The organism is Agromyces tropicus (assembly GCF_039531345.1).
In the GTDB taxonomy this organism is placed as follows: Bacteria; Actinomycetota; Actinomycetes; order Actinomycetales; family Microbacteriaceae; genus Agromyces; species Agromyces tropicus.
Genome location: NZ_BAAAPW010000002.1, coordinates 1,068,434 through 1,115,672, shown reverse-complemented (window position 1 = coordinate 1,115,672; position 47,239 = coordinate 1,068,434). Strand labels below are relative to the sequence as shown.

General features: G+C 70.4%; 37 protein-coding genes and 1 pseudogene. 16 read left to right on the top strand and 22 right to left on the bottom strand.

Going from position 1 to position 47,239, the window contains the following annotated elements; genetic code table 11:
• From ABD230_RS11040 to ABD230_RS11025, 4 genes and pseudogenes are all read left to right on the top strand, one after another.
• Positions 1–136, top strand: a pseudogene (locus tag ABD230_RS11040) (ABC transporter permease); the annotation flags it as partial.
• A gap of 27 nt (positions 137–163) precedes the next feature.
• Positions 164–1,117 carry a nucleoside hydrolase gene (locus tag ABD230_RS11035; protein ID WP_344373233.1) on the top strand — a complete coding sequence of 318 codons (954 nt, stop codon included), beginning with the start codon at positions 164–166 and terminating at the stop codon, positions 1,115–1,117.
• On the top strand, positions 1,110–2,069 hold the full coding sequence (add, locus tag ABD230_RS11030; RefSeq protein ID WP_344373231.1) for an adenosine deaminase: 960 nt from the start codon (positions 1,110–1,112) through the stop codon (positions 2,067–2,069). The genes ABD230_RS11035 and add overlap by 8 nt, the downstream gene beginning before the upstream one ends.
• Positions 2,070–2,098: 29 nt before the next feature.
• A complete protein-coding gene (locus ABD230_RS11025) occupies positions 2,099–3,106 on the top strand; it encodes a LacI family DNA-binding transcriptional regulator (RefSeq protein WP_344373229.1) in 1,008 nt (335 codons plus the stop codon).
• A gap of 93 nt (positions 3,107–3,199) precedes the next feature.
• On the opposite strand, the gene ABD230_RS11020 is transcribed toward ABD230_RS11025, so the two are convergent.
• The 4 genes from ABD230_RS11020 to ABD230_RS11005 are packed head-to-tail and all read right to left on the bottom strand — an operon-like array spanning position 3,200 to position 7,012.
• Complete coding sequence (locus ABD230_RS11020) at positions 3,200–3,448, bottom strand: hypothetical protein (protein ID WP_344373227.1); 249 nt, start codon at positions 3,446–3,448, stop codon at positions 3,200–3,202.
• A gap of 27 nt (positions 3,449–3,475) precedes the next feature.
• Positions 3,476–5,806: a heavy metal translocating P-type ATPase gene (locus tag ABD230_RS11015; protein WP_344373226.1), complete on the bottom strand. Its 2,331-nt coding sequence runs from the start codon at positions 5,804–5,806 to the stop codon at positions 3,476–3,478.
• 32 nt (positions 5,807–5,838) lie between these two features.
• A complete protein-coding gene (locus tag ABD230_RS11010; protein ID WP_344373223.1) occupies positions 5,839–6,822 on the bottom strand; it encodes a heavy-metal-associated domain-containing protein in 984 nt (327 codons plus the stop codon).
• A complete protein-coding gene (locus tag ABD230_RS11005; protein WP_344373221.1) occupies positions 6,803–7,012 on the bottom strand; it encodes a heavy-metal-associated domain-containing protein in 210 nt (69 codons plus the stop codon). Before ABD230_RS11005 ends, ABD230_RS11010 begins: the two co-directional genes overlap by 20 nt.
• A gap of 88 nt (positions 7,013–7,100) precedes the next feature.
• On the opposite strand from ABD230_RS11005, the gene ABD230_RS11000 reads away from it, so the two are divergent.
• The 3 genes from ABD230_RS11000 to ABD230_RS10990 all read left to right on the top strand — a co-directional run bounded on the left by ABD230_RS11000 (position 7,101) and on the right by ABD230_RS10990 (position 10,893).
• Positions 7,101–8,270, top strand: coding sequence for an FAD-dependent oxidoreductase (locus ABD230_RS11000; RefSeq protein ID WP_344373217.1), 1,170 nt, complete (start codon positions 7,101–7,103; stop codon positions 8,268–8,270).
• Between the two features lie 64 nt (positions 8,271–8,334).
• Positions 8,335–10,566 (top strand): heavy metal translocating P-type ATPase, encoded by a 2,232-nt coding sequence (locus tag ABD230_RS10995; RefSeq protein ID WP_344373213.1) that lies wholly within the window; start codon positions 8,335–8,337, stop codon positions 10,564–10,566.
• A gap of 21 nt (positions 10,567–10,587) precedes the next feature.
• Entirely contained in the window at positions 10,588–10,893 is a 306-nt protein-coding gene (locus tag ABD230_RS10990) for a metal-sensitive transcriptional regulator (RefSeq protein ID WP_344373209.1), read from the top strand.
• Between the two features lie 116 nt (positions 10,894–11,009).
• On the opposite strand, the gene ABD230_RS10985 is transcribed toward ABD230_RS10990, so the two are convergent.
• Positions 11,010–12,452, bottom strand: a complete 1,443-nt coding sequence (locus tag ABD230_RS10985) for an MFS transporter (protein ID WP_344373206.1) — start codon at positions 12,450–12,452, stop codon at positions 11,010–11,012.
• A gap of 204 nt (positions 12,453–12,656) precedes the next feature.
• On the opposite strand from ABD230_RS10985, the gene ABD230_RS10980 reads away from it, so the two are divergent.
• Complete coding sequence (locus ABD230_RS10980; protein WP_344373203.1) at positions 12,657–13,916, top strand: MFS transporter; 1,260 nt, start codon at positions 12,657–12,659, stop codon at positions 13,914–13,916.
• Positions 13,917–13,986: 70 nt separating this feature from the next.
• Here the strand turns inward: ABD230_RS10980 and ABD230_RS10975 are convergent, their stop codons facing one another.
• The 8 genes from ABD230_RS10975 to ABD230_RS10940 all read right to left on the bottom strand — a co-directional run bounded on the left by ABD230_RS10975 (position 13,987) and on the right by ABD230_RS10940 (position 26,488).
• A complete protein-coding gene (locus tag ABD230_RS10975; RefSeq protein WP_344373200.1) occupies positions 13,987–14,982 on the bottom strand; it encodes an adenosine deaminase in 996 nt (331 codons plus the stop codon).
• A 268-nt stretch (positions 14,983–15,250) separates the two neighbouring features.
• Positions 15,251–16,297, bottom strand: a complete 1,047-nt coding sequence (locus ABD230_RS10970; RefSeq protein WP_344373197.1) for a LacI family DNA-binding transcriptional regulator — start codon at positions 16,295–16,297, stop codon at positions 15,251–15,253.
• A 150-nt stretch (positions 16,298–16,447) separates the two neighbouring features.
• The gene (locus ABD230_RS10965) at positions 16,448–19,729 is read right to left on the bottom strand and encodes a ricin-type beta-trefoil lectin domain protein (RefSeq protein ID WP_344373194.1); all 3,282 of its coding nucleotides are present in this window, start codon (positions 19,727–19,729) and stop codon (positions 16,448–16,450) included.
• Positions 19,730–19,982: 253 nt separating this feature from the next.
• Positions 19,983–21,026 carry a LacI family DNA-binding transcriptional regulator gene (locus ABD230_RS10960; protein WP_344373191.1) on the bottom strand — a complete coding sequence of 348 codons (1,044 nt, stop codon included), beginning with the start codon at positions 21,024–21,026 and terminating at the stop codon, positions 19,983–19,985.
• Positions 21,027–21,058: 32 nt separating this feature from the next.
• Positions 21,059–21,982: a carbohydrate ABC transporter permease gene (locus tag ABD230_RS10955; protein ID WP_344373189.1), complete on the bottom strand. Its 924-nt coding sequence runs from the start codon at positions 21,980–21,982 to the stop codon at positions 21,059–21,061.
• 2 nt (positions 21,983–21,984) lie between these two features.
• Positions 21,985–22,917 carry a carbohydrate ABC transporter permease gene (locus ABD230_RS10950; protein WP_344373185.1) on the bottom strand — a complete coding sequence of 311 codons (933 nt, stop codon included), beginning with the start codon at positions 22,915–22,917 and terminating at the stop codon, positions 21,985–21,987.
• Between the two features lie 65 nt (positions 22,918–22,982).
• Positions 22,983–24,302: an ABC transporter substrate-binding protein gene (locus ABD230_RS10945; protein WP_344373181.1), complete on the bottom strand. Its 1,320-nt coding sequence runs from the start codon at positions 24,300–24,302 to the stop codon at positions 22,983–22,985.
• A gap of 59 nt (positions 24,303–24,361) precedes the next feature.
• Positions 24,362–26,488 carry a glycoside hydrolase family 36 protein gene (locus ABD230_RS10940; RefSeq protein ID WP_344373179.1) on the bottom strand — a complete coding sequence of 709 codons (2,127 nt, stop codon included), beginning with the start codon at positions 26,486–26,488 and terminating at the stop codon, positions 24,362–24,364.
• A gap of 249 nt (positions 26,489–26,737) precedes the next feature.
• Here ABD230_RS10940 and ABD230_RS10935 point away from each other — a divergent pair, with 249 nt between their 5' ends.
• Entirely contained in the window at positions 26,738–27,463 is a 726-nt protein-coding gene (locus ABD230_RS10935) for a VOC family protein (RefSeq protein WP_344373176.1), read from the top strand.
• A 31-nt stretch (positions 27,464–27,494) separates the two neighbouring features.
• The gene (locus ABD230_RS10930; protein ID WP_344373174.1) at positions 27,495–28,022 is read left to right on the top strand and encodes a GNAT family N-acetyltransferase; all 528 of its coding nucleotides are present in this window, start codon (positions 27,495–27,497) and stop codon (positions 28,020–28,022) included.
• 37 nt (positions 28,023–28,059) lie between these two features.
• Here the strand turns inward: ABD230_RS10930 and ABD230_RS10925 are convergent, their stop codons facing one another.
• Positions 28,060–28,623 carry an ArsR/SmtB family transcription factor gene (locus ABD230_RS10925; protein ID WP_344373171.1) on the bottom strand — a complete coding sequence of 188 codons (564 nt, stop codon included), beginning with the start codon at positions 28,621–28,623 and terminating at the stop codon, positions 28,060–28,062.
• Positions 28,624–28,689: 66 nt separating this feature from the next.
• Between ABD230_RS10925 and ABD230_RS10920 the strand changes: the two genes are divergently transcribed.
• Positions 28,690–29,259 carry a dienelactone hydrolase family protein gene (locus ABD230_RS10920; RefSeq protein WP_344373166.1) on the top strand — a complete coding sequence of 190 codons (570 nt, stop codon included), beginning with the start codon at positions 28,690–28,692 and terminating at the stop codon, positions 29,257–29,259.
• Positions 29,260–29,272: 13 nt separating this feature from the next.
• Here ABD230_RS10920 and ABD230_RS10915 read toward each other — a convergent pair whose 3' ends face one another.
• Together ABD230_RS10915 and ABD230_RS10910 are read right to left on the bottom strand one after the other, a co-directional pair.
• Positions 29,273–30,169, bottom strand: coding sequence for a helix-turn-helix domain-containing protein (locus ABD230_RS10915; RefSeq protein WP_344373163.1), 897 nt, complete (start codon positions 30,167–30,169; stop codon positions 29,273–29,275).
• Positions 30,170–30,179: 10 nt separating this feature from the next.
• Positions 30,180–30,608 carry a cupin domain-containing protein gene (locus tag ABD230_RS10910; protein ID WP_344373160.1) on the bottom strand — a complete coding sequence of 143 codons (429 nt, stop codon included), beginning with the start codon at positions 30,606–30,608 and terminating at the stop codon, positions 30,180–30,182.
• Between the two features lie 180 nt (positions 30,609–30,788).
• Here ABD230_RS10910 and ABD230_RS10905 point away from each other — a divergent pair, with 180 nt between their 5' ends.
• Together ABD230_RS10905 and ABD230_RS10900 are read left to right on the top strand one after the other, a co-directional pair.
• Positions 30,789–31,139, top strand: coding sequence for a carboxymuconolactone decarboxylase family protein (locus ABD230_RS10905; RefSeq protein ID WP_344373157.1), 351 nt, complete (start codon positions 30,789–30,791; stop codon positions 31,137–31,139).
• Positions 31,140–31,142: 3 nt separating this feature from the next.
• Positions 31,143–32,171 carry a zinc-dependent alcohol dehydrogenase family protein gene (locus tag ABD230_RS10900; RefSeq protein WP_344373154.1) on the top strand — a complete coding sequence of 343 codons (1,029 nt, stop codon included), beginning with the start codon at positions 31,143–31,145 and terminating at the stop codon, positions 32,169–32,171.
• Between the two features lie 95 nt (positions 32,172–32,266).
• On the opposite strand, the gene ABD230_RS10895 is transcribed toward ABD230_RS10900, so the two are convergent.
• The gene (locus ABD230_RS10895) at positions 32,267–32,848 is read right to left on the bottom strand and encodes a TetR family transcriptional regulator (RefSeq protein ID WP_344373151.1); all 582 of its coding nucleotides are present in this window, start codon (positions 32,846–32,848) and stop codon (positions 32,267–32,269) included.
• 90 nt (positions 32,849–32,938) lie between these two features.
• On the opposite strand from ABD230_RS10895, the gene ABD230_RS10890 reads away from it, so the two are divergent.
• From ABD230_RS10890 to ABD230_RS10880, 3 genes are read left to right on the top strand one after another with little or no spacing between them, the layout of a single operon-like run.
• Positions 32,939–35,431, top strand: coding sequence for a beta-glucosidase family protein (locus ABD230_RS10890; RefSeq protein WP_344373148.1), 2,493 nt, complete (start codon positions 32,939–32,941; stop codon positions 35,429–35,431).
• A 1-nt stretch (position 35,432) separates the two neighbouring features.
• A complete protein-coding gene (locus ABD230_RS10885; RefSeq protein ID WP_344373145.1) occupies positions 35,433–36,599 on the top strand; it encodes a serine hydrolase domain-containing protein in 1,167 nt (388 codons plus the stop codon).
• Positions 36,596–38,848 (top strand): alpha-L-rhamnosidase, encoded by a 2,253-nt coding sequence (locus ABD230_RS10880; protein WP_344373142.1) that lies wholly within the window; start codon positions 36,596–36,598, stop codon positions 38,846–38,848. Before ABD230_RS10885 ends, ABD230_RS10880 begins: the two co-directional genes overlap by 4 nt.
• Positions 38,849–38,901: 53 nt before the next feature.
• Here ABD230_RS10880 and ABD230_RS10875 read toward each other — a convergent pair whose 3' ends face one another.
• From ABD230_RS10875 to ABD230_RS10855, 5 genes are all read right to left on the bottom strand, one after another.
• Positions 38,902–39,903 (bottom strand): aldo/keto reductase family protein, encoded by a 1,002-nt coding sequence (locus tag ABD230_RS10875; protein WP_344373139.1) that lies wholly within the window; start codon positions 39,901–39,903, stop codon positions 38,902–38,904.
• A gap of 10 nt (positions 39,904–39,913) precedes the next feature.
• Positions 39,914–40,744, bottom strand: a complete 831-nt coding sequence (locus ABD230_RS10870) for a carbohydrate ABC transporter permease (RefSeq protein WP_344373135.1) — start codon at positions 40,742–40,744, stop codon at positions 39,914–39,916.
• Positions 40,741–41,673: a carbohydrate ABC transporter permease gene (locus ABD230_RS10865; protein ID WP_425546213.1), complete on the bottom strand. Its 933-nt coding sequence runs from the start codon at positions 41,671–41,673 to the stop codon at positions 40,741–40,743. Before ABD230_RS10865 ends, ABD230_RS10870 begins: the two co-directional genes overlap by 4 nt.
• An 80-nt stretch (positions 41,674–41,753) precedes the next feature.
• Complete coding sequence (locus tag ABD230_RS10860) at positions 41,754–43,073, bottom strand: ABC transporter substrate-binding protein (RefSeq protein WP_344373132.1); 1,320 nt, start codon at positions 43,071–43,073, stop codon at positions 41,754–41,756.
• Positions 43,074–43,302: 229 nt separating this feature from the next.
• Positions 43,303–46,767, bottom strand: coding sequence for a family 78 glycoside hydrolase catalytic domain (locus ABD230_RS10855; protein ID WP_344373128.1), 3,465 nt, complete (start codon positions 46,765–46,767; stop codon positions 43,303–43,305).
• Positions 46,768–47,239 lie beyond the last annotated feature (472 nt).

Here is a 47,239-nt window from a genome sequence, read left to right as displayed (position 1 = left end):
CTCCGTGATCGGCTCCCCGGTCCCCAGCGAGTTCATGCTCATGCTGCCCTACGTCGTCACGATCCTCGCCGTCGCCGGATTCGTCGGCAAGGTCCGCGGCCCCGCCGCCGCCGGCAAGCCCTACATCAAGTCCTGACCCGACGAACGAACTGGAGACCGAGAAATGCATCGAAGCATCGTCATCGACACCGACACCGCGTCGGACGACGCCGTCGCCATCCTCCAAGCCGTCCTGCACCCGGACATCGAAGTCCGGGCCGTGACGACGGTGGCGGGCAACGTCCCCCTCGAGACGGCGACCCGCAACGCGCTCCTGACGCTCGAACTCGGGGGCGCCCCTCAGGTGCCGGTCCATCCGGGCTGCGCGAAGCCGCTGCTCCGCGCCCTCGAGACCGCTCAGCACGTGCACGGTGAGGACGGCATGAGCGGGGCGCCGCTCGCCTCGCCCGTCACCCTGCCGCAGTCCGAGCATGCCGTCGAGGCCCTCCTCCGACTGGGCCGCGAGGAACCGGGCGTGCACGAGCTCGTCACGCTCGGCCCGTTGACCAATGTGGCGACCGCGCTGCTCATCGATCCCGACCTGCTGACGCGATTCACGCGGGTCACGATGATGATCGGCGCCGCGGACGCGCGGGGGAACATCGCGCCCACCGGCGAGTTCAACGCCTGGGCGGATCCGGAGGCGGCGGGCATCGTGTTCGCTGCACCGGGCGACAAGCACATGGTCGGGTGGGACGCGTCGCGGAAGTACGCCGTCATCACCGATGAAGACGAAGCCGAGCTGCGTGCGACCGGGACGTTCGGCGAGTTCCTCGCCGACATCAACCGGGCCGTTCGCGACTGGGGTCGCGACGTGACCGGGATCGACGGCTACGACCTGCCCGATCCGCTCGCAATGGCGGTCGCCATCGATCCGTCGATCGTGGAGGCGTCCGAGACGGCCCACGTCGCCGTCTCCACCGACGAGGCGACGCGCGGCCAGACCTATGCCGACCATCGGCTCCCGCGGCGGACGCCGAACCTGACGATCGTGACCGCCGTGCAGGCCGATGCGCTCAAGCGACAGCTCATGTGGCTGTTCGCCCGGGAGTTCGAGGCGGTGGGCGCCGATGCCTGAGCACGGTCGTTCCGCGACCGAGCTCCACTGCCACCTCGACGGATCGGTCCGCCCGCAGACCATCGCGGAGCTCGCCCGCCAGCAGGGGATCGAGCTCGCCGGGCCGGTCGACGTCATCTCCCGAGTCCGACCCTCCTGCACCTCCCTCGTCGAGTACATCAGCGCGATCGATGTCGCGCTCGACGTGCTCCAGACCCCCGACGCGCTCTATCGCGCGGCCTACGAACTGGTCGAGGACTGGCATGCGGACGGGGTGGGCCATGGCGAGGCGCGGTTCGCACCGAACCTGCATCGCCGGAGGGGACTCGACCTCCCGACCATCATCGACGCGGTCGCCTCCGGGCTCGGCGACGGCGCCGGCGTCACGGGCGTGGCGACCCGCCTGATCCTCTGCACGCTGCGTCCGGCCGACCCCGAAGCCACCTGGAGCGTCGTCGAGGCGGCGGCGACCCACGACGCGGTGATCGGGGTCGACGTCGCCGGTCCCGAGGCAGGCGTCTCGCTGCTGCCGCACGCGCCCGCGTTCCGCGCCGCGCGCGATGCCGGCCTCCGCATCACAGTCCACGCGGGCGAGGCGGACGGCCCGCGCAGCGTCTGGGACGCCGTGGACGAACTCGGCGCCGAGCGCATCGGACACGGCGTCCGCAGCGTGTCCGACGCACGGCTCCTCCGCCGCCTGGCCACGGACGGCATCGCCCTGGAGGTGTGCCCCACGTCCAACGTCCAGACGAATGCGGTCCCGAGCATCACGGAGCACCCGATCGATCGCCTGCGGGAGGCCGGCGTTCCGGTCACCGTCTCCTGCGACGCCCGCACGGCCTCCGACGTGACCCTCGCCTCCGAGCGAGCGCTGCTCGAACGGACCTTCGGCTGGACGCGGGACGACTGGGGAGCAGTCCAGGCGAGCGCCGAACGCGCGGCCTTCGCGGAGCGGAGGGTCACGGCTTCCTAGGATCGAGGGGACACACCCCGGGAGGTAGCGTGGCCGTCACCATCATCGATGTCGCGAAACGGGCCGGCACGTCGACCGCCGTCGTGAGTTACGTGTTCAACGACGGCCCGCGGGGCGTGTCGGATGACGCCCGCCGCCGCGTGCTCGCGGCGGCCGCGGAACTCGGATACCGCCCGAACCGGATCGCCCGAGCACTCCGGGCCTCGCACTCCGGGTTCATCGGCGTGATCTCGCCGGACTCGTCGAACCCGTACTTCGCCCAGCTGGACCGCGCCCTGATCGCGGCGATCGGCGCACGGGGGGCCACGCCGTTGATCAGTCATCCCGGTCCCGCCGGCATGACCGACGAACAGGCGCTCCGCTCACTCCTGGGGGCGCAGATCGACGGTCTCGTCATGGTGCCGTGGGAGGGCAGGACGCTCGAGGCGGACCTCACGCAGTCATCGACGCCGATCGTCTTCGCGCATCACCGCCCCGACGGCGCCCGCGGACCATTCGTCCCGGCGGACGACGAGCATGCGGTCGAGCTCGCGTTCCGGCACCTGCGCGAACAGCACGGGCACGAACGCATCGGATTCTGGGCGGGCCCTGATGATCGAGGGCCAGCGGGACGGCGCCTGGAGACCTGGCGGAGCCTAACCGCGGAGGGCGACGAGCCGCATCGTTCGGGCTACTCGCGCGCCGCGGCCCGCGACGTGATGGTCGGCCTGGACCGGAGCGCGCTCGAGCCGGCGATCATCGCGGCCACCGACGAGCAGGCGATCGGGCTCCTGGCCGCAGCGCACATCCGTGGGATCCGCGTGCCCGACGAACTCGCCATCGTCAGCCTCGACGGGACCTCGGGAACCGACTGCACCGTTCCGGCCCTGAGCGTCGTGCGCCAGCCGGTCGAGGAGATGGCGGAGCGAGCCGTCGCCGCGCTGATCGACGGCACGGTCGACCGTGTCGAGACCCGCGGCAGCCTCGTCACCCGCGAGAGCTGCGGCTGCACGCCGGCGGGCGGGGAGACGACCCCGGCGGGCGCGGCGTCCGTCTGACGCGCCGACAAGGGGAGTGCCCGTCGCCGCGGCGTCGATGCGCCGAACGCCCGCCGGAGCCGGCCGCGCGGCCCGCCCCGACGGCCCCTCGGGTCAGGCCAGCGCGTACTTCTGCGGGTCCGCGTCGAAGAGCGGACCGCAGGCGGCGCAGCAGAACCAGTAGCGCTGCCCGTCGTGGTCGCGGAACAGGCCGGCCTGCTCCGCGTCGGCCTTGACGACCGTGCTGCCGGGCATGACCGGGCACTCGGCCAGGTCATCGCCGGTGCGAAGCAGGTCGGTGGCCTCGGCGGGCTTGACGGCATGCCCGCGGGCGTCGCCGGTGCTGCAGCAGTGTGCACTCATGGGTGGTGTCCTTTCAGGTCGCGTGGATCACGCGGTTTCGAGTTCCCGCGCCGGTGCGGTCGCGGTGGTGGTGGCGCGCGGAGCGCCGAGGGTCCGCGAGCGGAAGGTCCGCAGGCGGAGGCTGTTGCTGACGACGAAGACGCTCGAGAACGCCATCGCCGCGCCGGCCAGCATCGGGTTCAGGAGTCCCAGCGCAGCGAGCGGGATCGCAGCCACGTTGTAGGCGAAGGCCCAGAACAGGTTGGCCTTGATCGTCCCGAGGGTTCGGCGCGACAGCCGGATCGCGTCGCCGACGGCCCGGAGGTCGCCGCGGACGAGCGTGAGGTCGGCGGCCTCGATGGCCGCGTCGGTGCCGGTGCCCATCGCCAGGCCGAGGTCGGCCTGCGCGAGGGCCGCGGCGTCGTTGACGCCGTCGCCGACCATCGCGACGACCTTGCCCGACGCCTGCAGGTCGCGGACGACGCCGACCTTGTCCGCCGGGAGGACATCGGCGATGACCTCGTCGATCCCGACCTCGTCGGCGACGTGCCGCGCGACCGTGGCGTTGTCGCCCGTCAGCAGCACCGGCGTCAGGCCGAGTCGGCGCAGCTCGGCGATCGCGTCACGACTCGTGTCCTTGACGCGATCGGCGACGACGAGCACGCCGCGCGCGAGGCCGTCCCAGGCGACGAGCACCGCCGTCTGCCCTGCGGACTCGGCGTCGGCCTTGGCCGCACGGAGGTCCGCGGGAACGGCGATCACCCACTCGTCGAGCAGGGACTCCCGGCCGACGACCGCGAGGTGCCCGTCGACGACCCCGTGGACGCCGCGGCCTTCGTGGTTCTCGAACGACTCGACCGCGGCGAGCTCGCCGACCCGGGCCGTGGCGCCCGCGGCGATCGCCTGCGCGATCGGGTGCTCCGACGCATCCTCGAGGGCTCCGGCGATGCGGAGCACGTCGGCCTCGGTCTCCCCCGCCGCCGCGTGCACGGCGAGCAGCGTCATCCGCCCCGTCGTCACGGTGCCGGTCTTGTCGAGCACCACGGTGTCGACCTTGCGGGTCGACTCGAGCACCTCGGGGCCCTTGATGAGGATGCCGAGCTGCGCGCCTCGCCCCGTACCGACGAGCAGCGCCGTCGGGGTCGCGAGGCCGAGTGCGCACGGGCAGGCGATGATCAGCACCGCCACGGCCGCCGTGAACGCCGCCGCGACCGGGAACCTGGCGCCGAGCCAGACGCCGAGCGTGGCGGCGGTCAGCGCGAGCACGATCGGCACGAACACCCCGGAGATCCGGTCGGCCAGGCGCTGGACCTGCGCCTTGCCGGACTGGGCGTCCTCCACGAGCTTCGCCATCTGCGCGAGCTGGGTGTCGGAGCCCACGCGCGTGGCGCGCACGACGAGCCGGCCGCCGGCGTTGACGGTCGCACCGACCACCGGATCGCCCACGGTCACCTCGATCGGCACCGACTCCCCGGTGAGCATCGACTGGTCGACGGCGCTGCGACCCTCGACGATCACGCCGTCGGTCGCGATCTTCTCGCCCGGGCGCACGACGAACTCGTCGCCGACGCTGAGCCGCTCGATCGGGATCCGCTCCTCGCGGCCGTCCTTCACCACGGCGACGTCCTTCGCCCCGAGCTGGAGCAGGGCGCGCAGGGCGGCGCCGGCGGTGCGCTTCGACCGCTTCTCGAAGTAGCGGCCGGCGAGCACGAACATGGTCACGCCGGCGGCGACCTCGAGGTAGATGTTCGCGGCGCCGTCGGTCGGCGCCACGGTCAGCTCGAACGGATGCGTCATGCCCGGGGTGCCCGCGGTACCGAAGAACAGGGCGTACACCGACCAAAGCAGGGCCGCGGACGTGCCCACCGAGACGAGCGTGTCCATCGTCGCGGCGCCGTGGCGCAGGTTCACCGCGGCCGCCCGGTGGAACGGCCACGCCGCCCAGACGATGACCGGGGCCGCCAGGGCCAGCGACAGCCACTGCCAGTACGGGAACTGCAGGATCGGGACCATCGCCATCAGGATGACGGGGACGGAGAGCACGACCGATCCGATCAACCGGTGACGGAGCGTCCGCAGCTCGACGTCCTCGACCTCACCCGCCGCGCCCTCCGCGTCGGAGCGTTCGGCCCTCGGCGGGGCCGGCGCCTCGGCGGTGTAGCCGGTCTTGCGGATCTCGGCGATGACCGCGTCGGTCGTGAACCCGCGCGGAACCTCGACCCGGGCCTTCTCGGTGGCGTAGTTGACGGTGGCCGTCACACCGTCGAGCTTGTTCAGCTTGCGCTCGATCCTCGTCGCGCACGACGCGCACGTCATGCCGCCGATCTCCAGCTCGACCACCTCGGTCGACGGCGGAGCCGTCTGGGGACTCTCGTTCATCGGTGTTCCTTCCGTGCTGTTCTCGCTGCTGCTCAATGACCCGCGGCGTGCTCGCCGCCGTCGTCGTGCGCTTCGGTCGCCGCTCCGGCGGCAGCGGCACCGACGGCGAACGCCGCGGTGTGCACCTGCCCGTCGACCTGGAAGTCCACGTAGAGCAGGTAGTCGCCCGCGGTGGGGGGCGTGGCGGCGAAGCGGATGGCGGGACCGAGGTCGGTCGCGCCGGCGGTCTCCGCCTCGTCGAGGGGGTGCGCGTGCAGGTACCCGAAGTCCCCGACACGGAGCATGACGAGATGCCCCGCCGCGCCCAGGTAGGGCTCGATCGCGGTCACGGGGCTTTCGTCCCGCCGCACCGTGAACTCGAGTTCGGTCTCCGCCCCGGCGACGAGGTCGCCGGCGAGCTCGACCGTGAACGGACCCGCGTGGACGACGCGATCGCCCGGCGTGGGCGAGTCCGTCGGGGCCACGGTCCCGGTGACGCCGGCGGTGTTCGTCAACGTGAGGGTGCGGTCGTGACCGGCCGGACGGAAGTCGGCGAACACCCGGTATGCGCCCGCGGCGTCCGACGTCCAGGGGATACCCCAGGTGCCGTCATCGCCCATCTCGGGGTGCACGTGGCGGAACTGCGCACCATCGGTGCGCACGACGATCAGGTGCAGGTCGCGCTCGTGCGTCTCGTCGAACGCGGTCACCGGGTCGCCCTCGGAGTCGAGGATCCGGAAGCTCAGCCGTCCGGCACGACCCGTCTCGGCGGGTGCGTCCAGGTCGGTGAAGCGGTACCCGTCGGCGTCGACCGAGAGGCCGGCGACGTCGCTGGAATGCGACGCGGATCCGGGCGCCTCGTGCGCCCCGTCGCCATGTGCGCTCCCGTGCTGGCCGCCGTGGGCCCACGCGGCGACGGTGTCCCGCGGCACGACCATCGGTCCGACGGCGACGGCGAGGCCGAAGACGCCGGCGAGCCCGGCGCCGAAGAGCCCGAGTCGGAGCGCCGGGCTCAGCTCACCGCCGCTGCGCGACATAGCCGGCCTCCTCGACGGCGTCGATCACTGCCTGGTCGTCGAGCTCGCGGTCGGCGCCCAGGACGAGGCGTCCGGTCGCCGCCGACACGTCGATGCTCGTCACGCCGGGGATCTCGGAGACCTCCTCGCGGACGGACAGCTCGCAGTGCCCGCAGGTCATGCCCGTCACCTGGTACTCGAATACGGTCATCGCCTCATCCTTTCGATAGGGGGGTGGGGTATTGGGTATGATGGACAACCATATACCCCTATGGGGTATTCCGCACACGGAGGTCCTCATGTCGTCAGAACACGCGCTCATCGTCGGAGCCGGCGCGGCCGGCTGGTCCGCCGCAGACACCCTGGTGCGATCGGGTTGGCCGGGGCCGGTGACGCTCGTCGACCCGATCGGCGCGACGAATCGCACGCTCGTGAACAAGGGCGTGCTGACCGGGCTCCTCGGCCGCGACCAGGTGAGCCGGCCGGCGCCGGCAGGCTCCGAGTTGGTCCGCGACGAGGTGCTCGCCATCGACGCAGGCGGAGCCGTGCACCTGCGATCCGGGGATCGCCTCGTGCCGACCGCCGTCGTGATCGCGTCCGGCAGCAGGCCCAGGCGGCCGTCGTTCCTCGATGAAGCCGACCATGCCCCCGAGTGGATGCCGACCCTGCACACGGTCGAGGATGCGGAACGCGTCCGCGCCCTGCTGTCCTCGGGCAGCGGTCGCGTCGTGGTGCTGGGCGCGGGGATGATCGGCTCCGAGACCGCATCACTGCTCGCCGACGACGGCGTCGACGTGACGCTGGTCGCCGGATCGCCACTGCCCCTTCGCGCGCAGCTCGGACCGGCGGTCGCATCGGAACTGGTCCGGCGGCATCGCGATCGCCTCCGGATCCGGACCGGCCGACGTGTCACCCGCGCCGAGACCCGATCGGGCGCGGTCTCCGTCGAACTCGCCGACGGCGAGCGGCTCGAGGCCGACGTCGCCATCGTCGCGCACGGCACGCTCCCACACCGACCCGCGTCCGGAACCGGGCACGGGGAGGTCATCGTCGATGCGCGACTGCGAACCGGACTCCGCGGGGTCTACGCCGCCGGCGGCGTGGCGTCGATCCTCGCGCACGGCACCACCGTGCGCGTGGACCATTGGGATGACGCGGCAGCCCAGGGGACCCATGCCGCGCGCTCGATCCTCCACGACCGCCTCGGCGCGGCCGACCCCGGCGAGTACCGGTTCGAGTCCGGATACTCCAGCCGGATCCACGGAGCGATGCTGACCGCGTGGGGCGTCGCCACCCCGACCTCGCGGTGGACGCGGCACGGCGACGACGAGGTGGTCGGCGTCGGCCGCCACCTGGGGGAGATCACCTCGGTGGCGGGCATCGACGCACCGGCGACGGTTCGGAGCCTGGCCGAGTCGGTGCGCCAGGACCGTCGCGAGCGGTTGCAGGAGTACCCCATAGGGGTATAATCTCTCTCGCTGGCGCCGACGAACGGCGATCGCTGTTCGTCCGACGACGCGGGAGGACGAGACGATGGACGAGCGCGCACGGAACGAGGGGAACCCGACCGCATCGGTCGGCCAGGAGCATCACGGGCACGCGGGGCACGACGCGCACGCCGGGCACGATGCTCACCAGGGCCACGAGGAACACGCCGGCCACGACACCCACCCCGGGCACGAGGGCCACGACGCGCAGGGAGGACACGGCGCGCACGGCGGCCACGGGGGCCACGGCGGGCACGGCGACCACGTGGGCCAGTTCCGGCGGCTGTTCTGGATCAACCTGCTGATCGCCGTCCCGGTCGTCGGCTTCTCCCCGATGTTCGCGATGATCCTCGGCTACGACCTCCCTGCGCAGGCCTGGGCCGCGTGGATCTCCCCGGTCCTCGGCACCGTGATGTACTTCTGGGGCGGCCGCCCCTTCCTGACCGGTGCGATCAGCGAGCTCCGGGCCTTGAAGCCCGGCATGATGCTCCTGATCGGCCTCGCGATCACCGTGGCGTTCCTCGCGAGCTGGGGCGCGACGATCGGACTGCTCGACCACGAGCTGGACTTCTGGTGGGAGCTCGCCCTCCTGATCGTGATCATGCTGCTCGGGCACTGGCTCGAGATGCGCTCGCTCGCGCAGACGACGTCCGCACTCGACTCGCTCGCCGCTCTGCTGCCCGACGAGGCCGAGCGCGTCGAGGGCGACACGACCGTCACGGTCGACCCCTCCGAGCTCCGCGTGGGCGACATCGTCGTCGTCCGCCCCGGCGGCCGCGTGCCGGCGGACGGCAAGGTCGTCGCCGGTTCGGCGAGCATGGACGAGTCCATGATCACGGGCGAGTCGAAGACCGTGCGTCGCGGAGATGGCGATCAGGTCGTCGCCGGCACGGTCGCCACGGACTCCGGCATCCGCGTCGAGATCACCGCCGTCGGCGAGGACACGGCGCTCGCCGGCATCCGTCGCCTGGTCGAGGACGCGCAGAACTCGACGTCGAGGGCCCAGCGCATCGCCGACCGCGCGGCGGCCTGGCTGTTCTGGTTCGCCCTGGGCGCGGCCGTGCTGACCGCCATCGTGTGGAGCCTGATCGGGCTCCCTGACGAAGCGGTCGTCCGCACGATCACCGTGCTCGTGATCGCCTGCCCGCACGCGCTCGGCCTCGCGATCCCGCTGGTCGTCTCGATCGCCACGGAGCGCGCTGCGCGCGGCGGCGTGCTGATCAAGGACCGGCTGGCCCTCGAGAGCATGCGGACCGTGACGAGCGTCCTGTTCGACAAGACCGGGACCCTCACCAAGGGCCAGCCGACCGTGATCGCGATCGAGCCCGCATCAGGGCGCGACCCCGAGCAGGTGCTCTCGCTGGCCGCCTCCGCCGAGATGGACTCCGAGCACCCGCTGGCCCGCGCGATCGTCGGCTCCGCGACCGACCGGGGCCTCGACCCGGCGCCCGCGACGGACTTCGATTCCGCACCGGCCGTCGGCGTGACGGCGCGCGTCGGCGGCGACACGATCCGTGTCGGCGGACCGCACCTCCTCACCGAGGAGGGCGTCGACGAGCTCGCTGTCGCCGACGAGTGGCGTGCCGACGGCGCGATCATCCTCCACGTGCTCGAGAACGGGTCCGTCATCGGCGCACTGAAGCTCGCCGACGCCATCCGGGACGAGTCCCGGGAGGCGGTCGACGCGCTGCACGAGCTCGGCGTGGAGGTCGTCATGATCACCGGCGACGCCGACGCGGTCGCCCGGTCCGTGGCATCCGAGCTCGGCATCGACCGGTACTTCGCCGGGGTCCGGCCCGAGGACAAGTCGGCGAAGGTGCAGGAACTGCAGCGCGAGGGCCGCAAGGTGGCGATGGTCGGCGACGGGGTGAACGACGCTCCGGCACTGGCCCAGGCGGACGTCGGCATCGCGATCGGCGCGGGGACGGATGTCGCCATCGCGTCGGCCGGCGTCATCCTCGCCAGCGACGACCCACGGTCGGTGCTCTCGGTGATCGAGCTCTCCCGGGCGACCTACCGCAAGATGAAGCAGAACCTCTGGTGGGCCGCAGGCTACAACCTCATCTCGGTGCCACTGGCCGCCGGCGTGCTCGCCCCGATCGGGTTCGTGCTGCCCATGTCGGTCGGCGCCATCCTGATGTCGCTCTCGACGATCATCGTCGCCGGGAACGCGCAACTGCTGCGCCGCCTCGACCTCCGCCCCGAGACGAGCACGCGCGAGATCCTCGGCGAGCGCGCGATGGACCGCGCGGGCGAGCCTGCCCACGCCCACAGCTGAACGACCCGAAGGAGACCGCCCGTGCCAGAGACGCCCACCACCGCCGCACACGGTTACATCACCGACAAGGACAAGTACCTCACCCGGCTGCGCCGGATCGAGGGCCAGGTGCGCGGCGTGCACCGGATGGTCGACGAGGAGCAGTACTGCATCGACATCCTGACGCAGATCTCGGCGCTGACCTCGGCACTCGAGTCGGTCGCGCTGGGCCTGCTCGACGATCACATCTCGCACTGCGTCGTCGACGCCGCGGTCCGCGGAGGCGACGAGGCGGAGGTGAAGCTCAAGGAGGCGTCGGACGCGATCGCGCGGCTCGTGCGTTCCTGACCCTCGCAGGCAGCGAGTCGTCCGGCGGGCCGAACGCTGCGACGGCGCCCTCGGTTCCCGCAGACGCCGAAGAGGCGCGGGCCGATCGGCCCGCGCCTCCCGTCCCCGCGGCGAGGTCAGGCGTCGACGGGGACCTGCTCGTCACGCATCGTGTCGGCGTCCCCGGCGGCCTTCGCCGCGCGGAGCCTGACGGCGGCGATGAGCCCGCCGAGCACGGCGATGGCCGCGGCGCCGATGAAGGCGGCCGAGTACCCGCCCGTCAGCGCGTCCACGCCGGTGCCGGTGCCGACCACGGCCGAGCTGAGCGCCGTGACGGCGGCCAGGCCCACGGCGGAGCCGATCTGGTAGCTCGTGTTCACGAGCCCGGAGGCGACGCCGGTCTCCTCGGGGCGGGCGACCCCGATCGCGGTGCCGAGTGACGGGATGAAGGCGAGCGCCATGCCGAACGCGGCCACCAGCGAGGCGGGCAGCACGTCCACGACGTAGTTCCCGTCGGGGCGGACGAAGCCGAGCCAGGTCAGCCCGGCGGCCAGCAGCGCGAACCCGGCGATGATGAGCGGCTTCACGCCGAAGCGCGACAGCAGGCGCGGCGCGACGGTGGTCATGCCGAGCACGATGAGCACGGTCATCGGCAGGAGCGCCGCGCCGGCGGCGAAGGACCCGGCGCCGAGGACCTGCTGGAGGTAGAGGTTCAGGAAGAACCACATCGGCACCCAGGCCGCCCCGAGCAGCAGCTGCGCCGTGTTCGCGGCGCCGAGCTGCGGGGTGCGGAAGATCCCGAGGCGCAGCAGCGGCTGGCGGGCCTTGCGCTGGACGACGAAGAACAGCCCGAGCAGGACGATTCCCGCGGTCAGCGCGACGAGCACCTCCACCGAGGCCCAGCCCGCCTCCGGGGCACGGACGATGCCGTAGACCAGCGCGGCGAGCCCGGCGGTGCCGGTCACGGCGCCGAGCAGGTCGACGGAACCGCGCTGGCCGGGAACGCGAGGCAGGGCGCCCGGGGCGAGGAGGATGACCGCGAGCGCGATCGGGACGGTGACGTAGAACACCCACGGCCAGCTCGCGTACTCCGTGAGCACGCCGCCGAGGAAGACGCCGGCCGTGCCGCCGATCGGGGCCGCGGCGCCGTAGACCGCGAACGCCTTCGGGAGCTGCGGGGTGCCGCCGAACAGGGCCATGAGCAGGCTGAGCGCGGCGGGCGCGATCAGCGCGGCGCCGCCGCCCTGGACCGCGCGGCCCGCGATCTCCATGCCGACGTCGGATGCGGCGCCGGCGAGGACCGAGCCGAGGGCGAGGACGCCCCATCCGGCGAGGAACACCCGCCGCGCGCCGAAGAGGTCGGACAGGCGACCTCCGAGCAGCAGCAGGCCGCCGAACGCGACCACGTAGGCGTTGAACACCCAAGAGAGCGACTCCGGCGTGAAGCCGAGCTCCGACTGCATCTCGGGCAGGGCCACGCCGATGATCGACGTGTCCATGATGACGACGAACTGGGCTGCCGCGATGAGCGTGAGCCCGAGCCAGCGGCGCCGTGATGCGGCCGCGGTTGGTTGGGACATGATCTTCTTTCTCCTTCCGGGGCCAATACCCCTGTGGGGTATCAACGTATACCCCTATTGGGTATTCCCTGCAACTTCGATCACCGCCCGGACCCAGTCGCGTCGCGCCCGAGCGGGCGAATCCGGATGGACGAGTTCGGAATACCCCCATGGGGTATTAGGTTGACACAGGTATCCCGACCCGGTCCTCGCAGGAGGAACACCATGCGACTGTTCAAGATCCGCGACTACCGCCACCTCTTCAGCGCGCAGGTGATCGCGCTGTTCGGCACCGGGCTGGCCACGGTCGCCCTCGGCCTGCTGGCCTACGACCTCGCCGGACCGCTGGCCGGTCAGGTGCTCGGCACCGCGCTCACGATCAAGATGGTCCTGTACGTGGTCATCGCCCCGATCGCGGCGGCGTACATCGACCGGCTTCCCCGGCGCGCGTTCCTCGTCACCCTGGACGTGGTGCGCGCCGCGGTGGTCCTCGCGCTCCCGTTCATCACCGAGGTCTGGCACGTGTACGTCCTGATCGGCCTGCTCCAGGCCTCCTCCGCGGCGTTCACCCCGACGTTCCAAGCGGTGATCCTCGACATCGTGACCGACACGGCGGACTACACGCGAGCCCTCTCCGCCTCGCAGGTCGCGTACACGATGGAGAGCCTGCTCAGCCCGGTGCTGGCCGCCATCGCGCTCAGCTTCATGAGCTTCAGCTGGCTGTTCCTCGGCACGTCGCTGGGCTTCGTCCTCTCCACCCTGCTCGTCGTCTCGACCAGGATCCCGAACGCGCGCCGAGGCACCCGTTCCGGCGCCTGGGACCGCGCCACCTCCGGGATCAGGACGTTCCTGCGCACGCCGAGGCTCCGCGGGGTGATGGCCCTCAACCTGGTCGTCGCGGCCGCCGGCTCGATCGTCATCGTCAACACCGTCACCTACGTGCGCGACGAACTCGGCGGCTCGCAATCGGCCGTCGCCTGGATGCTCGCCGCGTCCGGTGCGGGCTCACTGATCGCCGCGCTCACGCTCCCCCGAGTGCTGGACCGGATCGCCGAACGCACGGTCATGCTGATCGGCGCCGCAATCCTGTCGATCGCCACGATCACGGCCACCGCGCTCACCGCCGCCGGGATCATCACCTGGGCCGGCACCGCTATCCTGTGGCTCCTGATCGGAACGGGCATGGCGATGATCGTCACCCCGACCGGACGGATCCTCCGCGGATCGGTGGAACCCACGAGGCTGCCCGCCGTGTTCGCCGCACAGTTCTCGCTGTCGCACCTGGCCTGGTTGCTGACGTACCCGATCGCCGGATGGCTCGGCACGGCCATGGGGCTCTCGATGACCTGGTCCGCGCTCGCCGTCCTCGCCGTGGCCGGCGCCGTCGCGGCGCGCTCCCTCTGGACCCGGACCGAGGCACGTGGATCGGCACGCGCGGTGGCGACGTCGCGCCCACTGCCCGCGATTCGCGCGCACGCTGCGTGACCGTGCAGCGCCGAGGCGCGGCAGGACATCGTGGCAGGCGTCCGTCTCCACCGCGGTCGCCTGCCACGACTCAACCGGATCGATCGCGCCTCCACGCGTCGATCTCGGCGTGGAGCCGGGCGCGTTCGCTCGAATCGAGGAACGCGGAGTCGACGGAGTTCCTCGCCAGCTGCTCGACCGTTCCGGCATCCAGGCCGAACTCCGCGACGACGGCGTCGACGTTCGCGTCGAGGTACCCGCCGAAGTAGGCCGGGTCGTCGGAGTTCAGGCTGACCAGCAGGCCGAGTTCGAGCATCCGGGGCAGCGGATGCTCCGCCATCGTGTCGACCGTGCGCAGTCGGACGTTCGACAGCGGGCAGACGGTCAGCGGAACCCGGTCGCGCACCAGGCGCTCGACGAGCTCGGGATCCTCGAGGCTCCGGATGCCGTGGTCCACGCGTTCGACGTGCAGCAGGTCGAGGGCCTCCCAGACGTACTCGGCGGGGCCTTCCTCTCCCGCGTGCGCCACGACGTGGAGCCCCGCGTCGCGGGCCGTCCGGTACACGTCGACGAAGAGCGACGGCGGGTAGCCGACCTCCGCGGAGTCCAACCCGATGCCGTCGATCGGCAGGCCGGCGTCGAGCACGTGGGCGAGGGCGTCCATGGCATCCGCTGCGGGAAGATCCCGCCAGAACGACATGATCAGCTTCGTCGAGATGCCGTGGTCGGCGACGCTGCGGTCCAGTGCCCTCCGGATGCCGCGGATGACGGTCTCAGCCGGGATGCCACGTCGCGTGTGCGCCTGGACGTCGAAGAAGATCTCGGCGTGCCGGACACCTGCCGCTGACGCGCGGACGAGGTACCGGCGGGTGACCGCTTCGAAGTCCTCCTCGTCTCGCAGGACCTCGAGGTTCACGTAGAGGAGGTCGAGGAAGGATTGGAGGTCGGAGAACTCGTACTGCGCCTCGAGGTGCTCGAGCGAACGCCAAGGCAACCCGATGCCGTGCTTCCCGGCGGTCTCGATGATGAATGCGGGCTCGAGCGTTCCCTCGAGGTGGACGTGGAGCTCCGCGACCGGGGGCCTCACGATTCGCTCCGGTGCTCGCGCTTCGCCGCGCTGTCGATCCAGCTCTCGAGATACGACATCGTCACCGTCCCGAACCCTCGATGGCTCAGAAGCTAGTCCGGGCATCTCGCGTCGGATCGGGACCTTGGACACGTGGCCCCGACGCGACGGAGACCGTTCGCCTCTTCCGCTCGAGCCCGTCCAGGCGTGCCCTCCGCGACGCGGGTTCGGCGACGTGATCGGCGAAAGCGCACTTCGTCGAAACGTCTCCCGCCCAGCGCAGCCGACGTCATTCGCGTCGCGGCGCAGCGGCGGATTCCCGTACGACGAGAGACGGGACGGGAAGCTCGCGCTGCGGGGGCGCGTCACCTCGGGTGATGGCATCGGCCATGGCATGTGCGGCCCGGCCGAGCGCGACGAAGTCCATGTGCACCGTGGTGAGGGCGGGCGTCCACAACGCCGTCGACGGGGCGTCGTCGAACCCGACGATGCTCACGTCGACCGGCACCTCTCGGCCGACGTCGTACATGGCGCGCCGCACTCCCAGCGCGATGTCGTCGTTGCCGCAGAAGATCGCGGTCACGTCGGGGCGAGCGGCGAGCCGTCGACCCGCTTCGTAGCCCTCCTGCAGTCTCCAGCCCGCGGAGATGACCTCGGGAACGCGCGCCCCGGCCGCCTGAAGCGCGTCGCGCCAACCCGATTGCCGCCCGGCCGTGGGACGCTCGGGAGGTATCGCCACGTGATGGACGGTGGCGTGGCCGAGTCCGAGCAGGTATGCGGTCGCGCGAGCTGCCGCGGTCCGCTCGTCGAGCGAGAGCGCCGGACGACCGAGGTCGGAGTGGCCGGGTTCGGCCACGACCACGACGGGCACCTCGGCGGGGATCTCGGCGAGCACGGCGAACGACGCCGGGTCGAACCCGATCACCACCACAGCGCCCGAGCTCGGGTCGCTCAGGTGCTCCACCACGCGTCGGACGTGCGGCGTCGCCGAGGACTCCACGACCATGATGCTGAGCGTGTGACCGGCACCGCGGGCGCTCTCCTCGATGCCGCGCAGCGTGCTCGCGTGCCCGTAGAGGCTCGTGTCGGCCGTCACGACCGTCACGGCCCCCAGACGCCCGTAGTTGAGGGAACGCGCGGCCCGACTCGGGCGGTAGTCCATGCCCGCGATCGTGTCGAGGACCTTCCTCCGAGTCTCCTCGCGAACATGGGGAGCGTCGTTGAGCACGCGCGATACCGTCTGGTACGAGACGCCGGCCGCCGCGGCGACGTCACGGATGTTGGGCGCATGGCGACGGGGCGCGAGCTGCGGTTCGTCGGGCTCGAGGTTCGCCACGGCAGTGATTGTGGCATGTCGGGACCCTCCGCGGAGTCCCGCACGCGGTGTGTTCTCGGTCATGTCCTCGTGGCCGGGTGGGCGGACGGGGCGGCCGGATGGGGTGGCGGACCTCGCCACCCCATCCGGCCGACGGCGTGATCGGCCGGCTCAGACGACCTCGAAGGCAGCGGTGACCGAGCCTCCTCCGGGCAGCGTCGCGATCGCCGCATAGCACTTCCCGGCCGGACTCGGCGCCTTCCAGTTGTAGATGAAGACCCCCTCCACGGTGTCGTACCGGAGCCCGGTCGCACCAGGTACGGCGGACGAGGCGAGGTCCTCCCCCAGCACGGCACCGGCGTCGCACGAGACCTCGACGACCGCCACGGAGACCTCGGACACGTCGTTGACCTCCACGCCGTCGAGGAAGGCCTCGAACGTCAGCGGCACGACCCGACCGACCTTGACCTGCTGCAGCGAGCCACCGACCTTCGCCGGCTTCGCGAAGTCCGAGATGGACGTCACGGTGGTGCCCTGGGTCAGGGGCGACAGCGACAGCCAGTCGACGTTCGGCGCCCATCCGTCGCTGCGGTCGAAGGTCAGTGCGCCGTCATCCGTGCTCAGGGTCAGGTCGGACGTGACCGCCCAGAATCCGTCCCACGTGTAGTTGTTGCGGTACGGCGAGCGGGTGGTGTCGCCACCGGCCTCCGTCGTGTCCATGAACCGGGTGACGATGTCGACGTTGTACGGGTGCCCGAAGTTGCGCTCGTTCTGCGCGTACGCCACGTTCAGGACGTAGTCGCCCGCTCCGACGGCGGCCGGCCGATCCCAGGTCATCGCCCCGTTCTCGCCGAGGTCGCCGACGAACTCGCCGCCCGAAGCCCAGCGGCTCCCGTTGACCCGGCCGCCGTCGAGGACGAGGTCCTCGGCCTCGGTCCGGACCGTCGCCTCGTCGGCGCCGTGGTTGCGGACCGTCGCGAGCTCGGCGACCGTGACGGACGCGCTCCCGGTATTGGTCAGCTCGACCTGGTTCACGCCCCGGTGCAGGTACGCCGTCGTCGTGACCGTGGACGCACCCGCGGGGACGGCCCCCGCCTCGGTACCGAGGTCGCGGTTCGACAACTCGACCTTCAGCTCGCCGGCATCCGTCGCCCTGCCCGCGCGGACCAGGTCGTAGTAGCCGTCGGCCGGAGCACCCAGGAAGAGCTGCGCGGAGGCACCTGGCTCGAGCGTGACCGGCCGGGCGGACCGCGTGTGGTCGATGGAGACGTCACCCTGAAGCCTCGCCTGCCACAGCGGGTAGTGCAGCGTCTCGGGCTCCGGTACGGAGACGTCGAGACGGTCGAGCGTGATGTCGGAGTAGACGTCGAGCGGACCGTTCTCATCCGAGGCACGCAGCGAGATGGTATGGGCGCCGGCGGTCAGCTCGACCGGGACCTCCGCGCGACCACGATAGGTCCAGTCGAGCGTCGCCGAGTAGGTGACCCGCTGGGCGAACACGTCGTCGACGTACAGCGCCTGCTGACCCCACTGCGTGTTGGAGCCGTGGATGATGCCCAGCTCGTAGGTGCCGTCCGCGGGGACCTCGACGTCGAATGTCACCCGCGACGACGGCCGGTTGAAGGATCCGACGTCCATCAGTCCGGAGGCGGCGTAGCTCCAGTCCCCGGTCTGCGAGTACGCCTGCGCGTCCGCGATGGTCGCGTCCTCGGCCTCGTAGGAAGCCGCCCAGACGGCGTCCGGCTCGACCGGCGAGTCGACGGATGCCGGCAGGATGCTCACGCGATAGGCCGCCTGCTCGTTGGCCGGCACGACGACCGCGATCTCGCCGTCGACCACGGACATCCGCTCGACGGTGTCGACGCGGGGCGAAGAGGCCTCACCCTCCTGGCCCGTCACGTCGGCGGTCTCGATGAGCACATCCACCTCATCGTCGAACAGCTCGGCTGGGATGTTCTCCACGGTCAGCGTTGCTCCGAGCGCGTTCCCGCCGAGGAGCACGGTCGCGAGCCCCTTGGTCTCGTCCAGCGCGGCGATGCCCTGCATGGTGTCAGGACGAACGGCTTCCGGCGTGAACTCCACGGTGTGCCCGGACAGGTCGGAGTACCACTTCGTCACCCACCAGCCGCCGTTGGCCATCTTGGTCTGGGCGGCGTGATCGGACAGGTTGCCCGCGTAGGTCCAGAAGGCCATGTCGCCATCGACCTTCGTGTCCTCGAACATGCTGAGCCACTGGATCAAGCGACCCGGGTTTCCCATGTCGTGACGGTTGCCGTACTCGTCGATGTTGATCGGGAACGGTCCGATGCCGAGGTCCTGCTCGATCCCGCGGTACTCCTCGAAGTGCGCGCGGTAGCCGGTGGCGCCGAGCGAACCGGTGCCGAGCTCGTGCCACGACATGATGTCGGGCAGCGTTCCGGCGTCCTTGGCGTGCGTCAGCAGGTCGCGGACCCGGTCGGCGTGCCAGATCGCCTCGTTCGGACCGACGATGAGCGCATCGGGATCCATCTCCTTGATGACCGCGTACGCAGCATCCCAGTCCGCGAGGAAGTTCTCCCGCTCCCCGCCGTTCCAGTCCTGGTACCAGATCCCGTCCGGCTCGTTGTACGGAACCCACGCGAACCGCTCCATCGGCAGCCCGGAGTCGATGACGGCCTGCATCTGGGTCCGGATCCGCGGCAGGTAGTCCCCCTGGATATCCGCGGGCTCCTGGTATGGCCACGAGCTGTAGACGTCCTGCATGTAGACGACCATCTGCTCGCCGCCGTTCTGGAAGAACGCGTCGGAGATGTCCAGCACGTCGCCGTTCGGGTGCTGGTCGCCGGCCGGCGGCTTCTGCGCCAGGGTGCGGGGACGCAGGCCCGCCACGAGGTCGTCGCTCGGGACGCCGTCGTCGCTCATGCCGTACAGCACGCCGGTCGCACCGCCGTAGACCGCGCCCGTGTCGGCGGCGAGGTCGACGCTCACGTTCGCGGGCTCGTCGACCAGGGTGCGCTTCCAGAGCTGGTTGGGTGCACCGCTGCACCACCAGATCGCGATCTCGGTCCCATTGGACGTCGCGGCCTGCCACGCGTCGACGCAGAACCGTTCGTCGCCCACGTTCCGGATGCTGAGGTCCTCCCGGACCTCCCACTTCTGCAGGTCCGAACCGTCGCACTCGGCGATGGCCACGCGGGTGCCGGCATCGACGACGCCGTTCACGTCGAGGCACCGATCGCCGTAGACACGGAGCTCCGTGTCGTCCGTCCACGTCCACAGCTGGTTCTCGGCGCCGGTGCAGTCCTGCAGCGCGACGACCGTGCCGGGCTCGTGCGTGGTATCCGGGACGTCGATGCAGCGGTTGCTCGCCACTCCCCTCAGCACGGTTGCGTCGCCGTCGGCCGCGACGGCGGGCGAGGCCATGGCGACCCCACCCATACCGATGACGACCGCGAGGAGCGCGGCGGATGCCACGCCCGATCGAATACGTCGTATCAACGTCACGAGTGTCTCCCTTGACAGATCGGATGGGGTGTGACTGGTCACGAACCGTATTGTGACTGGTCACAACGCAGTATCGTCGCCGATGAATCGCACGTCAACCCTTCAGCGGCGGATTCTTGATAGCGGTTTCAGAAGGCGCCGCCGGCGCCCGTCGCTTCCACCGCAGGGGTCATCGCACGACCGCCGACCGTCGTCTCCGCGCGTATCGTCGCCCGCGGCGGGATCATGCACCGGCGGGGACGGACCGGGCTTCCCGCACTGCCGCGCGCGGCCTCGGCTCCGCCGCGCTCTCGCGATGCACGACCTCCGGCCGCTCGGACGAGTACAGGCGCTCCGTGGACCCGCCGAGCACGTCGAGCAGCAGCTGGAAACCGCGGCGACCGAGACCGGCGAAGTCCTGTCGTGCGGTCGTGAGCGGTGGCGACCACAGTTCGGCGAGCGGATGATCGTCGAAGCCGACGACGGACACGTCCTCCGGCACCCGCTGCCCAGCGTCATTCAGCCCGCGGATGACGCCCATGGCGATCTCGTCGTTGCCGCAGAACACCGCCGTGACACTCGGGTCCGTCGCGAGGGCGTGCCCGATCTCGCGGCCGCTCCGCGGTTCCCAGGTCGCATCCAACGGCACGGGGACGGGCGCGCCGGCCTTGCGGAGTGCGCGACGCCACCCCGTCGTTCGGCCGTCCTCACGGCGTGACGGCGGCACCCGGACGTGGTGGACGGTCGCGTGGCCGAGCCCCAGCAGGAAGCTCGTGAGCTCCTCTGCCGCACGGGTCTCATCGAGCACCGCCTGCGGCGTCCCGACGTCGCGGACGCCCGACAGCGCCACGACGGGGACGTCGGGCGGGAGCTGCCTGAGCACGGCGACGCCAGGGGCGTCGAACTTCAGCACGACGATCCCGGCGACCGACTGCGCGAGCGTGGCCGAGATCGCACGCGCGACCTCATCGTCGTCCTGGGATTCGACCACCGTGATCATCACGGTGTAACCCTGTGCGCGCGCCGCTTCCTCGACGCCTCGGATGGTCTCGGCGTAGCCGTATCGCGAGGTGTCGCCGGCGACGATCGCGATGACCTGCGACCGTCGGGAGGCGAGCATGCGCGCTGCGGCGCTCGGACGGAAGTTGAGTTCGGCGATGGCGGCCTCGACCGCATCCTTCTTCGCCTGGCTCACCCGTGCCGACCCGGTGAGCACGCGCGACACGGTGGGCACGGAGACGCCGGCGCGCGCGGCGACGTCCGCGATGGTCGTCGCCTTGCTGCTCATGTTCGCTCCACCCCCGTTGGGCGTTCTCGGGGTCACTTCACCGCCCCGCTCGTGATCCCCGAGATGATCTTCCTCTGGGCGACCATGAAGGTGATCAGGAGCGGAAGGCTCATCAGGATGATATAGGCGAAGATCAGGTGCCAGTTCTGGAGGTACAGCCCGGAACTCGCGACCTGGTAGAGGTTCAGCGGGAGGGTGTCGATGCGTCCGCCGATCACGAAGAGGGCGTAGAACACGTCGTTCCAGATGTACAGGCAGATCAGGATCGTCGCCGTCGCGAGCACGGGCATGAGCAGCGGCAGGATGATCCGCACGAATACGCGCACCGGCGAGGCGCCGTCGACGCGGGCCGCCTCCTCGAGTTCCGGCGGGATGGTCCGGACGAATCCGGTGACGAAGAAGATGACCGTGGACAGGTACATGCCCATGTAGACGCTGATCATGCCGATCGCCGTGCCGGCGAGGCCGAGTTGACGCAGGAGGAGGACGATCGTGACGACCGCGGGCGGCAGCACGATGCCGCTGATCGCCAGAGCGTAGATCACGGCGAGGAACCTGCCGCCGCGGCGGCCGAGGATCCAGGCGGCCATCGATCCGAGGATGAGCACCCCGAGCACGGCGGGGACCATGACGAGCAGGCTGCCGAAGAAGGCGGCGACCATTCGGCCGTCGGTGAAGACGGTTGCGAAGTTCTCGAAGAGCTGCCATTGGGACGGCACCTGCAGGTTGGGGTTCAACGCCTCCGACTGGTCCTTGGACGCCGTCACGATGACGAGCCAGAACGGGATCCCGAGGAGGAGGACCGCCACGACGATCGCCGCGACGGGCTGGATCAGGCGGCGCAGGGCGCGGCCGCCATCGCGTCGGCGGCCTCCCGTCGAGCGTTCCGGCACCGGCGGAGCGGGGGGTACCGCAGTCGGCGCCCGGCCGGTCGTGGTCTGGGGCTGCGTGGTCATGGTCACAGCACGTCCTCTCGCTTGCGGAGGAACCGGATCACCGGGAAGGCGAGCACGGTGACTAGGAGGAAGAGCACGAGGCTCATCGTGGTCGCCTGCGCGAAGAGGCCCTGGCCGAAGGTCCGGAAGATGAAGATGTTCAGCAGTTCCGTCGTGCCTCCCGGGCCGCCCTCCGTGGTGGCCTGGACGATGTCGAAACCGTTCATGGAGCCCAGCAGGGCGGTGGCGACGTTGAACGTGACGGCGGGGGCGAGCAGCGGGAAGCGGATGGTGCGGAACGTGGTCCACCATCCGGCGCCGTCGATGCGCGCCGCCTCGAGCACGTCCTCGTTGATCGTCTTGAGTCCGGCGAGGTAGATGAGCATCGAGAGACCCATCCACTTCCACGCGTGGATGAGCGCCACCACGACGATCGTCCAGGTCGTGTCGCCGAGCCAGGCGATGCTGACGTCGGCGCCGGTGAGTGCACTCAGGATCCCGTTCAGTGCCCCCTCGGGCTTGAGGAATGCCTGGAAGATGTAGCCGACGGCGAGCGCCGACATGATCACGGGGACGAAGAAGGCGACGCGGACGGCCCGGTTCACCATGGTGTCGCGCTCGAGCAGAAGCGCCAGCGCCAGGCCGAACACGTTCTGGAAGATCGCGACGAGCACCGCGTACACCAGGGTGACCCGCAGCGCGTTCAGCAGCGTGCCGTTCGAGAACAGCGAAGCGAAGTTGTCGAAGCCGGTGAAGTTGATGCCGCTCTTGAAGCTCGACCAGTCGGTGAAGGCGTAGACGAAGTTGTAGATCGTCGGAAGGAAGAAGAACACGACCAGGACCACGAGGGCGGGGATCAGGAACCACAGCGGGTGGTCGTGCGAGCGGGTGCGCGGCGCTTCCGAGATGCCGCGGACGCGGGCCGCGCCATTGGAGAGCCCGAGGTTCGTGGTCACGAGAGAGGTCCTTTGCGTTCGTGGATCCGGGGGCGCCGGCGCGGCCGGCGCCCCCGGAGTCCGGGTCAGAAGCCGGCCGCGCCCTGAGCCTTCGCGAGCTCCGCGAACTGGCTCTGGGTGGCCTCGGCGACCTCGACCGGCGTCTTCGTGCCCTGGATCATGTCGGCCAGGAAGATGTACAGGTCGGGGTTGGCGATGGCGAGCGCCTGCATCGAGCCGACGGAGTCGCCGAGCGAGTCGCTGACGGACAACAGCGCCTGGGGCACGCTGACAGGCGTCTGGACGCCGTCCTGCAGCGACACGGTCGACTGCGCGTCGACGAAGTCGGCGTACCCGTCGCCCAGCCAGTACGACAGCAGCTGGCGCGCGGCGGCCTCACGGTCGGCGTCCCCGGTCTTGAACGCCACGAGCGCGTTCGACTGGTCGGGGATGAACGTGCCGACGTTGCCGGACGGCGAGATCGGGAAGAATCCGATCTTCTCGTCCAGCTCGGCGGTGTCGGCGAGGGACTGGAGCTGTCCGAAGAACGAGTTCACCTGCACGACCATGGCGGCGTCACCGGCGAGCAGTGCGGCACCCTGGTCCTCGAATGTGGCGGTCTTGATGTCCTCATTGAAGAGGCCCTCCTCGATCAGCCCGTTGTACTCGTCGATCGCGTCCTGGATCGTCGGGTCGGTGAACTTCTCCTCGTTCGTGTTCACGCGGTCCCACAGGCCGTCGGCCGCGGCATCCGCGAGCTGGACCTGGACCCACCACTGGGTGGCCCAGCGGTCGGCGCCCATCTCGTAGAACGGGGTGATGTCCTGCGACTTCAGCTCGCGGCCGAGCTCGATGAACGAGTCCCAGTCCGTCGGGAGGTCGGCGATCCCGGCCTCCTCGAGGACCTGCTTGTTGTAGTAGACACCCTCGACCGCGGGGGTCGTGATGAGCGTGGCGTACCGCGTGTCGTCGAGGATGCCGGTGATGTCACGCAGCGCGGGCGTGTACGAATCGAGCCACGGCGCGCCGTCGAGCGGCTGCAGGTTCGTCTTCGCATTCAGGGCGGTGAGCTGCGAGGCGGTCGGCTGCCAGAAGGCGAGGTCCGGCGTGTCGCCGGTCGCGACCTTCGTCTGGACGCCCTGCTCGTAGGGGTCGGGGATCGTGACGACCTCGACGGTCGCACCGGTGAGCTCCTCGAATCCCGCGACCACGCTGTCGGGCACGGTGTTGGAATTCTGCGCGGCCCAGATGGTGAGCGTGGTGCCGCTGAGATCGGTGTCCTGCGCGGGCCACTCGGCCGGCGACGCGTCCCCGGTCGTGTCGCCGGCTCCGGGATCGGAGCAGCCGGCGAGGGCGAGCGCGGCGACGGCGGCGACGACCGCCGCACCGCGGAAGGTGTTCTTCATTGAATTTCTCCTCCTGTGTGATTATCCGGTCCTGGGTGACCGGATCGTGATGCAGGCCTCTATGCCCGGCTCTCGGTTCGGACGGTGAGGCGCAGGGTGCGCGCGGCGATGTCGGCATCGGGCGCGTGCACGTTCAAGGTCCCGGTCGCGGCATCCCATTCGGTACGCCATTCCGGAAGGTCGATGGGGAAGACGGTCGTGGCACGGATGTCGCGACCGACGAGGTGCGGGAAGCGCAGCGACGTCGTCGTGGGCCCACCGCGTCGCCAGATCGAGACGAGGTCCGCGTCGCGCCCGCGGACGCCGAGGGCGAGCCATGGGTCGGTCCACCCCGGCAGGCCGGCGGGCCAGTACGGATGTCCGGTGGCGATGGGCTCTCGCAGCGACTTGGCGGTCGCAACCGCCTCGGCGACGAGGGCCAGCTGACGCGCGTCCATGCGGTTGAGGTATCCGGAGACGTAGAACCGGCCGAGCAGGCCCGTCACGAGGCAGAACGCGACCGCCTCGTCGGACATCTCGGGCTGCGGGTACGCCCAGCTCGCCGCTTGCTCGGGCAGGAGCGAGATCGGTGCGGATGCCGCGATCGGCGGGTACTTCGTGAAGTCCTGCTGGTCGGAGGTGGACTGCATCGCGAGGCGGGAGAGCATCGCGAAGTCCATCCTCATGGCGCCGGACGCGCAGTTCTCGATGACGAGGTCCGGGTACCGGTCCAGGAGTCGGTCGAGCCAGGCGAGCAGCGCGCGATTGTGCTGGAGCAGGCCGTCACCCACACTGTCGGCGGCGTGGTCGGTGCCGGGTCCGGGATTGATGTTGTAGTCGAACTTGAAGAACCCGATGCCGAAGTCGCGGACGAGCCGGTCGACGACGGCATCGAGGTGCTCGATCGCCGCGGGGTGGCGCAGGTCGAGGTGGTATCGATGGTGCTCGACGAGGCGCCGGCCGTGGCGCTGGAGGAACGCCTCCGGCGGGAGCGCGGCCGCGACGGGGCTGCGCACGCCGATCACCTCGGGTTCCAACCACAGCCCGGGGACCATGCCCTTGTCCCGGATCGCGTCGATGACCTCGGCGAGGCCACCGGGGAACCGGGTGGTCGAGGGCGCCCACTCCCCGACCGAGTCCCACCAGTGCCCGCTGTCGTCGTACCACCCGGCGTCGATGCAGAAGATCTCGGCGCCGACCTTCGCGGCCGCCTCGACGAGCGGAAGCAGCTTGTCGGTGGTCGGGTCGCCGTCGAGGGTGTTCATGTAGTCGTTGAAGACGACGGGCATCGCCGTGTTGTCGGGGTGAGCGCGGCGAGCGGCGCGTCGGAAATCGGTGAGCGCGGCGACCGCGTGCACGAAGTCGTCACCGACGGCGATGGTCGCCGGCACCGTCCGGAACGACTCACCGGGCCGCAGCACGCGGGTCCAGGCCGAGTCGTCGTCGGTCGGGCCGGACAGGCTGATGTACCCGCCGTCGGTGTCCTCCCCGATCTCCCAGCGCCAGGCGCCGTTGTGCTCGACCTGCCACGCGATGCCCAGGTCGAGCGGGATGGACTCCAGCGCCCCGACCGGGAGGTCGCGCCCGGTGGACCAGGTGCCGTCGGACGTGGCAGCCCACGCACCCCGCGGATCGTGTCCGGTCAGGCTCTCGGCCAGATGGGGGAACTCCGGCCCGCGGAGCGGGGTGCGCGTCCAGCGCCCCTCGCCCAGCCAGTCGCTCGTGCCCGAGATGCGCTGCCAGCCCGCGAACTTCTCGTCGGAACCGGTGTCGACCGGGGTGAAGCCCGAGGACCACGAGGTGACCGACCGAAGGACGATCGTGTCGTCGGTCGAGCGCACCTCCACGGTCGCGCGGATCGCGGCATCGGCCGCCCTGAACGACTCGAGCGTGAGGTCGGCCTCCAGCCCGGGCGCCGACTGGCGGATCGTCAACCGGTCCGCCAGCCGGTCCGACTCCTGCGAGTGATCGACGTACCGCAGCATGGCCCCGACCTCGGTGTGGGCCAGCCGATCGGATGCGGGGACGTGACCCCGGTCCGTCGTCACGATCTCGACGAACGGCACCGGGTGGACGGGAATGAGCTGTCCTCGCCGGCGCAGACCGGTCACGCGAACCGGTGCGTCGGCTCCCCACTCGAGGACGAGCCCGAGCCGGGGACCGCCCCAGTTCACCTGGTCGGCCACGACGGTCAGCTGATCGGTCACGACATTCCTCATCTTCGCGGAGCGTGCGACCAGCGGATCCGGTCGCTTGATAGCGGTTTCAAGACGACACGGTACTTGATTTTGAAACCGCTATCAAGAAGATTCTGAAATCGCTATCAAACTTCCTGAAATCGCTATCAGAATGAACCGTTCCATCGACCCATGGGGCCGGGCGCCGACGCCGGGGACGTCCGGCGGCCACGCGACGACCCGCGCGCATCGGCGCGATCACGGCTAGGGTCCCCCGGTATGGACATGCTGCGGGGACATGAGATCGCGGAGGCCGGGCTGACCGACTGGCGCAAGCTGGCCCAGGGGCTCCACGCGAGATACCTGGTCGACGACTTCGGCGCCGGCGCACGGTTCGTGGTCGCGGTCGGCGAGGCGGGCGACGCAGTCGGGCACCACCCGATCGTGTCGATGGGCGAGGGCTACGTCGACTTGAAGCTGATCAGCGCCGACGCCGTCTACCGCGACGACGAGGGCACCGAGCACCTCGTCGAGTGGGTGACGCAGCAGGACGTCGACCTCGCGCGGCGGACCACCGAGATCGCCGCCGACCATGGGCTCGCCGCCGATCCGGCGTCGGTCAGCGTCATCGAGCTCGGCCTCGACACGGCGGACTCCGCGACCATCGCACCGGTATGGGCCGCGCTCCTCACGGGGAACGCCGAGGCGCAGGGTCACGGTTCGCCCAGCGACGAGATCCGCGACCCCGCGGGACGGGTGCCGAACCTGTGGTTCGGGGACGACGACGAGCCGACGGCTCCGCGCCAGCGGTTCCACGTCGAGGTCTACGTGGCGCCCGAGGCGGCTCCGCAGCGCATCGCCGCCGCCCTCGCCGCGGGCGGGACCGTCGTCGACGACAGCGAGGCACCGTCGCTCATCGTCATCGCCGATCAGGACGGCAACACGGGCGTCGTGTGCATCGACGCGTCCGCGGCCGCGGCGTCGGCCACGCCCGGTTCCGCCTAGCGCCGCGTCGGGCGCTGGGTACGCTCGGACCGTGGGGATCGAGCGCGTCCGGCTGATGCGACCCGGCGACGCCGAGGAGCTCTCCGCGGTGCGCACGCGCGAACGGGAGTTCCTCGCGCCGTGGGAGCCGGTGCGACCCGACGGATTCACCACCGTCGCCGGCCAGGCCGAGATCATCGCCGCCTCGCTCCGTCGGCACGAGGCGGGCGACTCCCTGCCGCTCGTCATCCTCGACGACGACGGGGCCATCGTCGGCTCGATGGTCCTGAGCGGGATCGTGCGCGGTCCGTTCCTGTCGGCGAACCTCGGCTACTGGGTCGCGTCATCGGCGAACGGCCGCGGGTTGGCGACGGATGCCGCGCGGGCGACCCTCGGCCTCGCGTTCGGCGAGCTCGGCCTCCATCGCGTGCAGGCGGCCACGCTCCCCCACAACCTCGGGTCGCAGCGCGTGCTCGAGAAGAACGGCTTCGAGCGGATCGGCTACGCGCCGCGCTACCTGCAGATCGCCGGCACCTGGCAGGACCACATCCTGTTCCAGCGGATCGCCGACGACGGATGACGCGGGGTCGCGGCGACGCGCGCGCAGCGCCCGGGCGTCATTCCGCGCCCGGCAGCACCGGGTGGTCGGTGGGGTAGACGCCGATCGCGAAGCCGTACACGGTCTCGCCGGACCGCGGCAGGCGGTCGAACTCGGCGACGAGTTCGACCATCCGCTCCCAGAACTGCGACGCCTGGTCCTCGGAGATGCGGGCGTGCCGGATGAAGCCCCAGAGCCGTCGTTGCTCGAATGCCGTCGCCGACTCGCGCGCTGCGACCTCGAAGTCGTTGAAGTCGACCGGCATCGCCTCGCCCGCCGACGACGGCTCGGCGGCCACGAAGAACAGGCGCGCGGTGCGCCCGTAGAAGCGCTCCTCGATCGCTCGCACCCGGCGCGTGCGGACGACTCGGAGCAGTCCGTTCCGGGCGAGCACGTCGACGTGGTGCGCGACCGTGCTCTTCGGTCGTTCGACGGCGGCGGCGAGCTCGGTGACGGTCGCGGCGCGCTCGTGGAGGAGCTGCAGGATGGTGGTGCGGAGCGGATGGCCGATGGCCCTGACCTGGGCCGGAGTGGTCAACGCCATCCGATCGGCCAGCTCGTAGTCCGGGGGGTTGTCCGCCATGGCCGATCAGACTAGCATCACGGAATGTTCCAGTAATTTCGATCATTCGGGGAAGGTCGTGGCTGAATGGCTGACGTACTGCTCTACCACCACATCCAGGGGCTGACCGAGGGCGTGCGCGCGTTCGCCGACGAACTCCGTCAGGACGGCCACACCGTGCACGTCCCCGACCTGTTCGACGGCCGCACCTTCGGCAGCATCGACGAGGGGTTCGCCTTCGCGCGCGAAGCGGGGTTCGACGCGATCCGGGAGCGCGGCACCGCCGCGGCCGGCGAGCTCGGCCCCGACCTCGTCTACGCCGGGTTCTCCTTCGGCGTGACGATCGCGCAGCAGCTCGCGCAGACCCGGCCCGGCGCGCGAGCGGCGCTGCTCATCTCCTCCTGCATCCCGGTCTCCGAGTTCGGCACGGCCTGGCCCGACGCGGTGCCCGTGCAGATCCACGGCAAGGAGGGCGACGAGTTCTTCCAGGAGGACCTGCCCGCCGCCCGCGAGCTCGCGGCCGGCGCGGCATCCGCCGAGCTCTTCGTCTACCCGGGCGACGAGCACCTCTTCGCCGACTCCTCGCTCGACGCCTACGACCCGGAGGCGGCGGCGTTGCTCATGGAGCGCGTCCGGGCATTCCTCGCCGCCGTCTGACCTTCGGATCCGCTCATCGGCGCTCGTCCTCCGCGACCGCTGCGTCGCGCCCGGCGACGGGCACCTCGCGGGTCGCGGCGAGGCTGGCGAGCAACCGCAGGTTCTGCTCCGAGGCCGAGCCGGCCTCCGCGGTGTAGATGAGGAGCGAGAGCCCGGGCTCCTCGGTGAGCTCGAGCCCCTCGTAGGCGAGGGTGAGATCGCCCACGGCGTGATGGTGGAAGGGCTTGACCCCGCTGCCGTGGTGTCGCACGTTGTGCGCGGCCCACTTGGTGCGGAAGTCGTCGCTCAGCGTGGAGAGCTCGCCGACCAGGTCCTGGAGTCCCCGGTCGTACGGATCACGACCCGCCTCGGCCCGCAAGATCGCCACGACGACGTCCGCCGCAGCGTCCCAGTCCGGGTAGAAGTCGCGCGAACGTTCGTCGAGGAAGTTGTATCGCGCCAGGTTGCCGGTACCGGGAGCGTCGAACACCTCGTCGTAGAACTCGCGCGCCAGCGCGTTGGCCGCGAGGATGTCCATGCGGCCGTTGCGCACGAAGGCGGGACCGGCCGTGATGGCGTCGAGCGCCCGCTGCAGCGAGGGCCGCGCGGTCCACTCCTTGGGCCGACGCCGGGGCTTGGCCGTCATCGGACCGTTCGCCGCTCGGGCGAGGTCGTAGAGGTGGTCCCGCTCGGCGGCGTCCAATCGGAGGGCCCTCGCGACCGCGTCGAGCACGGAGTCCGAGGCCCCGGCGAGGTTGCCCCGCTCGAGCTTCGAGTAGTACTCGATGCTGACGCCGGCCAGCATCGCCACCTCGGTGCGGCGCAGCCCCGGCACGCGCCGATGGCCGCCCGACGGCAGCCCCACGTCGTCGGGCTGGAGTCGTGCCCGCCGCGAGGTCAGGAACTCGCGGACCTCAGTGCGGTTGTCCATGGGCTCGACGTTACGCCGCCGGGGCCGCAGGAGGGATTCCCCGGCCCTCGTACTCGTCGTCGGTGACGTGCTCCTTCCAGACCGTGGTGGTCCGGGGGTCGTCGCCGCCCTCGAGGATCGCGAGGTGCTCCATGAACACGCCGGGCGCTGTGGCGTGCCAATGGTCCTCACCGGGAGGCGTGTAGATCGTCTGGCCGGGGTGCACCTCGACGATCCGTCCATCGCGGGTGCCGAAGCGCGCGACGCCCGACGTCACGTGGCAGTACTGGCCGCGGGCGTGCGAGTGCCAGGCGGTCCGGCCGCCGGGCGCGAAGCGGACCCGGGCGACCACCGCGCGCTGGTCGGCGTCGTGCGGCACGACGATCGGGTCCACCCAGACATCGCCGGCGAACTGCTCGGGCGGATTCTTCGTGGTGGGCACGGACGGTTCGATGTTCATTCGGTGTTCCCTTCGTGAGCGGCCGGCCGACCGACTCGGCCGGGAATCGACGCTACGCGGCGAATGCCACGGCAGGGGTGCCCTCTCGGTACACCTTTCACGGGTGACTCCCGCGCAGGCGCGGAGCGGCGTTGAGTGGGGGATGTCGGGCGCGATCGCCCGGAGAAGAAGGAGCTGCACATGACCGATTCCCCCGCGGCCGGATGGACCGGCGGCCGGCAGGCGTTCGGGGACTTCGCCCCCGGCCTGGCCCACTACACCGACACGGTGCTGTTCGACGAGGTCTGGGAGCGACCCGACCTGTCCAAGCGGGACCGCAGCCTGATCACGGTCGCGGCGCTCGCCGCGATGGGGCATGCGGACCAGCTGAACTTCCACCTCGCCTTCGCCCGCGCCAACGGCCTGACCGAGCAGGAACTCGTCGAGGCCATCACCCACCTGACGTTCTACACCGGTTGGCCCAAGGGCTTCTCGGCGATGGGCGTCGCCAAGACCGTCTTCACCCACGACGACGACAGCAAGGAGAACTGATACATGTACGGAGCCGTCATCCACGCCCCCGGAGACATCCGCTACGAGGAGCGCGAGGACCCGAAGATCCTCGCCCCGACCGACGCGATCATCCGCGTCACCGCCGCCTGCGTCTGCGGGTCCGACCTGTGGCCCTACCGCGGCGCGGAGCCGGTCCACCAGGACACCCCGATGGGCCACGAGTACGTCGGGATCGTCGAGCAGGTCGGCGACGACGTGAAGACCGTCAAGGTCGGCGACTTCGTCGTCGGGTCCTTCTGGGCCTCCGACAACACGTGCGAGATCTGCCAGGCGGGCTACCAGTCGCGCTGCGTCCACGCCGAGTACATCGGCATGGGCGGCACGCAGGCGCAGCTCGCCCGCATCCCGCTGGCCGACGGCACGCTGGTCGCGACCCCGGGCATGCCCGATCCCGACCTCGTCCCGTCGCTGCTCGCCGCGTCGGACGTCCTCGGCACCGGCTGGTTCGGCGCCGTGGCCGCCGAGGCCGGCCCCGGCAAGACCGTCGCCGTCGTCGGCGACGGCGCGGTCGGGCTCCTCGCCATCCTCGCCGCCAAGGAGCTCGGCGCGGAGCGCATCATCGCGATGTCCCGCCACGAGTCGCGCCAGAAGCTCGCGCGCGAGTTCGGCGCCACCGACATCGTCGAGGAGCGCGGCGACGAGGGCGTGGCGAAGATCAAGGAGCTCACCGGCGGACTCGGCGCGCACAGCGTCGTCGAGGCCGTGGGCACCCAGGAGGCCATGATGCAGGCCATCCGCTCGACCCGCCCCGGCGGACACGTCGGCTTCGTCGGCGTCTCGCACGGCGTCGACATCCCCGGTCTCGAGCTGTTCTTCGCGACCGTGCACCTGCACGGCGGGCCCGCCCCCGTCCGCCAGTTCCTGCCCGACCTCATCGACCGCATCTGGAAGCGCGAGATCGACCCCGGCAAGGTGTTCGACATGACCCTCCCGCTCTCGGAGGCCGCCGAGGGCTACAAGGCCATGGACGAGCGCCGCGCGATCAAGGTGCTCCTCACCACCGAGGACTGAGCACCGTCATCCGCCGTCGTCCCGGCCCGCTCGTTCCCACGGGCGCGCCGGGACGACGCGTCTCCGGCGCCGAATACGGGCCGCGGGCGGTACAGCTAGGCGGCCGACCTCAGGATCGCCCAGAGCTTCGCGATCCGGTCGGCCATGTCGACGCCGTCCGGGTCGAGCAGCCACTGCAGCTGCAGGCCGTCGGCGACGGCGACGAGGATCGACGCGGCGTCCTCGGCGTCGATGGCCGTCGAGGCCTCCCCCGCCTCCTGCTGCGCACGGATGTCGCCCGCGATCTCGTCGATCAGCCACCGATATCGGTCGACGAAGAACCCGTGGGCCATGCCGTCGCCGTCGACGCTCTCGGCCGACATGGAGACGAACAGGCGGACGAGACCCGGCTCGTCCGCATTGCGCGCGACGGCGCCGAGCAGCCGCTTCACCGAGTGGATGTGGCTGTACTCGTCGGGCGTCGTCGCTCGGTCGTCCCGGCGACGGAGGACCGCGAGGAACAGCTCCTCCTTCGTGCTGAAGTAGTGGAGCAGGCCGGCCTGGCTCAGACCCGTCTGCCGTGCGATCTCGCGCATCGAGGTGCGGTCGTATCCGCGTCGCCCGAACTCCTCCAGTGCGGCATCGAGGATCTCGCCGCGTTTGGCGAGGCCTTTCGCATAGGGACCACGTGACGCCATGTCGACATGGTACCGACGCGGATTCTGTGAAACTATGTCGTTGACCGGTTTTCCGGTCGTCGAGTCCGACGAGGAAGTGGAGACGACACCGTGGACGACGAGATCCGACGCCACCTCCGAGCGCTTCGCGCGTCCCTGACGCTCGAGGAGAAGGTCGCGCTCCTCACGGGACGGGACTCGTGGTCGACGACCCCCCTCCCCTCGATCGGCCTTCGCTCGATGGTGCTCTCTGACGGACCGGCCGGGATCCGCGGGCCGTTGTGGGACGAACGCTCCCCGTCGGTCAACTTCCCCTCGCCCACGGCGGTGGCGGCGTCGTGGGACCCGGCCATGGTGGAGCGCGTCGGCGCAGGGCTCGGCAGCGAAGCCGTGCGCAAGGGTGTCGACGTGGTCCTCGCGCCGACGATCAACATCCAGCGCACGCCGTACGGCGGTCGGCACTTCGAGGCGTTCAGCGAGGACCCGCTGCTGACGAGCGTGCTCGCGACGAGCTACGTGCGCGGCATCCAGTCGTTCGGCGCCGGCGCGACCGTGAAGCACTACGTGGCGAACGACTCCGAGACCGATCGGTTCACGGTCGACGTCCGCGTGTCGGATCGCGCACTCCGCGAGGTGTACCTTCGCGCGTTCGAAGGCCCCGTCGTCGACGGCGGGAGCTGGCTGGTCATGAGTGCGTACAACTCGATCAACGGGCGCACCGCCTCCGAGAACGACCTGCTGTCCGTGCCGCTCAACGACGAGTGGGAGTTCGACGGCGTCGTCGTCAGCGATTGGACCGCAGTGCGGTCGCTCGAGAGCGCGCGGCATCCGCAGGATCTCGTCATGCCGGGTCCGAACGGCCCGTGGGGCGACGAACTGGTGCGCGCGGTGGAGGACGGTCGGATCCCCGTCGAGCACGTCGATCGGAAGGTCGACCGCATCCTGACGCTCGCCGCTCGCGTGGGAGCGCTCGACGATGTCCCCGCCCGCCGGCGCGTCGCGACCGTGGAACCGCATGCCGTCCGCGACACCGCGCGGGCGGCGTCGATCGCCGGGACCGTGCTGCTCCAGAACGACGGTCTCCTCCCCTTGGCGGGTGCCCGATCGATCGCACTCATCGGTGAAGGCGCTCGGTTCGCACGCACCCAGGGAGGTGGCAGCGCGACCGTCGTCCCGGGGTCGGTCAGCGCGCCGCTCGAGGCGATCGGCACGCGGTGGCCCGACGCAGCGGTGAGTTGGTCGCTGGGCGCGGTCGTGCAGCGCGGCGTGGCCGACCTGCCTGCGGGAGACGTCACCACCGCTGAGGGCCTGCCGGGGATGACGGTGCGGTACTTCGACGCCGAGGGCACCCTCATCCTGGAGGAGCGCCGCGTGGCCTCACGGATCGTCGGGTTCGACCCGGAGTCACCGGTCGTCACCGCCGCGGCCGTCGAGATGAGCTTCCGGTGGAGGAACGGGAGCGACGGGAACGTCGCGCGACTCGGCGTGGTCGGGCTCGCGGACTACGTCGTCGCCGCGGACGGCGTGGAGGTCGCCGCGGGTTCGCTCCGCACCGGACCGGATGACGATCCCGCGGCCGCCGTGCTCCATCCGCCTGCCGAGGTCGTCGACGTCCCGGCCCCGTCCGAGGTGACGCCGGTGACGGTGACGTTCCACCCCGTGCCGGGCGCGATGCCGGACGCGCTCGCGCTCGGCGTGGGCATTCCGCCGACGACTCGAGACGCCGACGAACTGATCGCCGAGGCGGCGGCCGCGGCCGCCGGCGCCGAGATCGCCGTCGTGGTCGTCTCGACGTCGGCGGAGGTGGAATCGGAGGGTTTCGACCGCAGTTCGCTGGACCTGCCCGGCCGCCAGGACGACCTCGTCCGCGCGGTCGCGGCGGCGAACCCTCGGACGGTCGTCGTGGTGAACGCCGGTGCCCCAGTGGTCCTGCCGTGGCGCGACGAGGTCCCGGCGATCCTCGTGAGCTGGTTCCCGGGACAGGAGTTCGGCGACGCCCTGGCCGATGTGCTCAGCGGCGCCGGTGAGCCCGGCGGGCGACTCCCGGTCACCTGGCCGGATACCGAGGCCGACGTGCCGGTGTCCCGAACACGTCCCACGGACGGCGTCCTCGACTACGCGGAGGGGGTGCACGTCGGCAGCCGTGCGTGGCTCCGAGCGGGCGTCGTCCCGGCCTACCCGTTCGGCCACGGCCTGGGATACACGACGTGGACGATCGACGAGGCGTCGGCGTCGTCGACGGTCCGTGTCGGAGCGGATGCCACGGTCGCGCTTCGACTGACGAATCGCGGCGACCGTACCGGGAAGACGGTCGCGCAGGTGTACCTCGAGCGGGTCTCTCCCTCGGTCGTCGACCGCCCGGTGCGCTGGCTCGTCGGCTTCGCCTCGGCAACGGCGGCCGCGGGCGAGACCGTGGCCGTCGAGGTCCCGATCGAGGCACGCGCGTTCATGCACTGGGACGACGAATGGCGCACGGAGTCGGGGTCGTACGCGCTGCGCGCGGGCTTCTCGGTGACCGACCTGCCCGTGACCCTGGACATCACCGTCGAGGCGTCGGAGCCGGTCGCGACCCGCAGCACGTCGTCGGCGAGCGCAGGATCCTGAGGTGCACGACGTGATGCACGGGCGGTGCGATCCGCGCTTCCGCCCCGTCGCCGACCGCTTCTCCGCCTTCCTCGCGGACGAGCCGGCGCTCAGCGCCCAGCTGAGCGTGCGGTGGCACGGCGAGCCCGTCGTCGACCTCGCGGGCGGGCCCGACCTGGGCCGCGACTCGGTCACGGGCGTCTACTCGGCGACCAAGGGTGTGGCGGCCCTCGTCATCGCCATGCTGCTGGATCGTGGGCTCCTCGTCGCCGACCGCCGCGTCCGCGCCTACTGGCCCGAGTTCGCCACGGCGGGCAAGGGCGACGTCACGGTACGTCAGCTGCTCTCCCACCGAGCCGGCCTGCCCCTCGTGGAACGCCGACTGACCCTCGAGGACCTCGTCGACTCGCGCCCGGCGGCCGCGGCGATCGCCGCGCAGCGCCCCCTGTGGCGTCCCGGCTCCGCGTTCGGCTACCACGCCGTGACGATCGGCATACTGATGGAGGAACTCGTCCGCCGCGTGACGGGGACGACCCTCCAGGAAGTCTACGAGACGACCATCCGCCGGCCGCTCGACGCGGACTTCCACCTCGGCCTCCCCGAGACGAAGGACCGGCGCTACATTCCGGTGCGGGACATGGAGCCGACCGACGAGCAGGCGGCCGAGATCGCCGCTCGCCCGCCCGCCGACGCCATCGCCGAGGCGGTCTTCGACAACTTCGCTGCGCCGGACGACCGGTCGCCGGACGGCACGAGCACCAACAATCCGGCCATGCGCCGAGCCGGCTTCGCCGGCATCGGCGGGGTGGGGTCCGCAGCGGGGCTGTCGCTGCTGTACTCGGCCGCGCTGCCGGACGGCGCGATGCGCATCGCCGAGCCGGGCGTCTTCGCCGAGATGGCGGAGCAGCATTCGTGGGGCACCGACCGGGTGCTCGGCATCCCCAACCGCTTCGGGATGGTGTTCATGCTCCCGCGGCCGCGCATGCCGTACGGCGGGCCGGGTGCGTTCGGCCACGACGGCGCCGGAGGCGCGCTCGGATTCGCCGACCCATCGTCGGGGCTCGCCTTCGGGTACGTGCCGTCGCCGATGCAGTACCCGGGCGGCGCAGACCCGCGCTCCGTCGAGCTCGCGCGACTCGCCTCGATCGCCGCGGAGTCGACCCGACCCACCAGGAGAGGACCGCAATGACCACCGACCCCCTCGGGAACGCCCGTTTCATCACGGCACGGGCGGACCGCGACGTCGCCCCACGGTTCTCCACCGAGGTCGATCTCGACCGTCCGCGGTCGCAGGTGACGGCCGCGGTGCTGCGCGCCACGGCCCACGGCGTCTACGAAGCCCGCATCGACGGACGACCCGCGTCCGACTCCGTCCTCGACCCGGGCTGGACCGCGTACGAATGGCGCCTCCCGTACCAGGAGCACGACGTGAGCGATCTCGTCGCCTCCGGAGAGGGCCCGGTACGGCTCGACCTCGTGCTCGGCAACGGCTGGTACCGGGGCGACCTCGGCTTCGCCGCCGCGAACGCGAACTACGGCGAGGTCATCTCGGTCGCGGCCCTCCTGGACATCGCCTACGCCGACGGCTCGAGCCAGCGCATCACCACCGACGCGAGCTGGTCCGCCGTCGCGTCGGACACGACGCGCAACTCCCTGTACGACGGGCAGACGATCGATGCACGGCGACGCTTCGACGAGGGCGCGCCGCTCGGGGTGCGCGAGGTCGACATCGATCGCACCACGCTGTTCCAGCAGAGCGGCCCGCCGGTGCTCCGGCACGAGATCATCAGCCCGGTCGCGATCTGGACGTCCCCGTCGGGACGGTGCCTGGTGGACTTCGGCCAGAACCTGGTCGGGTGGCTCCGCTTCACGGTCCAGGGCGCGGAGGGCACGGAGATCGAGATCCGCCACGCCGAGGTGCTCGAGGACGGCGAGCTCGGCATCCGCCCGCTGCGGGCGGCCGAGGCGAGGGACGTCTTCATCCTGTCCGGGAACGAGGACTCGTTCGAACCGACGCTGACGTTCCACGGCTTCCGGTACGCGGAGGTCAGCGGGTGGCCGGGCGAGCTCGCCGTCGACAGCCTGGAAGCGGTCGTGGTGCACTCGGAGATGCGGCGGACTGGGCACTTCGCCTGTTCGGAGCCGCTCGTGAACCAGCTGGTCCACAACTCGGTCTGGGGTCAGAAGGGCAACTTCCTGAGCGTTCCCACGGACTGCCCCCAGCGCGACGAGCGCCTGGGCTGGACGGGCGACCTCGCCGCCTACGCGGCATCGGCATGCTTCCAGTTCGACACCGCGGACTTCCTCGACGACTGGCTCGCCGACCTGCTCGTGGAGACCGCGCACTCCCCCGATCGCGGTGTGCCGTTGGTGATCCCGGACGTGCTGAAGTACGCGGACTTCCCGGCGGACTTCAGCATGCCGCCGTGGGCGGCGGCGGCGATCTGGGGGGACGCCGCGATCTGGGTACCGCAGGCCCTCTGGATCGCCTATGGCGACGCCGATCGCCTGGCGGCGCAGTACCCCGCGATGAAGCTGCACCTCGAGTCGGTGGAGCGCTACATCTCCCCGACCGGGCTCTGGGACCTCGGCCACCAGTTGGGCGACTGGCTCGACCCGGATGCGCCTCCGGACCAGCCCGGCGCAGCGAAGGCCGACCCGCATGTGGTCGCCACCGCATGCCTGTACCGATCGGCGACCTTCGCGGCGGAGGCGGCGACGATCATCGGCGAGACCGAGGATGCCGCGCGGTGGGCGGAGCTGGCCGAGCGCACGCGGACGGCCTTCAACGCGCACTACGTCGACGGGGGGATCGTGACCTCGGACTGTGCGACGGTGTACGCGCTCGCGATCGTGTTCGGGGTGCTCGACGACGATGACCGAGCGTTCGCGGGCGCCCGGCTCGCCGAGATCGTGCGCGATGCCGACTACCGCGTCACGACGGGGTTCGCCGGCACACCCTTCGTGACGTGGGCGCTCTCGGAGACGGGCCACGTCGGGGAGGCCTATGCGCTGCTGCTGGAGACCGGCTGCCCGTCCTGGCTGTACCCCGTCACGATGGGTGCGACGACCGTGTGGGAGCGGTGGGACTCCATGCTCCCCGACGGCACGATCAATGCCGGCGAGATGACGAGCTTCAACCACTACGCCCTGGGCGCCGTGGCGGACTGGATCTACCAGGTCGTGGGCGGCATCCGGCCCGCGGCTCCCGGCTACGGCCGGGTCCGGATCCAGCCGGTTCCGGGGCCGGGCATCACGTGGGCCGAGACCTCCTACGCCTCCGCGCACGGCACGGTCTCGGCGGCGTGGCGCACCGACGAGGGCGGGTTCGCGCTCGAGGTGGCCCTGCCGGACGGGCTCCCGGCGGAGATCGTGCTGCCGGACGGACGGGTCGAGCAGGTCGTCGGCGGGGTCCACCGCCTCACCGCCGCACACTGAAGACGGCATCGCGCCCATCCCGTCCGGGACGGGCGCGATGCCGTTCGTGCAGGTCAGCGGGTCGGCGACTCGGCGGCCGTCTTGGCGGGGTCGCGCTCGACGACGTCGCCGAGGATCGCGTCGATGCGTTCCATCACCTCGTCGGGGATCGTCACCCCCGACGCCGCCACGTTCTCCCGCACCTGCTCCGGGCGCGACGCGCCGATCAATGCGGCCGCGACGTTGTCGTTCTGCAGCACCCATGCCACCGCCAGCTGCGCCATCGTCAGCGAGAGCTCGTCGGCGACCGGCCGGAGCTCCTGCACGCGAGCCAGCACGTCGTCCTGCATGAAGCGGCCGATCATCTCCGCCCCGCCGTTGCCGTCGGTCGCGCGGCTGCCGGCGGGCGGATGCTGCCCCGGCCGGTACTTCCCGGTGAGCACCCCCTGCGCCACGGGGGACCACACGATCTGCGAGATGCCGAGCTCGCGCGACGTCGGCACGACCTCGTCCTCGATGATCCGCCAGAGGGCGGAGTACTGCGGCTGGTTCGAGACGAACGGGATCCGCAGCTCGCGCGCGAGCGCCGCGCCCGCCCGAAGCTGGTCTGAGGTCCACTCGCTCACGCCGATGTACAGCGCCTTGCCGGAGCGGACGATGTCGGCGAAGGCCACCATCGTCTCCTCCAGCGGGGTGGCGTTGTCCCATCGATGGGCCTGGTAGAGGTCGACGTACTCGGTGCCGAGGCGACGGAGCGACCCGTCGATCGACTCCATGACGTGCTTGCGTGAGAGGCCCGTGTCGTTCGGTCCCTGCGGACCGACGGGATAGTAGACCTTCGTGAAGATCTCGAGGGACTCCCGCCGCAGACCGCGGAGGGCGTCGCCGAGTACGCGCTCGGCCGCGGTGTTCGCGTACATGTCGGCTGTGTCGAACGTGGTGATCCCGGCGTCCAGCGCCGCGCGGACGCAGGCCGCCGCCGCGTCGTTCTCGACCTGCGAGCCGTGCGTGAGCCAGTTGCCGTACGTGATCTCCGAGATCTGCAGTCCGGAGTTGCCGAGGTATCGGTGCTTCATGCGGTGCGTGTCATCCCTTGATGGCGCCGGAGGTCATGCCCGCGACGATCTGACGGTTGAAGAAGATGTACATGATGAGGGGCGGGATCGTGATGAGGAGGATGTCCGTGAACAGCAGGTTCCACGTCGTCTGGAACTGACTCTGGAAGTTGAACAGCGTCAGCTGCACCGTCGCGTTCTCCTCGCCCGGCAGGAAGTACAGCGGATTGGCGAAGTCGTTGAACACCGCGACCGACTGCACGACGATGGCCGTGACGATCACGCTGCGCAGCAACGGGAAGCCGACTTGGAAGAACAGCCGGATGGGCCCAGCGCCGTCGATCGCCGCCGCCTCGTCCAGCTCGCGCGGGATGTTCGACACGAATGCGCGGAACAGCAGGACGCAGAAGGACATGCCGTATGCGACCTCGACGAGCGCCAGCCCGAAGACCGTGTTGAAGATGCCCAGCGTCTGCATGATCGAGGCGGTGGGGACGATCGCCGGAGGCACGATCAGTCCCGCCAGGATGAAGAAGGTGATGACGGGATTCCAGCGCGACGGGCGCCTGGCGAGCACCCAGCCGATCATCGCGGCCAGCACCACCATGATCGACACCGAGAGCACCGTGAGGACCGTGCTGTTGATGAAGGCGGTGATCAGCATGTAGTCCCGTGTCTGGAAGACGGTGACGATGTTCTCCCAGAGCACGACGTCCACCGGCCAGGTGAACTCGAGCGTCGCAGAGTCGGGACCCGTCTTGAGCGACTGCACGACGATGAACGCGAACGGCACGAGGAAGACCGCGGCGGAGACGAGGACGGCGATGCCCCCGGTGACGTGACGGACGACGGTGCGGCTCACAGGTCGGTCTGCTTTCGGTTGAGCCACCAGAAGAGCGGCAGGATGACGGCGCTGACGACGACGAAGAGCACGACGTTGCCCGCGGTGGACAGGCCGAAGAAGCCGTACGCGTACTGCTTGTAGATGACGGATGCCAGGACGTCGCTGGCGAAGCCGGGACCGCCGCCGGTCATGACCCAGATCAACTGGAACTCCCGGAGGCCGCCGATGAGTGACAGGATGACGACGGTGGTCGTCGCCGGCCGCACGAGGGGCAGCGTGATGTTGCGGAACCGGTGCCACCCGCTCGCTCCGTCGACCTTGGCCGCCTCGTAGTACTCCTGCGGGATCGCGACCAGGCCGGCCATGTAGATCAGTGCTGCGAGTCCGACGCCGCGCCACACGTCGACCGCGATGATCGAGTACAGCGCGAGGTCGGGGTCGGTCAGCCACCCCGGCCCGTCGATGCCGAGCGCCGCCAGCGCCTGGTTGATGAGGCCGTCGTACGGGTCCATCAGTGCCTGGAAGGTGATCCCCACGCCGACGGTGCTCACGAGCACCGGGAAGAAGACGACCGCCCGCAGGTACCCCCGCGCCCAGATGTCCGAGGTGAGCAGCACGCCGATGAGCAGGCCCAGTACCACCTTCAGGCCCGAGGTCAGGGTTCCGAAGATGAGGGTGTTCGTGAAGCCCTTGCTCAACTGCGGGTCGGTGAAGAACGTGACGAAGTTGTCGAGTCCGATGAACTCCACGTCGAACAGCGTCCATCGCGTGAACGCGTAGTAGAAGGACGCGAAGGTGGGCGCGATGAACAGGACGACGAAGATCGCCGCTCCGGGGAGCAGGAACCATTGCGGGTACATGCGGTGCGCGTACTTTCGGCGCGGCGGGGGCGTGCCGGGAGCGGTGACCACTGCCTGCGTCGTGTCAGGGGGTGCGAGAGTCGCCATGATGTGTTCCTTCTGGCCTGGTGCGGGGGCCGCCAGTGCGCCTGACGTCCCCCGCACCGATCAGTCGTTGCGGATCCGGTTCACCAACCGGGCAGGCCGAGTTGCTGGGCCTGCTTGGCCGCATCGGCGTCGTACAGCTCGGCACCGCTCTCGCCCGTGCGCACGCCGGAGCCGATCTCGACGTCGATCTGCATGAGGTTCGGTCCCTTGACCGGCGACAGGAACTCCAGCGCGGGCGCGACATCGCCCGAGTCGAAGTAGGGCAGCATGTCGGCGACGATCCGCGGCGCGCCGTCCGGGAGGGTGCACCCCTCGACGAGATAGGCGCCGGTCACGCCCAGGGCGTCGGTGAGCACGTCGCACGCCTCGGGGCTCGCCACGAAGGCCATGAACTCCTTGACGGCGTCGGGGTGCTCGGTGTTCGCCGGGGCGTAGAGCGCCGGAGGCATCCAGATCGTCATGCCGTTCGCGTCGGCCGAGTCGCCCGGGATGCCGAAGTAGCCGACGTCGTCGACGTGGTCCGGCCAGTTCGTGGCGATCGTCGCCTGCGCGAACCCGAGCATCGGGTAGTGCGCGGCGGTTCCCGTGGCGACGGCCTCGAGTCCGTCGTTCAGCAGGGCGGAGGCGAAGTCCTCGTTGAGGTAGCCGCCGTCGTACACGTCCTGCAGCTTGGTGAAGCTCTGCACGGCCACGGGGTCGTCGGCGAAGTTGACCTCGTTCGCGGTGTACTTCGTCGCCCAGTCTTCGTCGCTGGCGTACACGTTGTAGAAGTCGGCCAGCGTGATGATCTGCGACGTCCAGGCGTCGCCGTAGGTCTGCTCGACGGCCACGTAGCCGGCATCCTTGATCGCATCCGAGTTCGCGAGGAATTCGTCCCACGTCTTCGGGACCTCGAGGCCCAGCTCCTCGTAGATGGGGATGCTGTAGAAGATGCCGCCGCCGCCGGCGGTCTGGACGGGGACCCCGTAGACCCCGTCATCGGTGGAGACGGACGCGATCCAGGCGTCGTCGAGGTCGCCGACGAAGTCCTCGTCCTTGATGTTCAGCATCGTCTGGTCGGGGTTGAGCGCCTGCAGGAGCGAGCCGCTGTTGTACCAGAACATGTCGGGCATCTCGTTCGTGGCCAGACGCGTCTTCATGAGGTTGTCGAGCTGCGCGGAGTCGCTCGGTCCCGAAGCGTCGACCTCCACGACGATGTCGGACTGCGACGCGTTGAACGCGTCCGCGAGCGCCTCCGCGGTCGCGATGTTGGTCTCGACGCCCGACCCCTGGAACCACTCCAACGTGACGGGGCCCTCGCTGTCGTCGGTACCGCCGGCGCTGCAGCCGGACAGTGCCAGTGCCGCGACGGCGAGACCGGCGATGGCGGCCGGTCGTGACCGGCGTGTGAATGGAGACATCCTTACCTCCTTGTAGGACTCACTCTGGTGTCGCCGCCGAGTTCTGAAAACTAGTCATCGACGGGCTTTCGATGATGGTAGGCCGGTTTCGCCCGTGCGTCAATGGACGTCGTCGACCGGTTTCCGCGATGGAACGCGACGCTCCGGCAGCACCGCCGCCATGCGCGATCACGACGGATGCGGATGCGAGCGCAGCGCGCCCGCACCCGCATCGGTGCCGTCCGTCAGGTCATCGGTCGACGGGGATGCCGCCCTCCTCTCGGAGCATCGCCTGCAGTGCCGTCGCGGCCGCCGTCAGCTCGGCCTTCGCCGCATCGGAGCCCTGCTTCGCGTTGGCCTGCTCGATCTGGTTCAGGAAGGAGCGCAGTGCGCTGTCGGCGACCTGCGCCTTCCCCTCGGCTGAGGCGCCGCGGGCCTTCTCGATGAACGCGTCGAGGCTCTCCGCGAGGCGAGCCGACAGGTCACCGCTGGACGTCCAGCGCTCCACGGCGGCGGTGAGGGCGGCATACCCCTCGCTTGCGGCCACGAAGGTGAACCGGCCCGCGCCGACCGAGTAGACCGCGAAGTCTCCCTCGATCCGCTCGAACGTCGCGCGCTTCGGGGTGAGCACGGCCTGGTCGCCGCCGGTCGGCACCCACACCTCGGCGGTCGTGTTGGCCGGCACCTCGACGGTCAGCGCGAACCGGTCGTCCGACTTCTCCCAGCGGCTCGAGGCGAGCCCGCGCGGGGTCTCGAAGCTGCCCTCGGTCCACGTGAGGTCGCCCGCCGGCTGCGGCTTGAACACGAGGGACTCGTACCCGGCCGATCCCTCGGCCTGGTCGATGCCCACGAGCCCCTTCTGGAACCACTCCACGATCTGCGCGAGGATCATGTGGTTCTTCGAGCTGCCGCGGTCCCACCGCTCGCCGATCGTGGTGAACCCGTCGGGGTTCGCCGTGGTCGACTGCATGAAGTACCCGTAGCCGGGGTAGGTGTCCGTCTGCACCGCGTCGAACAGCACGTCGCCGTTGCCCGACTCGGTGAGCTGACGCACCACCGCGGCGAGGCCGATGGTGCCCGCGCTGAAGTGCGGGGCATCGTCGTCGCCGAACTCCTCGACGTTCCTGACGAGCTCGGCCGTGACGGAGTCGCGGTACTCGTCCGGGACGATGCCTGCGTCGAGCGCGAGCGCCTGCGCGGCCTGGGTGGCGCCGGCGGTGCCGGCCTCGCCCTCGGCCGTGTAGAAGCCGACCGAGGTATTCAGGAAGTGCGCGTTGAACGCGTCCTTGATGTCCTCGGCCAGCTGCGCGTACTCGGCGGCGTCGTCGTCGTGACCGGTCAGCTCCGCCATCATGGCCATCTTGGTCATCATGACGTAGTAGCCCCACGTGCCCGAGATCCGGCCGTCGGTCTGCTCGACCGACACCCAGTCCGACAGGGCGGCGTTGACGATGTGCTCGTCGTCGCCCGTGCCCGCCTTCTCACGGCGGATGTAGTCGACGAAGTCCACCATCCGGTCGTAGGAGCGGGTCATGGTCTGGGTGTCCCCGTAGTACTCGTAGAGGAACGCCGGGACGAGGATGATGCCGTTGCCCCAGTTGATCTCGTCACCGAAGCGCCCCGTGTATCCCCAGTCGTGGACCGGGGTCTTGAGCGCGACGTTCCCGAACATCGGGGTGTCGGCACGCGACTGCCCCTCGATCAGGTGGTGCTCCGTCGTCTGCAGGTACGCGTCGAACTCGAAGAACCGGTGGAAGCCGTCCATCGGCATCGTGTAGTCCGCCGGGTACGACTGCTTCTCGCGTCCGGGGCAGTCGGTGAAGGTCGACATCACCTGGGTGGCCATGGAGTAGTGCGCCATCCTGTTGATGCGGTTGATCCGCTCGTCGGACGAGGCGAACGTCCCCACGTCGGGCGTGCCCGCCTGCAGCCGCACAGCCGTGACGATGTCCGCCGACGGCTCGAAACCCTCGGGCAGCCCTTCGATCTGGACCCACTGCATGCCGAAGTAGTTGAACTTCGGGGCGTGCTGCTCGCCGCCGGCGAGCCCCGCCGTGATGTAGCTGTTGAACAGGTCGCGACCACGTCCGCCCGGCCCGAGCGAGGATTGGTTGACGGTGCCGTCCTCGTTGAGGCTCTCGGCGGGCTTCACCTTGATGAGCGTCCCCTCCGGCAGTTCGGGCAGGTTCAGCTCGGGCCAGCCGGCCATGTTCTGGCCGAAGTCGAAGACCCACGTGCCCGGTGCCGGGTTGGTGATCGTCTCAGGCGTGAAGCGCTCCGCCTCGTGGATCCCCTCACCGGCCCGCGAGACGAGCTCGGTCGCCAGGTTCGGCGGTGGTGCGATGCCGGCCGAGGCCCAGTTCACCGTCGTGCCGTCGCGGCGCGTCGCCGAATCGGTGAGATCGGCGCCCGGCTCGTTCCAGCCGACCTGCACACGGCGGGCGTCGAAGTCCTCCCCCGAGTACCACGCGTCGGTCACCAGCGCACCGGATGCCGCCTGCCAGCTGCGATCGGAGACGATGACATCCGTGCTCCCGTCCGTGTACGAGACCTCGACCCGGCCGATCATGCGCGGCGTCACCGCGGCACCCGCGCTCGGGTCGCTGGCGGCGATGTTGTTGCCCGACCCGGTGACGAGCGCGCCCGAGGCATGCGCCTCGTCGAGTCCCGGCTCGAACGAGATGCCGGTGCCCAGCGGACCCGCGGTGCCGATGTCGGTGATGACGCGCGACTCGAGGCGGTCGCCACCGTCACCGGTGTCGATGTTGATCGTGCCGCCGACGTGGTAGTTCGACGTGCTGCTCAGCAGGACGTTCGTCGCACCGGAGGCGGCATCCGCCGCGAGCGTGCCGGAGCCCTTGAGCTGGCTCTGCCACCACGAGTAGGGCGACGTGCGGCCCACCTCGTCGTTGTGGACCGAGCGCCGGACGTAGGCCGTCCCGTTCCCGAGCTCGACGCCGACGGCGTTCGCACCTTCCTCGAGCACCGACGTGATGTCGTACGTGCGGTACTCCGTCGAGAGCTGGTAGTTGGTGTTCCCGGGGGCGAGGTGCTCGTCGGTGACGCTCTTGCCGTTGACCGTCGCGTACTGCAGCCCGACACCGGACAGGTAGAAGAGCGCCCGGTCGACGGTCTTGCCCTCGGCCAGGTCGAACTGGCGGGCGAAGATCGGCAGGGGGTCGGACTCGGTGCGGCCGGCCTGTTCGATCCAGCGTGCGTCACCCCAGTCGTCCTGGTCCAGGAGCCCGACCGAGAACGTCGAGGGGTCGCTCCACGCCGACGGGTTGCCGAGCGCATCCCAGACGCGCACCCGCCATGCGACGGTGTCGCGGGACTCGAGCGCGTCCGGGGCGCCGTAGGCGACGTTGGCCTGCTGGTCGGAGTCGACCTTGCCGGAGTCCCACAGGAGGTCTCCGGACTCGAGTGCCGCGATGCTCGACGCCGCCTCGATCTCGTAGCCGGTCTGCCGATCCAGCGCACACACCCCGGCCACGGACCCGTCGAAGCACGGATTGCCCTCGGCCTCCTCCGACGTCATGAACCAGGAGAGGAACGGGCGACCGGTACCGAGGTCGAGCGGCTGGTCCGCACGGCCGTTCACGCTCAGCCCCTCGACCGTCACCACGAACCGCTCGGATGGCGGGGCGGCAGAGGCGGCGACGGCTCCCAGGGGCGCAGCCAGGGCGACCACTCCGGCGGTCACGAGTGATGACATCAGGATTCTTCTCATCGCGCGATCACCGCGCTCGGTCCCGGCTGGGAGGGCCGCGTTCGGCGGCTCCCTCCGGCCGTGGCGATCAACGACATGCTCATACTCGCACTCCTTCGTAGCGGGTTGCAGGTTCCGTCCAGTTCCGGCACTGAACGACTTGAATGGATTCAATCCGTTCGGCGGCCACTATTCCCGGTGACCTCAGGTTCGTCAATAGCAGTCGGCGAACTGATTTCACGGCGTTGGATCGGCCCGACGACGGCCGCGGAGTCGGCGCGGCGGCACGGTCCGGCGCCGAGATGAACGCGTTCAGCGAGGGACGCCCGCGCGATGAACAGTTCAGGAGCCGCCCCTCGCCCGGCCTCGCGCCGATCCGCGACCGTCGCGCCGTCCGGCACGGCCTGCTCCGCATCACGAGCAGCTCCCCGACCTGAACACGTTCACGCCATCCGGCACCCCGAATGAACGGTTCATC

Coding starts and splice junctions, on each gene's coding strand:
- ABD230_RS10865 (WP_425546213.1), bottom strand. CDS start 41,673: ATGGCGACTCTCGCACCCCCTGACACGACGCAGGCAGTGGTCACCGCT.
- ABD230_RS10920 (WP_344373166.1), top strand. CDS start 28,690: ATGGCTGACGTACTGCTCTACCACCACATCCAGGGGCTGACCGAGGGC.
- ABD230_RS10910 (WP_344373160.1), bottom strand. CDS start 30,608: ATGAACATCGAACCGTCCGTGCCCACCACGAAGAATCCGCCCGAGCAG.
- ABD230_RS10935 (WP_344373176.1), top strand. CDS start 26,738: ATGGACATGCTGCGGGGACATGAGATCGCGGAGGCCGGGCTGACCGAC.
- ABD230_RS11020 (WP_344373227.1), bottom strand. CDS start 3,448: ATGAGTGCACACTGCTGCAGCACCGGCGACGCCCGCGGGCATGCCGTC.
- ABD230_RS10915 (WP_344373163.1), bottom strand. CDS start 30,169: ATGGACAACCGCACTGAGGTCCGCGAGTTCCTGACCTCGCGGCGGGCA.
- ABD230_RS10860 (WP_344373132.1), bottom strand. CDS start 43,073: ATGTCTCCATTCACACGCCGGTCACGACCGGCCGCCATCGCCGGTCTC.
- ABD230_RS10900 (WP_344373154.1), top strand. CDS start 31,143: ATGTACGGAGCCGTCATCCACGCCCCCGGAGACATCCGCTACGAGGAG.
- ABD230_RS11010 (WP_344373223.1), bottom strand. CDS start 6,822: ATGTCGCGCAGCGGCGGTGAGCTGAGCCCGGCGCTCCGACTCGGGCTC.
- ABD230_RS10875 (WP_344373139.1), bottom strand. CDS start 39,903: ATGAAGCACCGATACCTCGGCAACTCCGGACTGCAGATCTCGGAGATC.
- ABD230_RS10960 (WP_344373191.1), bottom strand. CDS start 21,026: ATGAGCAGCAAGGCGACGACCATCGCGGACGTCGCCGCGCGCGCCGGC.
- ABD230_RS10855 (WP_344373128.1), bottom strand. CDS start 46,767: ATGTCATCACTCGTGACCGCCGGAGTGGTCGCCCTGGCTGCGCCCCTG.
- ABD230_RS11005 (WP_344373221.1), bottom strand. CDS start 7,012: ATGACCGTATTCGAGTACCAGGTGACGGGCATGACCTGCGGGCACTGC.
- ABD230_RS11000 (WP_344373217.1), top strand. CDS start 7,101: ATGTCGTCAGAACACGCGCTCATCGTCGGAGCCGGCGCGGCCGGCTGG.
- ABD230_RS10895 (WP_344373151.1), bottom strand. CDS start 32,848: ATGGCGTCACGTGGTCCCTATGCGAAAGGCCTCGCCAAACGCGGCGAG.
- ABD230_RS10925 (WP_344373171.1), bottom strand. CDS start 28,623: ATGGCGGACAACCCCCCGGACTACGAGCTGGCCGATCGGATGGCGTTG.
- add (WP_344373231.1), top strand. CDS start 1,110: ATGCCTGAGCACGGTCGTTCCGCGACCGAGCTCCACTGCCACCTCGAC.
- ABD230_RS10985 (WP_344373206.1), bottom strand. CDS start 12,452: ATGTCCCAACCAACCGCGGCCGCATCACGGCGCCGCTGGCTCGGGCTC.
- ABD230_RS10880 (WP_344373142.1), top strand. CDS start 36,596: ATGACCACCGACCCCCTCGGGAACGCCCGTTTCATCACGGCACGGGCG.
- ABD230_RS10995 (WP_344373213.1), top strand. CDS start 8,335: ATGGACGAGCGCGCACGGAACGAGGGGAACCCGACCGCATCGGTCGGC.
- ABD230_RS10945 (WP_344373181.1), bottom strand. CDS start 24,302: ATGAAGAACACCTTCCGCGGTGCGGCGGTCGTCGCCGCCGTCGCCGCG.
- ABD230_RS10955 (WP_344373189.1), bottom strand. CDS start 21,982: ATGACCACGCAGCCCCAGACCACGACCGGCCGGGCGCCGACTGCGGTA.
- ABD230_RS10980 (WP_344373203.1), top strand. CDS start 12,657: ATGCGACTGTTCAAGATCCGCGACTACCGCCACCTCTTCAGCGCGCAG.
- ABD230_RS10905 (WP_344373157.1), top strand. CDS start 30,789: ATGACCGATTCCCCCGCGGCCGGATGGACCGGCGGCCGGCAGGCGTTC.
- ABD230_RS11035 (WP_344373233.1), top strand. CDS start 164: ATGCATCGAAGCATCGTCATCGACACCGACACCGCGTCGGACGACGCC.
- ABD230_RS11015 (WP_344373226.1), bottom strand. CDS start 5,806: ATGAACGAGAGTCCCCAGACGGCTCCGCCGTCGACCGAGGTGGTCGAG.